Origin of the sequence: Hymenobacter tibetensis (assembly GCF_022827545.1) — a bacterium.
Lineage (GTDB): Bacteria > Bacteroidota > Bacteroidia > Cytophagales > Hymenobacteraceae > Hymenobacter > Hymenobacter tibetensis.
Window position 1 is genome coordinate 3,995,829 of record NZ_CP094669.1, and the last position, 56,096, is coordinate 4,051,924.

54 protein-coding genes (2 of these 54 cut by a window edge) are annotated in these 56,096 nt (G+C 56.9%); 26 read left to right on the top strand and 28 right to left on the bottom strand.

The genetic code is table 11. The features are described from left to right. Nucleotides 1-667: the 3' portion of an AMP-binding protein gene (locus MTX78_RS15965; RefSeq protein WP_243796257.1), read on the top strand. It extends 470 nt beyond the left edge of the window; only the last 667 of its 1,137 coding nucleotides appear in the window; the start codon falls outside the window, past its left edge; the stop codon is at nucleotides 665-667. A 650-nt stretch (nucleotides 668-1,317) separates the two neighbouring features. Here the strand turns inward: MTX78_RS15965 and MTX78_RS15970 are convergent. After that, entirely contained in the window at nucleotides 1,318-2,040 is a 723-nt protein-coding gene (locus MTX78_RS15970; protein ID WP_243796264.1) for a hypothetical protein, read from the bottom strand. Nucleotides 2,041-2,208: 168 nt separating this feature from the next. Here MTX78_RS15970 and MTX78_RS15975 point away from each other — a divergent pair, with 168 nt between their 5' ends. From MTX78_RS15975 to MTX78_RS16000, 6 genes are all read left to right on the top strand, one after another. After that, entirely contained in the window at nucleotides 2,209-2,658 is a 450-nt protein-coding gene (locus MTX78_RS15975; protein ID WP_243796265.1) for an ABA4-like family protein, read from the top strand. Nucleotides 2,659-2,699: 41 nt separating this feature from the next. After that, complete coding sequence (locus tag MTX78_RS15980) at nucleotides 2,700-3,563, top strand: hypothetical protein (protein ID WP_243796267.1); 864 nt, start codon at nucleotides 2,700-2,702, stop codon at nucleotides 3,561-3,563. 215 nt (nucleotides 3,564-3,778) lie between these two features. Further along, nucleotides 3,779-4,813 carry a sensor histidine kinase gene (locus MTX78_RS15985; protein WP_243796268.1) on the top strand — a complete coding sequence of 345 codons (1,035 nt, stop codon included), beginning with the start codon at nucleotides 3,779-3,781 and terminating at the stop codon, nucleotides 4,811-4,813. 31 nt (nucleotides 4,814-4,844) lie between these two features. Further along, nucleotides 4,845-5,330, top strand: a complete 486-nt coding sequence (locus MTX78_RS15990) for a DoxX family protein (protein WP_243796276.1) — start codon at nucleotides 4,845-4,847, stop codon at nucleotides 5,328-5,330. A 35-nt stretch (nucleotides 5,331-5,365) separates the two neighbouring features. After that, nucleotides 5,366-5,863, top strand: a complete 498-nt coding sequence (locus MTX78_RS15995; protein WP_243796278.1) for a flavodoxin family protein — start codon at nucleotides 5,366-5,368, stop codon at nucleotides 5,861-5,863. A gap of 36 nt (nucleotides 5,864-5,899) precedes the next feature. After that, nucleotides 5,900-6,688 carry a LytR/AlgR family response regulator transcription factor gene (locus MTX78_RS16000; RefSeq protein WP_243796280.1) on the top strand — a complete coding sequence of 263 codons (789 nt, stop codon included), beginning with the start codon at nucleotides 5,900-5,902 and terminating at the stop codon, nucleotides 6,686-6,688. Here the strand turns inward: MTX78_RS16000 and MTX78_RS16005 are convergent. From MTX78_RS16005 to MTX78_RS16030, 6 genes are all read right to left on the bottom strand, one after another. Next, nucleotides 6,685-7,209, bottom strand: coding sequence for a hypothetical protein (locus MTX78_RS16005; RefSeq protein ID WP_243796281.1), 525 nt, complete (start codon nucleotides 7,207-7,209; stop codon nucleotides 6,685-6,687). The two genes, MTX78_RS16000 and MTX78_RS16005, sit on opposite strands and share 4 nt — an antisense overlap. Before the next feature lie 98 nt (nucleotides 7,210-7,307). Continuing rightward, on the bottom strand, nucleotides 7,308-8,093 hold the full coding sequence (locus MTX78_RS16010) for a LytR/AlgR family response regulator transcription factor (protein ID WP_243796283.1): 786 nt from the start codon (nucleotides 8,091-8,093) through the stop codon (nucleotides 7,308-7,310). 174 nt (nucleotides 8,094-8,267) lie between these two features. Continuing rightward, nucleotides 8,268-9,407 (bottom strand): alkene reductase, encoded by a 1,140-nt coding sequence (locus MTX78_RS16015; RefSeq protein WP_243796288.1) that lies wholly within the window; start codon nucleotides 9,405-9,407, stop codon nucleotides 8,268-8,270. A 132-nt stretch (nucleotides 9,408-9,539) separates the two neighbouring features. Continuing rightward, nucleotides 9,540-10,631 (bottom strand): sensor histidine kinase, encoded by a 1,092-nt coding sequence (locus MTX78_RS16020; protein ID WP_243796293.1) that lies wholly within the window; start codon nucleotides 10,629-10,631, stop codon nucleotides 9,540-9,542. Nucleotides 10,632-10,750: 119 nt separating this feature from the next. Continuing rightward, on the bottom strand, nucleotides 10,751-11,452 hold the full coding sequence (locus MTX78_RS16025; RefSeq protein ID WP_243796298.1) for a hypothetical protein: 702 nt from the start codon (nucleotides 11,450-11,452) through the stop codon (nucleotides 10,751-10,753). A 288-nt stretch (nucleotides 11,453-11,740) separates the two neighbouring features. Then, a complete protein-coding gene (locus MTX78_RS16030) occupies nucleotides 11,741-13,936 on the bottom strand; it encodes a TonB-dependent receptor (RefSeq protein WP_243796300.1) in 2,196 nt (731 codons plus the stop codon). A 166-nt stretch (nucleotides 13,937-14,102) separates the two neighbouring features. Between MTX78_RS16030 and MTX78_RS16035 the strand changes: the two genes are divergently transcribed. From MTX78_RS16035 to MTX78_RS16045, 3 genes are all read left to right on the top strand, one after another. Beyond that, nucleotides 14,103-15,401 (top strand): hypothetical protein, encoded by a 1,299-nt coding sequence (locus MTX78_RS16035; protein WP_243796302.1) that lies wholly within the window; start codon nucleotides 14,103-14,105, stop codon nucleotides 15,399-15,401. Between the two features lie 77 nt (nucleotides 15,402-15,478). Continuing rightward, on the top strand, nucleotides 15,479-16,123 hold the full coding sequence (locus tag MTX78_RS16040; protein ID WP_243796303.1) for an MOSC domain-containing protein: 645 nt from the start codon (nucleotides 15,479-15,481) through the stop codon (nucleotides 16,121-16,123). A gap of 100 nt (nucleotides 16,124-16,223) precedes the next feature. Next, complete coding sequence (locus MTX78_RS16045; RefSeq protein ID WP_243796305.1) at nucleotides 16,224-17,102, top strand: pirin family protein; 879 nt, start codon at nucleotides 16,224-16,226, stop codon at nucleotides 17,100-17,102. Between the two features lie 188 nt (nucleotides 17,103-17,290). On the opposite strand, the gene MTX78_RS16050 is transcribed toward MTX78_RS16045, so the two are convergent. Further along, nucleotides 17,291-17,692, bottom strand: coding sequence for a hypothetical protein (locus MTX78_RS16050; protein ID WP_243796306.1), 402 nt, complete (start codon nucleotides 17,690-17,692; stop codon nucleotides 17,291-17,293). A gap of 313 nt (nucleotides 17,693-18,005) precedes the next feature. Here MTX78_RS16050 and MTX78_RS16055 point away from each other — a divergent pair, with 313 nt between their 5' ends. Together MTX78_RS16055 and MTX78_RS16060 are read left to right on the top strand one after the other, a co-directional pair. After that, nucleotides 18,006-19,733, top strand: coding sequence for a PQQ-dependent sugar dehydrogenase (locus tag MTX78_RS16055; RefSeq protein WP_243796312.1), 1,728 nt, complete (start codon nucleotides 18,006-18,008; stop codon nucleotides 19,731-19,733). Nucleotides 19,734-19,941: 208 nt separating this feature from the next. Then, nucleotides 19,942-21,138, top strand: a complete 1,197-nt coding sequence (locus tag MTX78_RS16060; protein ID WP_243796313.1) for a Gfo/Idh/MocA family protein — start codon at nucleotides 19,942-19,944, stop codon at nucleotides 21,136-21,138. 119 nt (nucleotides 21,139-21,257) lie between these two features. On the opposite strand, the gene MTX78_RS16065 is transcribed toward MTX78_RS16060, so the two are convergent. The 3 genes from MTX78_RS16065 to MTX78_RS16075 all read right to left on the bottom strand — a co-directional run bounded on the left by MTX78_RS16065 (nucleotide 21,258) and on the right by MTX78_RS16075 (nucleotide 24,480). Beyond that, the gene (locus tag MTX78_RS16065; protein ID WP_243796315.1) at nucleotides 21,258-22,373 is read right to left on the bottom strand and encodes a glycoside hydrolase family 43 protein; all 1,116 of its coding nucleotides are present in this window, start codon (nucleotides 22,371-22,373) and stop codon (nucleotides 21,258-21,260) included. A 498-nt stretch (nucleotides 22,374-22,871) separates the two neighbouring features. Next, nucleotides 22,872-23,414, bottom strand: coding sequence for a DUF4136 domain-containing protein (locus MTX78_RS16070; protein ID WP_243796317.1), 543 nt, complete (start codon nucleotides 23,412-23,414; stop codon nucleotides 22,872-22,874). An 85-nt stretch (nucleotides 23,415-23,499) separates the two neighbouring features. Next, complete coding sequence (locus MTX78_RS16075; protein ID WP_243796318.1) at nucleotides 23,500-24,480, bottom strand: aldo/keto reductase; 981 nt, start codon at nucleotides 24,478-24,480, stop codon at nucleotides 23,500-23,502. A 317-nt stretch (nucleotides 24,481-24,797) separates the two neighbouring features. On the opposite strand from MTX78_RS16075, the gene MTX78_RS16080 reads away from it, so the two are divergent. Beyond that, nucleotides 24,798-25,247: a GNAT family N-acetyltransferase gene (locus MTX78_RS16080; protein WP_243796320.1), complete on the top strand. Its 450-nt coding sequence runs from the start codon at nucleotides 24,798-24,800 to the stop codon at nucleotides 25,245-25,247. 152 nt (nucleotides 25,248-25,399) lie between these two features. Here the strand turns inward: MTX78_RS16080 and MTX78_RS16085 are convergent, their stop codons facing one another. The 5 genes from MTX78_RS16085 to MTX78_RS16105 form a co-directional block, all read right to left on the bottom strand. Further along, on the bottom strand, nucleotides 25,400-27,340 hold the full coding sequence (locus MTX78_RS16085; protein WP_243796322.1) for a tetratricopeptide repeat-containing sensor histidine kinase: 1,941 nt from the start codon (nucleotides 27,338-27,340) through the stop codon (nucleotides 25,400-25,402). Between the two features lie 231 nt (nucleotides 27,341-27,571). Further along, entirely contained in the window at nucleotides 27,572-28,003 is a 432-nt protein-coding gene (locus tag MTX78_RS16090; protein WP_243796328.1) for an EamA family transporter, read from the bottom strand. Nucleotides 28,004-28,200: 197 nt separating this feature from the next. Further along, the gene (locus MTX78_RS16095; protein ID WP_243796330.1) at nucleotides 28,201-29,754 is read right to left on the bottom strand and encodes a glycosyltransferase family 39 protein; all 1,554 of its coding nucleotides are present in this window, start codon (nucleotides 29,752-29,754) and stop codon (nucleotides 28,201-28,203) included. A gap of 41 nt (nucleotides 29,755-29,795) precedes the next feature. Then, a complete protein-coding gene (locus MTX78_RS16100) occupies nucleotides 29,796-30,575 on the bottom strand; it encodes a DUF6348 family protein (RefSeq protein WP_243796331.1) in 780 nt (259 codons plus the stop codon). A 63-nt stretch (nucleotides 30,576-30,638) separates the two neighbouring features. Then, nucleotides 30,639-30,881, bottom strand: a complete 243-nt coding sequence (locus MTX78_RS16105) for a hypothetical protein (RefSeq protein ID WP_243796333.1) — start codon at nucleotides 30,879-30,881, stop codon at nucleotides 30,639-30,641. Nucleotides 30,882-31,027: 146 nt separating this feature from the next. On the opposite strand from MTX78_RS16105, the gene MTX78_RS16110 reads away from it, so the two are divergent. Beyond that, nucleotides 31,028-32,368, top strand: coding sequence for a YfcC family protein (locus MTX78_RS16110; protein ID WP_243796334.1), 1,341 nt, complete (start codon nucleotides 31,028-31,030; stop codon nucleotides 32,366-32,368). An 82-nt stretch (nucleotides 32,369-32,450) separates the two neighbouring features. On the opposite strand, the gene MTX78_RS16115 is transcribed toward MTX78_RS16110, so the two are convergent. Continuing rightward, on the bottom strand, nucleotides 32,451-32,852 hold the full coding sequence (locus MTX78_RS16115) for a DUF6960 family protein (RefSeq protein WP_243796336.1): 402 nt from the start codon (nucleotides 32,850-32,852) through the stop codon (nucleotides 32,451-32,453). A 222-nt stretch (nucleotides 32,853-33,074) separates the two neighbouring features. Here MTX78_RS16115 and MTX78_RS16120 point away from each other — a divergent pair, with 222 nt between their 5' ends. Next, the gene (locus tag MTX78_RS16120; RefSeq protein ID WP_243796337.1) at nucleotides 33,075-33,764 is read left to right on the top strand and encodes a DUF421 domain-containing protein; all 690 of its coding nucleotides are present in this window, start codon (nucleotides 33,075-33,077) and stop codon (nucleotides 33,762-33,764) included. A 199-nt stretch (nucleotides 33,765-33,963) separates the two neighbouring features. Beyond that, nucleotides 33,964-34,713, top strand: coding sequence for a DUF421 domain-containing protein (locus tag MTX78_RS16125; protein WP_243796339.1), 750 nt, complete (start codon nucleotides 33,964-33,966; stop codon nucleotides 34,711-34,713). Nucleotides 34,714-34,886: 173 nt separating this feature from the next. On the opposite strand, the gene MTX78_RS16130 is transcribed toward MTX78_RS16125, so the two are convergent. The 3 genes from MTX78_RS16130 to MTX78_RS16140 form a co-directional block, all read right to left on the bottom strand. Beyond that, on the bottom strand, nucleotides 34,887-36,194 hold the full coding sequence (locus MTX78_RS16130; RefSeq protein ID WP_243796341.1) for a zinc dependent phospholipase C family protein: 1,308 nt from the start codon (nucleotides 36,192-36,194) through the stop codon (nucleotides 34,887-34,889). Nucleotides 36,195-36,433: 239 nt separating this feature from the next. Next, a complete protein-coding gene (locus tag MTX78_RS16135) occupies nucleotides 36,434-36,916 on the bottom strand; it encodes a hypothetical protein (protein WP_243796343.1) in 483 nt (160 codons plus the stop codon). A 21-nt stretch (nucleotides 36,917-36,937) separates the two neighbouring features. Then, nucleotides 36,938-37,105, bottom strand: a complete 168-nt coding sequence (locus tag MTX78_RS16140) for a hypothetical protein (RefSeq protein ID WP_243796345.1) — start codon at nucleotides 37,103-37,105, stop codon at nucleotides 36,938-36,940. A 284-nt stretch (nucleotides 37,106-37,389) separates the two neighbouring features. Between MTX78_RS16140 and MTX78_RS16145 the strand changes: the two genes are divergently transcribed. After that, nucleotides 37,390-39,207, top strand: a complete 1,818-nt coding sequence (locus MTX78_RS16145) for an alpha-amylase family glycosyl hydrolase (protein WP_243796347.1) — start codon at nucleotides 37,390-37,392, stop codon at nucleotides 39,205-39,207. 168 nt (nucleotides 39,208-39,375) lie between these two features. Further along, entirely contained in the window at nucleotides 39,376-41,214 is a 1,839-nt protein-coding gene (locus MTX78_RS16150; protein ID WP_243796353.1) for a glycosyltransferase, read from the top strand. Between the two features lie 129 nt (nucleotides 41,215-41,343). Here the strand turns inward: MTX78_RS16150 and MTX78_RS16155 are convergent, their stop codons facing one another. After that, complete coding sequence (locus tag MTX78_RS16155; protein WP_243796361.1) at nucleotides 41,344-42,378, bottom strand: fasciclin domain-containing protein; 1,035 nt, start codon at nucleotides 42,376-42,378, stop codon at nucleotides 41,344-41,346. 389 nt (nucleotides 42,379-42,767) lie between these two features. Between MTX78_RS16155 and MTX78_RS16160 the strand changes: the two genes are divergently transcribed. The 6 genes from MTX78_RS16160 (at nucleotide 42,768) to trpS (ending at nucleotide 47,640) form a co-directional block, all read left to right on the top strand. Then, nucleotides 42,768-43,520, top strand: coding sequence for a DUF4198 domain-containing protein (locus tag MTX78_RS16160; protein WP_243796367.1), 753 nt, complete (start codon nucleotides 42,768-42,770; stop codon nucleotides 43,518-43,520). A gap of 102 nt (nucleotides 43,521-43,622) precedes the next feature. Continuing rightward, a complete protein-coding gene (locus tag MTX78_RS16165; RefSeq protein ID WP_022825949.1) occupies nucleotides 43,623-43,997 on the top strand; it encodes an STAS domain-containing protein in 375 nt (124 codons plus the stop codon). 176 nt (nucleotides 43,998-44,173) lie between these two features. Then, nucleotides 44,174-45,085, top strand: coding sequence for a ribonuclease Z (locus tag MTX78_RS16170; protein WP_243796369.1), 912 nt, complete (start codon nucleotides 44,174-44,176; stop codon nucleotides 45,083-45,085). 162 nt (nucleotides 45,086-45,247) lie between these two features. Beyond that, nucleotides 45,248-45,985 (top strand): queuosine precursor transporter, encoded by a 738-nt coding sequence (locus MTX78_RS16175; RefSeq protein ID WP_243796375.1) that lies wholly within the window; start codon nucleotides 45,248-45,250, stop codon nucleotides 45,983-45,985. A 73-nt stretch (nucleotides 45,986-46,058) separates the two neighbouring features. Continuing rightward, nucleotides 46,059-46,655 (top strand): hypothetical protein, encoded by a 597-nt coding sequence (locus tag MTX78_RS16180; RefSeq protein WP_243796382.1) that lies wholly within the window; start codon nucleotides 46,059-46,061, stop codon nucleotides 46,653-46,655. A gap of 7 nt (nucleotides 46,656-46,662) precedes the next feature. Then, nucleotides 46,663-47,640 carry a tryptophan--tRNA ligase gene (trpS, locus tag MTX78_RS16185; protein WP_243796383.1) on the top strand — a complete coding sequence of 326 codons (978 nt, stop codon included), beginning with the start codon at nucleotides 46,663-46,665 and terminating at the stop codon, nucleotides 47,638-47,640. 72 nt (nucleotides 47,641-47,712) lie between these two features. Here trpS and MTX78_RS16190 read toward each other — a convergent pair whose 3' ends face one another. The 5 genes from MTX78_RS16190 to MTX78_RS16210 form a co-directional block, all read right to left on the bottom strand. After that, nucleotides 47,713-48,549, bottom strand: a complete 837-nt coding sequence (locus MTX78_RS16190; RefSeq protein ID WP_243796395.1) for a hypothetical protein — start codon at nucleotides 48,547-48,549, stop codon at nucleotides 47,713-47,715. Nucleotides 48,550-48,674: 125 nt separating this feature from the next. After that, entirely contained in the window at nucleotides 48,675-49,814 is a 1,140-nt protein-coding gene (locus MTX78_RS16195) for a CaiB/BaiF CoA transferase family protein (RefSeq protein ID WP_243796396.1), read from the bottom strand. Nucleotides 49,815-49,831: 17 nt separating this feature from the next. Continuing rightward, on the bottom strand, nucleotides 49,832-50,506 hold the full coding sequence (locus MTX78_RS16200; protein WP_243796407.1) for an ATP-binding cassette domain-containing protein: 675 nt from the start codon (nucleotides 50,504-50,506) through the stop codon (nucleotides 49,832-49,834). Further along, a complete protein-coding gene (locus MTX78_RS16205; protein ID WP_243796409.1) occupies nucleotides 50,503-50,802 on the bottom strand; it encodes a hypothetical protein in 300 nt (99 codons plus the stop codon). The genes MTX78_RS16200 and MTX78_RS16205 overlap by 4 nt, the downstream gene beginning before the upstream one ends. Nucleotides 50,803-50,871: 69 nt before the next feature. Beyond that, nucleotides 50,872-51,606: a class I SAM-dependent methyltransferase gene (locus tag MTX78_RS16210; protein WP_243796411.1), complete on the bottom strand. Its 735-nt coding sequence runs from the start codon at nucleotides 51,604-51,606 to the stop codon at nucleotides 50,872-50,874. 158 nt (nucleotides 51,607-51,764) lie between these two features. Here MTX78_RS16210 and MTX78_RS16215 point away from each other — a divergent pair, with 158 nt between their 5' ends. Beyond that, nucleotides 51,765-52,778: a Gfo/Idh/MocA family protein gene (locus MTX78_RS16215; RefSeq protein WP_243796417.1), complete on the top strand. Its 1,014-nt coding sequence runs from the start codon at nucleotides 51,765-51,767 to the stop codon at nucleotides 52,776-52,778. Between the two features lie 247 nt (nucleotides 52,779-53,025). Beyond that, the gene (locus MTX78_RS16220; RefSeq protein ID WP_243802902.1) at nucleotides 53,026-54,657 is read left to right on the top strand and encodes a DEAD/DEAH box helicase; all 1,632 of its coding nucleotides are present in this window, start codon (nucleotides 53,026-53,028) and stop codon (nucleotides 54,655-54,657) included. Nucleotides 54,658-54,762: 105 nt separating this feature from the next. On the opposite strand, the gene MTX78_RS16225 is transcribed toward MTX78_RS16220, so the two are convergent. Next, nucleotides 54,763-55,674 carry an NAD(P)/FAD-dependent oxidoreductase gene (locus MTX78_RS16225; RefSeq protein ID WP_243796419.1) on the bottom strand — a complete coding sequence of 304 codons (912 nt, stop codon included), beginning with the start codon at nucleotides 55,672-55,674 and terminating at the stop codon, nucleotides 54,763-54,765. Between the two features lie 128 nt (nucleotides 55,675-55,802). Next, on the bottom strand, nucleotides 55,803-56,096 hold the final stretch of the coding sequence (locus tag MTX78_RS16230; protein ID WP_243796421.1) for a 1,4-dihydroxy-2-naphthoate polyprenyltransferase. The gene runs 645 nt beyond the window's last position; only the last 294 of its 939 coding nucleotides appear in the window; its start codon lies off the right edge, out of view; it ends in the stop codon at nucleotides 55,803-55,805.

The following is a 56,096-nucleotide window of genomic DNA, read 5'->3' on the forward strand; positions in this document are numbered from 1 at the left end:
GCACGCCCTGCGCCTCAACCAGATGAAAGCCATTCTAGTAGGCGGAGCCGCCGTGGACTCTGGTCTGGCGAAACAAATCCGGCAGCTTACAGTGCCCGTGTACCTCACGTACGGCATGACCGAAACGGCCTCCCACATTGCGCTGCGCCGCCTCAATGGCTCGAAACCCACTACGGCCTACCGCGTGCTGCCCGGCATTCACATAGACCAGGATGCCCGCGGTTGCCTCACCGTGCGAGCCGACGTCACCGACGACCAGCTGATCAGTACCAACGACCGAGTGAAGCTGTTGGACGCGCATACTTTTGAGTGGCTGGGCCGGGCTGACTTTGTGATAAACAGCGGCGGCGTGAAGGTGCAAGCCGAAAAAGTGGAACAGGTGCTAGAAGTGGCCCTGATGGAGCTAGAGTTGCCGTCACGCCGGGTGTTTGTGGCTGGTCGGCCTGATGCGCGGTTGGGCGAGCAGGTAACCGCTTATCTGGAAGGCGAGCCACTGCCAGAAGAGCAGCAGCAACAGCTCCTAAGTTTGCTTCGCAAGCGCTTAGGAAAGTATGAGCGTCCTCGCGAGCTGGTGTACATTGGCGAGTTCCGCACCACCGATTCTGGCAAGCTCAATCGGCGGGCTACTCTGCAAGGCTTACCTGCATCCACCGAAACCGAAGAATAAACAACACCCAACAACGACGCGCGCAACATTACGCAATGCTTGAAAACAGATGACTTGCCGCTTTTCACCAGCGGTAGGGCTCTTGTAGGAACTATCTCTATACCAACTCAGGTAAGACCACCCTCTATCGTATAGCATAGCTCGGCTCTAACTGCCCGTGAGGCTTTCTTCGGAAATCTCACGGGCAGTTTTTTTGTGCTCCTGAATGCGTAATACCTACTTGCCACATTGTTTACTTCGTCCAATTTATAGCTTGATCTATTATCATTGTTTATATTGCATTATATCCTTTATAGCAGCTTCATTTTATAATTATGAGCCACTGTAACTATATTATACTCATTTGACGACGTCAACACCTTTATCAATAATACAGCATAAGTTCACAACTACACGACATGAAAACGGCTAGCTGCTGGCTTATATCAGGTCGTTGCAAAGAAGGAGCTCTTTACGTTTTAGATGAAAGCATATCTACTCACTTGGCTTTTACTACTGGCTTTCGTTGCGGGCTTTACATTGGGCCGCGCCAATAGCACCCGCCCGGACCCCCGCCCTACCCCACCGTTGCGCTTGGCTCACGCGGAGCTACTACACGTTTGGGCCGCCTAGCGTAGCTAACGTCTTATAGTAGCACGCCACACCACAAGCTACCAGTCGGCGCGGCGCAGGCCGTGTTGGGTGAAAAGGCGCTGTCGGCCACGCATTACCTTATACAGGTCGCCGAGGGAAAGCTTGACGCGGCCGTAGAAAACGGGGCCGTTCAGTTCGCGCTGCGTGAGGCTGTTCACCAAGAACGGCTGCCGCCAGCCTAGGCCCGTACCCAGGCCCATCCAACGGAAAATCCGCATTTGAGCGGCCAAGGAAGGCTCAACCAGCCAAATAACTCGTTTCGGAGAACGAATGCCGCTGCCATCAGGCAGCGTGTACCGGGCGTACGTCTTGCCGACGCCTAGCTGAAGTTGAGTGGCTATTTCCCAGCGGGGGTTGCCCAGCACTACGTACTCACCGTAGCCGGCCACGTAGCGCAGGCGCAGTTCTGCTGTGGTAGTTGCGGGCAGTTCGTTCGGGATGGGCTGGCGCGAAGGAATGCCATTACTGAGCAGATAAACCCCGATTCCGGTTCGTAGCCGTCCGCGCCACTCGATTCCTAACTTCAACCCCGGAATGGACACGAAGCGGCGGTTGACAATAGCATTCCGAATATCCAACTGAAAAACCGGCCGACGGTGCGGCATCCGCACGGTTACGCTGTCGGGGGGCAGGCCACTCTCCGCGGGCCACGCCGCTGCCTGGGCCGCACCGAGTCCGCTCAGCCACAGCCCCCAAGCTGCCAGAACCGGCCGCCAAGTATATTGAAACCACAGTATCACGGCGCAAGGTACAACCCAGATACGGGTAAGTGGTAGCTTATCCTTTGCCTGCGGTTCACCCAACCCGATACTGCGGTTCACCGCTCGCCTTCGCCGGTTCACCTCTTTTGCCCGTGTTGGGGCGCCCCAAGGCTAGTAGTTTAGATGCATCATCTCAGCACTACCCTCATGCTTGTCACCCCTGATACCTTGTTTGCCTTCGCCAATCCGGTTGCCATGCTTGGATGGGCGTTGCTGCTACTGGCCCCACGCTGGCTGGTTACACGCCGCTTAGTTTTGAGTGGGGCGCTGCCGCTGCTCCTGGCCGGGGCGTACGTCGTGCTGATAGGCAGCCATTACGTAGGCGACCACGCCAGCGAGGGCGGGTTCAGTTCCCTGCAAGACGTGGCTGCTCTTTTCCGTGACCCGTGGGCCTTGCTGGCGGGCTGGGTGCACTACCTGTGTTTCGACCTAAGCATTGGCATTTGGGAAAGCCTGGATGCCCGCCGCCGTGGGGTACCGCACCTATTGCTGGTGCCGTGCCTGCTGTTCACGTTTCTATTTGGTCCGCTAGGCCTCTTGCTGTATGCCTTGCTTCGGCGCTGGTACCCGGTCCCGGCATCGGCCTTGGAAGCTTGATACTGCCCTTGTTTTTGCCACTCACCCTTATACTATCCGCCATGAAAACAGTAGCCTTTTCCACTGCTGCTATTGCCAGCAGCACACCAGAAAATAGTTCGTCAGTAGTGCAGCAAGTGCGTATGTGGCTTTCGGTATTGCACCGCGTGAATAGTGTTTTGTCGGGGGCGGGGTGGTTGCACATGCTGCTGCTGCCGGGCGTGCTGCTTGCTCTGGCCGTTGATGAGCGCCTGGTTACGAACGTGAACCCCTGGATTAAACCCATCAAGTTCATTTTCTCGGATATCATCTACGTTTGGAGTTTGGGGTGGCTACTGGCTGATCTGCCAGCGGCGGCCCAACGGGCGGTGCGGCTTATTAGCTGGGGCGTAGCAGTGTCCATTGTGGTTGAAATTGGCTGCATTGTGGTACAAGCGGCCCGCGGCACTACGTCGCACTACAATGTACACTCGCTCTTCGATGGGCTGCTGTTCGGGCTGATGGGTGTGTTTATTGCCCTCAACACCGTTCTGATTATGTGGGCGGTGTATTTGGTGTGGCGACACCGCCCCCACGGCCCCGCCAGCTACGTGTGGGGAGTGCGGCTGGGGCTCCTGCTGTTCTTGGTGGGCAGCGCAGTCGGTGGGGCCATGATTGGGCACCTGGCCCATACCGTAGGCGCTCCTGATGGCGGCCCCGGCCTGCCGGGCGTGGGGTGGAGCACCCGCGCCGGCGACTTGCGCATTGCGCACTTCTTGGGACTGCATGCGCTACAGGCACTACCATTGGTTGGCTGGCTACTATCCCGCTATGCGCCCCGGCAGGCAGTGGCCGGCACATGGACTTTTACTTTCGTGTATCTGGCGGGCACGGTGTGGCTGTACGGGCAGGCAATGCAGGGGATTCCGCTGTGGGCAGCTCGTTAGCGTCTGCTGTTTCCACCTCCTTTTTGGCCGCTTAAGTATGGCTAGGGTGTTGGTGGGGTTGTGGCTGGTCTGGCGGCCGGCAAACACGCTAGCGTCCTGACGGGGGCAGTTCACCTGTGGCATTCACTTGGGTGGTACTTTGCGCTTATTCACCTTCTTCACCCGCGCCTAGTGCCGGCGCTGTTGCGCCACAAGTGGCTTTACTTCCCTGTCCTGTGTCGGCTCGCATAAACGATTATCGTCTTCGCCTTATTGGCATCCCCGTTCTTAGCTTGGCTATCACGCTGCTTACGGCGTCATCCCATGGCACCTGGACGCTACCGTTGTTCATCGTTGACTGGGCTATTTCCTTGTACCTCACGTCGGTGCTGTGGTTGCTCAATCGGACGCTTTGGCACTGGCTGCTGCGCCGGTTTCCACACGTCGACGAAACCAAACGCCGGCTCTGGATGCTGGCTGGGCTCTCGGTGCTGGGTACGAGTGGAGCCACGGTATTGCTGCGGATGCCGCTGCACTGGCTACTCCCCCAATACTTCCACCTCGATTTTCAGTCTCAGCTGTCAAGCATTTTCTTCAACCTATTTCCTACGGTAGCGGTCCTGACGCTCTACGAAACCTTGTATTTCTTTCGGCAATGGGAGCAAAACGTACGCCGGTCCGAGCAGTTGCAATCAGCCGGAACCCAAAGCCAGCTGGAAGCCCTGCAAAGCCAGCTCGACCCACACTTCCTCTTCAACACCCTCAACACGTTGTCGGCCCTGATTGAACCCGACAACAAGCAAGCGCAGCAGTTCGTGGAGCAGCTCGCCGACGTGTACCGCTACGTACTGCTCACCCGCGACAAACCTACCGTGCCGCTGGCCGAAGAACTGGCTTTCGTGGACACTTACCTTGCGCTGCACAAAGTCCGCTTCCGCGACAATCTGCGCATAACCGTTGATGTGCCAGCCCCAGCCTTGGGAGCCCGCGTAGCGCCGCTGAGCGTGCAACTGCTGGTGGAAAATGCCTTGAAGCACAACGTAGCCTCGCGCGACTTTCCGCTGGAGTTGCGCCTGTCAGCTCATATAAGCGGCAGCTACTTCACGGTGGAAAACACGCTGCGCCCACGTACCGCCGGCCTAGCTCCCAGCACAGGCATGGGTTTGGCCAACGTGCGCCACCGCTACCAGTTGCTGCAAGCCTCACAGCCCGTGGTTGTATCAGCCGATAAAGGCTTTTTTCGGGTGCAGCTGCCCTTGTTGCCCGAATAAGCGCCGCTCATTCTTTTCTTACTACACGTCTATGAAACCCTTATTCGTCTTGCTTGGCGCTTTCCTGCTGGCCTTGGGCGCCACCCGCTTGTTTGGGGGCAGCCTGAATTTCTTGCTGGCTGGCAACGTAGCCCTGGCCGTCATGCTGCTGTTTACGGGCGCCGCGCATTTCGCCCTCACCAACGGCATGGTGCTAATGCTGCCCGAGTGGCTGCCCGGCCGGAAAGCGTGGGTGTATTTTACAGGAGTAGTGGAGCTAGCAGCGGCCATGGGGTTGCTCGTACCGGCTTTGCGGCCGCTGGTGGGGTGGTTGCTGATTGCGTTTTTTGTGTTAGTGCTGCCCGGCAACATTTACGCCGCCATGCACCACATCAACTACCAAAAGGCCACCACCGACGGCCCCGGCCCGCGCTACTTGTGGTTCCGGATTCCGTTGCAGCTATTATTCATTGCCTGGACCTGGTATTTTAGCGTGCACTTGCCTGCAACTCTCCCCTTCGCGAGCCTTTCTTATTAGCCTCCGCCGTGTTCTTACCTGCATCTGCCGCCACTGTGCCCTTGGTTTTCCTTGGTAGCGCCCGCCAAGCTGGCGACACGCACCGCCTGGTGGCGCGTGTGCTAGCCGACATTCCGCACACCCTCGTGGAGTTGCTGGATTGGCCGGTGGTGCCTTACAACTACCAGAACGATTATCCGGCAGCAGACGCTTTTCAGCAGGTGGCTGAGTTCATGCTTGGGCACCAAGTCATCGTCTTCGCAACGCCGGTCTACTGGTACAGCATGAGTGGGGTGATGAAGCAGTTCTTCGACCGGTTTACGAACCTTACGGATATGCAAAAGCAGCTAGGCCGCCAGTTGGCCGGCAAGCACGCGTTTCTGCTCGCCGTAGGCTCCGACCGAGAATTGCCGGAGGGATTTGAGGTGCCGTTTCGGCGGACAGCGGAGTACTTCAAAATGACGTTTGAAGGCAGCTTGTACCAGTCGCTCAAGCAGCCCTTTCCCGAGGAAGAGGCCCGCCAGTTCGCGCACCAACTCAGTGCTTTGTGCTAAGCAACGCGCTTTTCAACTCTTAACTCGCTGCCGCGCATGAACGTTCTGCTGCTTGAAGACGAATATCCAGCCGCAGAGCGTTTGCAGCGCCTGTTGCTGGAAGCATGCCCCGAGGCGCACCTGCTAGCCGTACTCGACAGCGTAGCGGGTGCCCTGAAGTGGCTGGCTACCAACCCCGCACCCGACCTGATTTTGTCTGATATCCAACTGGCCGATGGGTTGAGTTTGGAGGTGTTCGAGCAGGCCGTGGTGCGCAGCCCCGTCATCTTCACCACCGCTTACGACGCTTACGCCATTCGGGCTTTCAAAGCCAACAGCGTGGACTATTTGCTGAAGCCTGTGAAGCTGGCGGAGTTGCAGGCGGCTCTTACCAAGCTGCGCGAATGGCGCAGCCCCGTGGCTGCACCGCAAACTGCCAGCGTAGCCGACGACAGAGCCCAGCGCCTCGAGCGCCTTCTCGACAGCCTCCCTCGCCCCGACCGGCAATACAAAACACGCTTTCTGGTTCGTAGCGGCGAGCAGTTGCTGCCTGTATCTGTTGGGCAGATAGCGTGGTTTCAGAGCCGCCACGAAAACACCACCCTCGTTGTCACCGACGGCCGCCGCTTCGTGGTCGATTATACGTTGGAACAACTGGAAAGCCTGCTCGACCCAAGCCAGTTTTTTCGCCTCAACCGTCAGTTCATCGCGCAGCTGCCGGCCGTACAGCGTTTGCACCCGCACTTCAACGGCAAGCTGCTGCTCGATTTGCACCCTGCCCCCACTGAGGAAGTCCTAATAAGCCGGGAGAAGGCCAACGCAGTGAAGCAATGGCTGGAAGGCTAGCTACCCGTGCCGTTGGCGGTGGCGTGGGCCAGAAACCAAACCAGTCCGCCCCCGGCCGCTACGCCAGCTAGGGCACCTGCCACCAGCTCCGGCACCGTATGACGCTGCAGCACCAACCGCGAGGCTGCTACTACTGTTGCTAGAAGCAAGGCCAGCACGCCCCACGTAGCGTACATGTACAGCACCACGCAGGCCAAAAAGAATGACAATGCTGCGTGCAGCGAGATTTTCAGCCAAAAGTTGATTACGTAGCACGTCAACAGCAACAGCCAAGCCGTCAGCAGGCCGTACCGGACTAGCCCCGCCTGTTGCCAAAACAGAACGCCAGTAGCCAGCCCCAGCACCACTAGCAGCACCGGATAAAACGACTGCCGCTCCTTCTGTTGCGACACATCCAAGTTGGAATATGCGCCGCGATACGTTTGACGAAAGCTCCAGATGCCGATGAGTGCCGCCATTGTGGCTACGCTACCAAGGCTCCATTTGGCCGTTGGGTCGTCGTCAAGCTTTTGCCAAGCCATGAAACATACAAACGCTGTGCTTGTAAGCAGCGGGTGCCCTACCCAGGAAATTACCGCCGCCAAACGACGGACGGGTGCAGAAATCATCATGGCAGCGCTTACCTATCCAGCCATGCTTTGAAAGCGGCCACTTTTTCGCGGCTTACCAGCACGGTTTCGTTTTCGGGTACGGTGGGTTTGAGAATGGTTTGGAGGCGGGAGTTGGTGTAGTGAATGATGTCGTGAATGGACTCGGCGTGGGCCAGGTAGGCGCGGTTGAGGCGGAAAAACTCGGTGGGGTCGAGTAGCTGCTCGAGCTGCTCGAGTGTGTAATCGACCACAAAGCGGCGGCCTTCGCGGGTGTGCAGCAGCGTTACTTTTTCCAGGCTGGCAAAGTAGGCTATCTGCTCTACCGGAATGGCTTTCAAATGCTCTCCTACCCGCACCACGAACCGGGCCTTGTACTCCTTGGCCGGTTGCGCCTGCTGGAGCACCCGCGCCAGCAGCGCCGCATCGAAGGTGGGCGTGGCCGCTGCCCGCAGCTGGTGCAGCTTGCTGAGAGCCGCCGTCAGTTCCTCGGGGTCAATGGGCTTGAGCAGGTAATCGACGCTGTTCACCTTGAACGCGCGCAGAGCGTACTTGTCATAAGCCGTAGTGAAGATGACGGGGCTGCGGATTTCCATTCGCTCGAACAGCTCGAAGCTCAGCCCATCGGCCAAATGAATATCGAGAAACAGCACGTCGGGCGCTGGCTGCAACTTCTGCAGCAACGCCTCGGCCTCCGCCACCGACTCTGCTTTGCCCACCACTTCAAGAGCCGGCTGTTGCTTGCTCAGCAACCCAGCCAGCCGGTTGGCCGCCAGCGGTTCGTCTTCTATAATGAGGGCACGTAAGGGTTGCGGCATAAAATGCGGAGAGAAGTAGGTACAGAGCTAGAAGCGGCCAAGGGTAGCAAGTTCTGGAAAGTAGCGCAACAAAACGTACTACCCCCGCTTTTGCAGCTAATAAAGCGGCACAAAAAAGCCAGCCGCTTGGTAGCGGCTGGCTTTGTATTCACTCATTAATCGGCAGCGTGCTGCTTACTTCTTGCTTTGGTCGATGTCCTGGGTGGCGGAAGCTGTTGCTTCTTCCAGCGAAGGATAGTCGATATAGCCGTGGTCGTCGCCGCCGTAGAACGTTGCCTGATCGGGGTTGTTGAGGGCCGTACCACGCTGGTAACGCTCCACCAGATCGGGGTTGGCAATGAACGGAACGCCAAAGGCAATCAGGTCGGCTTCGTTGTTGGCGAGGGCAGCTTCGGCGGTTTCCTGCGTGTAGCCACCGTTTAAAATGAATGGCCCCTTGAAAATCTTGCGTAATGCTGGGCCTACTGGCTCCTGGCCGGGCTCCACCGCCATGCTGTGGCCGGGCAGCGCCTCGATAACGTGTAGGTATGCCAACCCAAACTTATTAAGCTGCTCGGTTACGTAGCTGAACGTAGCTAAGCGGTTGGAATCGTTGATACCACCTACCCGGCCGGTTGGCGACAGGCGGATGCCGGTGCGGTCGGCGCCAAACACGCCAGCTACTGCTTCCACCACTTCCAGCGCGAAACGGGCGCGGTTTTCCACGCTGCCGCCGTACTCGTCGGTGCGCTTGTTGGTGCCGTCCTGGATGAACTGGTCCACCAAATAGCCGTTGGCACCATGGACTTCCACCCCATCGAACCCAGCTTTTTTGGCGTTTTCAGCGGCTTTGCGGAAGTCTTCCACCACTGCTTTCACCTCGTGCGTTTCCAAGGCCCGCGGCGTTGGAATTTCTTCCATACCGCTGCCGGTGAAGGCTTTCACGCCCGTGGGCTGCACGGCCGAAGGAGCTACGGGCAGCCCACCATTGTGGAAAAATGGGTGCGAAATAGCGCCCACGTGCCACAGCTGCATAAAAATGCGGCCACCCGCCGCGTGCACCGCGTCCGTTACCTTTTTCCAGCCAGCCACTTGAGCGTCTGAATAAATGCCGGGCGTGTAGATATAGCCCACGCCTTGCTGTGAAATCTGGGAGCCCTCCGTAATGATGAGGCCCGCAGAAGCGCGCTGCACGTAGTACTCCACCGTTGAATCGGTAGGCACGTTGCCATCGTTGTTGGCCCGGCTACGGGTCATGGGCGCCATGGCAAAGCGGTTAGGCAAGCTCAGCGGGCCTAGTTGAAAAGAGGTGAACAAGGTTGATTCCTGACTCATGATTGGGTAGCTGAAAAGCGGGTTATATTTCTTGCAATTCAATTGCCTACAACCAATCCAAGTTTATGAATGTTTTATCTCACTGAATCTTTCTCTTGTTTGCCCATGCTTCTATTGCTTAAGCGCTAAGCCTCAGCTTGAAAAAATTGGAGAGCTTGCCAGCGTCAACACCGGCAGCGTCACCACAAACTCTGCTTCCGTCTTGTGCACGGTCAGTGGCTGGGAAGTCAGGAAGGCATACCGCGCCGACAAGTTCTGCAACCCCAGGCCCGTCGATTCGCCGTCGGGCACCCGGCGGTAGCGCAGGGCATTGCGCACGGTAAGTTGCTGGCTGGCCACGTCCAACCTAATGCTGATGCGCAGCGGCTGCTTCTGGCTGGTGGCGTTGTGCTTGAGGGCGTTTTCGACCAGCAACTGCACAGCCAGCGGCGGCACTAGCAGCTGGTCTAAGTAGGCAGCTGGCGGCAGATTTATTTCCACCTCCAGTCCGTCGCCGAGGCGGGTGCGCTGCAAGAACACGTAGGCTTCCACGAACTGCATTTCCTCAGCCAGCGTCACCACTTCCTGTTCCTGGCTGTCGAGCACGTAGCGGTACACCTTCGCGAGCTGGCGAACGAAGCGCGTGGCGCGGGCGGGGTCTTCTTCTTCGATGAGAGAAGTCAGGGCGTTCAGGGAATTGAAGAGAAAGTGCGGGTCCACCTGGCGGCGCAGAGAATCGAGGCGGGCCACGGCGTTTTCCTTTTCCACCCGTTCGGCCCGGATGGCCGCTTCGCGCCATTGCAGCAAAAACGAGCGGCTATGCAAAAACAGCGAGATGATGAGCGTGACAATCAGCGGCACCACAAAATTGCCCCGGTTGCTCGACCGAAAAAGGGACCCCAGAGGCTCGTGCCAATACAAGACAGTAAACGCCGTCTGCACGCCCACAATCACCACCAACGACCCGGTCAAGGAAACCAGCAGCGTAACCACCAGCCGGCGGAGCGGCCGGTCTGTCCACGACATGCGCTTGTTGAGCCAATCTACCCCGTAGCCGTTGGCCAGCCACAGTGCCATGGTGTACACGGTGGTGTAGGCAAAGGTGATGGGCCAGTTTTTCCAGTCGTTCAACGCCGACAGCACCACACTCACGCTCAAGCAAACCGCCAGCAACGACCGTAGCGTCTTGCGCAGCGTCGCCCAGGAGCGTTGGTCGGGCAAATAGCCGGGGGTGAAGTCAGGCATGGCGGAGGCGGTGAAGTTTCTGGCCAAGTATAAGGAAATTGTGAGTTGCCGGTGAAGGCCGCTACCAGTTGCCAGGTGGAAGAACTTACACCTGGCAACTGGTAGATTCCTCTTGGCTGCTATTTGGTGGTTACGGCGGCGGTGTCGTACTGCTTGAGCAGGCTAGTCAGTTGGCCTTTACCCCAGTCGGGGGCAATGCTGGAAGCGGGCTTGAAGGTATCAAAGCAGGTTTTCGCTTTTTGGTAGTGCGGCTTGGCAGCTTCAGGGCCGCCACCAAACATCTTGGGCCGGAAGTTGAAATCGTTGCCGCGCACCAGATGCACGCGCGGGTTCTGCGGATTTGCCTTTTCCGCCTCACCCAAGCTTTCGCCTACCATAGCCGTGTATTGCATCGCCCGGGTCATCGGCGACACCATGATGCGGCCCTGGTAGAGGTAGGCCTGCATCACGCCTATTTCTGAAGCATCGGCGGCGGGTAGTGCGCGGGCTTGGTCTAGCGCCGTTTGGGCCTGGTCGAAGTACTTGTCCTGCTGGTCTTTGCCTTTAGCAACGAAGCCGAGCCGCACGTAGCCATACGCTTGGTAGTAGCGCGGCAGCCAATCGTTGCTGGCTACGGTAGCCGCACGCTCGAACTTGCTGATAGCTTGCTGGGTGGCAGCCGGGTCGTTGGTGCTTTGCAATTCCTTGATGGTGGCAACCATCATGTTAGTGTACGCGTCGGCAGCAACAGCGGCTGTGGCAGGAGTTGCCGGAGCAGAGGTTTGCGCCGTAGCAGCAAACGAAGCGGCGAAGAATGCGAGGGCGAGCAGGGGCTTTTTCATGAGCTGGAAAGAAAGTGGAGTGGACTACTGTGGTTGACTGCTGTAAAGGTGTGCGGCCACGGGCAGGGCGGAAAGTTGCTGTTACCGAAGCGTCGAATGAGGTGGATGAAGCGTAGTGCCGGGGACCTCACCCCCCCACCCCCTCTCCTCGGGGAGAGGGGGACCAATTCCTATTTGTAGTTGCCTTATTGGCTCTTTTCCGTAGGGAAGGTGCCTCACTACTTTTTAGAGCTAGCTTTTCCTAGTTCCCCCTCTCCCCAAGAAGAGGGGACTAGGGGTGAGGTCCCGCTACTCGGGCCGCTCGTTCACGTCGCCAGGGTTTTTCTTGTTTATCGAGATGAACACGCCCACAAACAGCATGCGGGGCGCGGTGGGTGTCACGGCCACGCGGTTGAACTGGCCGCTGGCAGCGGGGGTGCTGGCGTAGCGGTAGCCGTACACATTCTGGCGGCCGAGCAGGTTGGAGGCCGAGACGTGGACGATGGTGAACTGGCCGAACAGGCGGGTGAGGTAGCTGGCATTCAGGCTAACATCCTGATAGGTGGGCAGTACGCCTTGGTTGTAGCCTTCCTGATTGTAGTCGTGGTAGCGGCGGGGGCTACCATAGGAGGCGGTGGCCCCAAAAAGCGTATTGAGTTTGGGTACCCAATACTTGCCGACTACCGATACGTTGTGCCGGGCGGCGAAGGTGGGCACGGCAGCTACGGGGTCGGCGCGGTATTGGCGGCGGGTGTCGAGGAGGCCGTAGCTTACCCAATACTCCAGGTTCTTCACCGTTTTCCGGTCGCGCCAGAGCACGTCGAGGCCGCGGGCGTAGCCGGTACCGCCGTTGTCGTAGGTGGCGGCGTTGCGCAGATCCTGGCCGTCGTAGCGGGTGAGGTGGTTGTAGGTTTTGCGGTACACTTCTGCTTGCAGCAGCTTGCCGTCGTGGTTGTATTGATAGGTGAGCACCGAATGCGTGGCTTGCTCGAAGCGCAGACTAGGCTGCACCAGCAGCAAGCTGTTGTCAGGCGTTTGGTAGAACCGGCCGTAAGCGCCGGACACCGAGCTATTCTCGCTGGTTTGGTAAGCCAGGGCCAGGCGGGGAGCAGCATTAGCCTTGCCAAGTAGCGCCGAATACTCCACCCGGCCGCCAACCCGGCCCGCCAGCCGGTCGCTCAACTGGAAGTCTGATTCCACGAAGCCAGCCGCCCGCTTTTCGATGAAGCTGGTTTCGTACCGAGTGTCGGCGTCGATGACGTGAGGCTGGTACTGTTGGGTTACTTGTTGCCCTACGCCTTCTACTCCGAGCTTGAGGTTCCAGCGGGAGCCCGCCGAGTCGTTGGTCAGCACCACCCGGCCTACCAGAGCTTGCTCCAGGGTGCGCAGCCGCAGCGTATCGGGTTGCACGTCTTTGTCGTCGCGCGACAGGGCCACGCCGGTTTGCACGCTCCAGCCGCGGCGCAAGGGGCTGCGGAAGGTGGTGTTGAGGTAGCCGTTGCCATTTTGTAGCGCTACCGTTTGCTGGCCGACGGGCTCGGGGCTAGGCTGCCGGATGGTGAGGCGTTGCGCGCTCCAGGTGCCGTACACTTTCAACATCCCGGCCTGGCCGGTGCGGTGGGCCAACTTGACGGACCCACTGCCCGAGCGGGGCGCTTGCACCCACTCTACATTCTGCGGTATCAGCCCGGTGTAAGGCGTCAGGTTGGTATAATCGGCCGATACATCCAGCGAAGTTTGCTCCCACCGCTTGGTGCGCGAAGCTCCCACAAACAAGTTGCTTACCGATAATCCCGTTTGCGTTTCCTGCGACAAGTCCGTGGAGTTCAGCAGCAGCACGCCCGACAGTGCCTGCCCGTATAGCGCCGAATAGCCGCCAGTGCTAAACACCGTGCCCCGAAACAGCGTGGGCGAAAACCGGCCGCGGGCGGGCACGGCGGGCACCGACCCGGCGTAGAAGTTCTGCACAGGCAGGCCGTCCATGTACACTTTGGTTTCATTGGCGGCCCCACCACGCACGAACAGCATGCCGTCCTCTCCTACTTTGGTGGTGCCAGGCAGCGTGTTAAGGGCGCCCGCTACGTCGGCTAACGCGCCCGCTGTGGTCTGCACGTCGCGGGTGTTGAGGGCGGCGGAGCGCTTCTCGTCGCTGGCCTCAAAGGCGCCAGCCGTTACCACCACCGAGCCCAAGGCATGCGGAGTGCCCTTCATCTTCAAGCTCAGCTTCAGTGGCTGCCCGTTCAAAGCCAGTGGCAACTCCTGCGGCTGATACCCCAACAAGCTCAATACCAGCGTAGCGGCCCCGGCCTGCTGCGTCTCGAACCGGAAGGCGCCCAGCGTATCGGTGCTGGTACCATCGAAGGTACCGCGCAGGAACACGTTCACGCCCGGCAGGGCCTGCCCCGCTGCGTCGCGGACGGTACCGCTGAGCATGGTAGTGGATTGGGCCCGCAGCCCCAAGGTGGAGGCCAGCAGCAAGAGCAGCGCGAGTAGCAGACGTTTCATGGCGGTAACAGCGAAGTGATGCTCAAATGTGAGCTACTGCCGAAGCCAATGAAATTTGCAGTTACTGAAGCGTAGGATTAGGGGGATGAAGTGTAGAAAGGCAGTTTTGTGTGGCGCTATACACCTACTTTAGGTCCACAATCAAGCAGATAACCTGCTACGCTGAATGACTGATAAAACAAGAATCAAAAGAATATTTCGTAGTGTGATTAGACGTGGGACAGGCCGAGCGCATTTAATGATGCGTGATTATCCTACTATTAATTTCTCTCAGGAAATTCTAAAAGCCGCAGTTCATAATTACGCCTACGACCCGCAGTGTGAAGGCAGTCGGGAGCAATACATTGTCGAACTAATCAATCTTGCACCTCAAAAAGCGCTGCTTATTCCTAGAGTACTGCAAAAGCTTGTAGAACAGAAGGAAAACACATGGGGCCTATCACAACTATTCGACATAGCTAAACTATTAGCTAAATCAGGCAATGTGGAGGCGAGGCAAGCTCTCTACCAGCGTTTTGAATCGGGCACTCTTCCCGAATATGCCTATGATGGTGAATATGCCCTTGTAGACCTCGATGGAATTGAGGGCCTAAAACACGTAGCCGAAGTCAGGGGGGCACTACTACTCATTGATTATGAAGACCACGAAGATGACTGCCTGATCAACTATGCTCAAAGAGAAAATCCAGGTATTGGTGTGGAAGAAGAGCTGAAGAAAGCAGCCCAAAATAACGTGTACATCACCCGATACCTCGCTGCTGTAGATGAGGATCGACAACGAGAAAAACAGACGCCACCCCGGCCAGTACTGGACTTCGAGTTTATTCGCAATACTATCAACCAAAAAACCAGGAGATGGATACCAGCCTCTGCCGTCCAAAAACTGGCCCGCAAGGAAATCAAGCAATTGGCCGATGATTTCTTACTTGAAACCGATCGAAGTAGGCAGGAGATGTATCTGCGCCTATTTAGCCACGTCAAATTCCCTCATGGGTACGAGAGACTACTAACGCTCGCGCAGACTGTACCTCTGCATGCCAATACCAGTCAATTACTGATTAGTCTGGTTAATGCTCTAGAACTTTTCAAGGCTCCTGCTATCCGAGAATTTGCGCTTACCGCACTCATTACTTCCAACGCCCCCTGGATCTATACTGATTTGTTGATTAATAATTATCGCAGAGGTGATCATACGTTACTCACACGCTTGGTGGAGCAAGCCAAAACTGAACTTGAAATAGAAAACTTAGCGAGCAGCTACTGTCGCATTTATCGAAAAAACGCTACCAAGCATTGTCTTGAGCCGCTGAACAAAATATACCACCACATGAACTGCGGCATTCACCGGGAAGATGTGGTGGAAATACTGCTCAGGAGAGGCGTGCTACCGAATAAGATTCGAGACGAAATTCCGTTTGACAGCAATACCAGCGTGCGGGAGCTATTGAATCTGAAGCAGACGTAACAGCATTTTTCTTTACCTCAACCATCCCGCACCCGCTCCCTATCTTGTGCTAGCTTACCTCTAACCACTGTAACGCCATGCACATCGCCTCTCTCAACATCGGACTGCCCCAGGAATATGTCTGGAACAGCAAATTGGTCCGCACCAGCATCTTTAAGCAGCCCGTTACGGAGCCCGTACAGGTATATCAGGAGCACTTAGCTGGCGACGGGCAGGCCGACTTGCGGGTGCACGGCGGCCCCGACAAAGCGGTGTATGCCTATCCGCAAGAGCATTATGCGTTCTGGCAAGAGTACCTACCCGCCGAAAAGCTGGTGCCGGGAGCTTTTGGCGAGAACTTAACCACTGTTGGGCTGCTGGAAAGTGAAGTACGCATAGGCGACTTGTACCAGATAGGTACGGCCGTGCTCATGGCTTTTCAGCCGCGCCAGCCCTGTTTTAAGTTGGGCATCCGGCTGCAAGACGACAGCATGGTGCAGCGCTTCGAAAGGGCGCGGCGCAGCGGCATCTATTTTCGGGTGCAGCAGGAGGGCGTCGTACAAGCCGGTGACGTTATCACGCTGGTGCAGCGCTCCGCCTACAATGTCACCATTCAGGACATAGTCGACAACGGTGCTGCCGAGGCCCCCGACCCGTATAAGATTCAGGAAATCCTGGACATGCCGTATCTAACGGCGTCTTGGCGCAAGCGCTTCACGCTGATGTTAGAAGGAAGCCGTTGATTTTTGTTAGGTGACGTAAGTAACTCGAAAAGCTTGCTGCTCGATATAGCACGCGCAGTGGCTTTGTTCGGGTTACTTGGCATCTACCTTACTTCATCGTATGAGCACTTCCTTTCGTCGCATTTTTCAGGTTATTGATGGCAATAAGAAGTTCGTCGGCGACGGCTTCGATGTAACCAGCCCGATGCCGGGGCCGCGTATCCGCCAGCTGAGCCCGTACCTGCTCATCGACCACACCGGCCCGATGCAGGTCGCGCCTACCGATGCGCCCTTGGGCACGCCGCCGCACCCACACCGCGGCTTCGAAACCGTGACGGTGGTATATGAGGGCGCCCTCGCCCACCGCGACACGGCCGGCCACAGCGGCACCCTCGGCCCCGGCGACGTGCAGTGGATGACAGCCGGCGCGGGCCTGCTGCACGAAGAACGCCACGAGAAAGAGTTTGCCCAGCAGGGCGGCACGCTGGAGCTGCTACAGCTATGGGTGAACGTACCCAAAAAGGACAAGTTGGCCCCGCCTCGTTACCAGAACATCCGGAGCGCCAGCATTCCTAGTCTGCCCCTACCCGATGGGCAGAGCAGCATCCGCGTTGTTGCGGGCACCTACGAGAACCTGAGTGGCCCCGCCGAAACCTTCTCGCCCATCACGCTCCTGGATGTGCATTTAGCTCCCGGCGCAGAAACCACCCTGCACCTGCCCGCTGATTACAACGTGGGCATTTATGTAGTGAAAGGCGCCATTACGCTCCACGGCAACCGACCCGCCGCTACGAAACAGCTGGTGGTATTCGGGTGGGATTCACCCGATATTCAGCTTACGGCCACCGAGGAAACCGTTTTGCTGGTGTTGGCTGGAGCGCCTATTGAAGAGCCGCTGGCTACCTATGGCCCCTTCGTAATGAACACCAACCAGGAACTGGTGCAAGCTATTGCCGACTTTGAAAGCGGCGGTATGGGCAAGTTCCCCGAAGATGAATAGCGAATAGGAAGGTAGCCTTTCATGCAAGGATGCCTGCTCATTTACAGTTTACAAGTACGTCTCTACACAACAACGCCCATACCAGTACGGTATGGGCGTTGTTGTGTAGAGACGTAGCTAAATTGTTGGGTTCCTAACAAACTGGCGTAGTATTACGTCACTAAGCAGGAGCCTGATCAGCAGCTAACTTAGTCGGCGTTGCCGGTAGCACCGTCGTCGGTGAATTCACCTTCGTTGTTGGGGTTGTGCATCGTCGAGTCGGCTACTTCTTGGTTCAGGGCCACATCAACGGGGGCTGGAGCTTCGGCGTTAGGAGCCGTTGGGCTGCCCTTTTTGCCGCCTGAAGATTTGGCACCGCCTTGCTTGCCGGTCAGAAACGACCAATCTATTTTGCCTTTGGTGAGGTAGTAGGCACCAGCTGCGGCAGCGGCAACTCCCGCACCAACAAGAGCAGTGGTTTGGTTTTTAGTGAGCTTCAACTTGGTTAAGCCCGCCAATTTGTTGTTGCCGGTGCTAGTCGTTTTTTTGGTCTTGTTTTTCTTTTTGGTCATGATATCAGAAGCTGAGTGCATGGTTGAAAATGAAGGCATAGTAGGGTAAATTCCTCTTGCACTAGAGGCGCCAGCGGCCCTTAGGAAGCGTAACGGACTGCACGCTCCCAACCGCACCGTGGTAGCTGTTATACGGTGGTGGTGGAAGATGTTATACTGATTTCACGAATCAATTTCATATTTCACAGCCGGACTAGGCCTCACTGAGCAGCTTCGAACTGGTGGCTCAAACAAGCGGCGCGCCCCACAAAACACAACTTTCGCCGCAAGGTCAACCATAACATAATGCATGGGCAGGGAGTAAGGAAAACCACTTCATACTGAAGCTTTCTATCTATTTCTCTGCGTGTTTATGCGGCTGCGACTTGTTGTTTTATGGACTTTATATGCCCTGCTAACCAGCACGGCCAACGCCCAAACCATCGTGGGGCCGCAAGGCGAACGGTTCACGGAACGGGTGGTAGCCCGCCAGCTCAGCGACCCGTGGGAAGTCACCTACGGCCCCGACAATTTTCTGTGGATGACCGAAGCCAAAGGCTACCGCGTCAGCCGCCTCGACCCCGCCACCGGCACCCGGCAAGTGCTTTTGGACGTGAGCAAAGAGCGCCAATTTCCCCGCTACGACAAGATTCCGGATTCTTTGGACGGGGGTAAACCGTGGCCGCAGGGTGGGCTGATGGGATTGGCGCTGCACCCACAGTTGCTGCAAGGCCAGCCCTACGTGTACCTAACATACATCTACCGGTTTGCGGGCGCCCAACAGCCGGGCAACGGCAGTTTGCCTAACCACGGTGGCAACTTTTTCACGGCCCGCCTGGTGCGCTACACCTACGATGCTGCCGCCCATACCCTAAGCCGCCCCGTGGTACTCTGCGACACCATTCCGGCCAGCAACGACCACAACTCCGGCCGGCTGCTGATAGCGCCCGTGGCGGGCCGCAACTACCTGTTCTACTCCGTAGGCGACTTGGGCGCGGGCCAGTTCGATAACGGCGGACGAACCAACCACGCCCAAAACCCTAATTCATACGAGGGAAAAATACTGCGCTTCAACCTGGAGCCCGACGCCGACCCCAACACCCAGGAAGCCTGGCTACCCAACGATAACCCGTTCAACACCACGCGGCAAAGTGCGGTATGGAGCATCGGCCACCGCAACGTTCAGGGGCTGGCGTACGCCGAAATAGGTGGCAACGGCAAAATGTACGCATCAGAGCACGGTGCATTTTCCGATGATGAAATTAACCTCATCGAGCGAGGCAAAAACTACGGGCATCCGTTGGTATTGGGCTTTGCTGATGGCAACTACAACGGCCTAGCGGCCGCCGCCTCCGAGCACGCCAGCTTGCCTGGTCCCTGGCACACCACTTACCCCACCATCACCAGCGAGCAAGCCAACGCCAAAGCCCTCGGTGCCACCTACCGCGACCCGCTAGCCACGCTCTACCCCCTTAGCCACGACTTTCTGACCACCGTACTCACCCGCACCCGCCGTCACGACCCCGACGAGCCCACCTGGAAGTCGGAAGCGCCGAGCAGTTTGGCCGTGTACACGGCAACCGCCATTCCGGGCTGGCACAACTCCCTGCTGATTCCGACCCTGAAACAAGGCAAGCTGGTCCGCCTGAAGCTACGTGACGACGGCACCGCCGTAGCCAGCGACACCATCATGTACTTCAAGGCGCCCGTCCGGTTCCGCGACCTAGCTGTTTCGCCCGATGGCACCAAACTTTACCTCGCCACCGACAGCGCTACCGTTACCTCGGGCCCTTCCGAAGACGCGCCCAAGGGTACCGCCTGCAAAGGCTGCCTGCTGGAATACACGTATGTTGGCGGCGGCTCTGCTGCTACCCCCACGGTGGCAAACCGCAAGGCACCGAGCCCAGAGAAGGCCATGCAGGAAGCCACAGCCATGGTGCAGAAATTGAAACCCAAAGACCGTCGCGTGAAGCGGGCCGGACTGCCAGCAACACAACGCCCGGTATTCGATTTGCTGCTCAAACCCACCCTGACCGCGGAGGAAAGAGCCCGGGTACAGCAAAACGCCCTTGCCCTGTTGGCGGGCCTCCGGCAGCAGTAACACGGCCGAGCCGCGCTATTGAGCTGGCGCGCGAAACATGACGTCGGTTCGTAGCACGTATTTCACGCTTTAAGAAAGGTTGAACGTAGCGCTTGAGTAGCGTGCCCCACCGTATGAAGGCTCCAGTAGGCTGCAACCTGTTGGGGCCTTCTCGTAACCATCAACCGCTGAATGGGGTACCTCTATTGTACACCAAGCCGCTATAGCTATGAATGCCTTCGACCATCTTTCTTCCACTTCCCGCCGCGAGTTTATGCGCACCCTGTCGTTGGGGCTGGGTGCTACGTTGTTAGGCACTTCGGCGCTGGGCGGGCCCCTATCGTGGCTAGAGGAAATCAGCTACGGGCCTGCTAGTTTGGAGGCTCTACAGACCGGCAAGCAGCTCGGCGTGGCGCTGGTCGGCTTGGGTGGGTACAGCGCCGGGCAGTTGGCCCCGGCTTTGCAGCAAACCAAGCTCTGCAAGCTGGCCGGCATCGTGACGGGCACCCCATCAAAAGCCACCCAATGGAAGCAGCAGTACAAGATTCCTGACCAGAACGTGTACGACTACAAAACCTTCGACCGTATTGCCGATAACCCGGCCATCGACATCATCTACATCGTGCTGCCGGTAGGCTTACACGCCGAGTACGTGGAGCGGGCCGCCCGGGCAGGCAAGCACGTTATCTGTGAGAAGCCGATGGCCAACACCGCCGCCGACTGCCGCCGCATGATTGCCGCCATGCAAAAGTCCGGCAAGAAATTCAGCATCGGCTACCGCCTGCACTTCGAGCCGCACAACCGGGAAATGATGCGCCTGGGTCAGCAGCAAGTGTATGGCCCCATCAAGAAGCTAACCGCCGATAACGGCTTCCGGGCGGGCAGCAAAACGTGGCGCCAAGACAAGAAGCTGGCCGGGGGCGGCCCCCTCATGGACATGGGCATTTATTGCGTGCAGGGCGTTATCTACACCAAAGGCGAGCTGCCGGTATCCGTCACGGCCAAGTTCGGGCCCAAAACCGACCCGGTGCTATTCAAAGATGTGGAGGCAAGCATCAACTGGCAGATGCAGTTTGCCGACGGAGCCGTGGCCGACTGCCGCACCAGCTACGCCGAAAACATGAACAGCCTGCTGCGCGCCGACGCCACCAAGGGTTGGATGGAGCTGCAACCCGCCTACGGCTACGGCGGCCTGCAAGGCCGCACCAGCCAAGGCCCCATGAACATCGAAAACGTGCCGCAGCAGGCCCGCCAGATGGACGACTTTGCCGACTGCATCCTCAACAACAAGCCTACCCGCGTACCCGGCGAAATGGGCCTCCGCGACATGCAGATCATCGAAGCCATCTACCGGGCCGCGGAAACCGGCCAGAAAGTTTCCACCAAAGACGTAGTGGCCGTGCTCGACAAAGTGGGCAGCCGCTAGAATACAACCACCCAAAAAACGGTTATTCCGACCGCAGGGAAGAATCTAGGTAGAGTCGTGCAACGAAACACCCAGATTTTTCTCCGCGGTCGGAACAACCGTTTTAGTGGTAGCAGTACTTACGGATTGATGGTCTCGAAGCCACCGTCGGGCTTACGCTTCAGCTCGGTCACTTTCACGTTGCGGAGCCAGGTTTTGCCCGACAGTTCGGTGTCGTGGTAGAAGATGTACCACTTGCCACCCACTTCCACAATGGAGTGGTGCGTGGTCCAGCCTTCTACGGGGTTCATGAGCACGCCCTGGTAGGTGAAGGGGCCGTAGGGCGAGTCGCCGGTGGCATACGCCAGCAAATGGGTGTCGCCGGTGGAGTACGAGAAGTAGTACTTGTTGTTGTATTTGTGCATCCAGCCACCCTCAAAGAAGCGGTGCTTGGTGTCGCCGGACAAGAAGGGCTTGCCGTCTTGGCCTACAATCTGCACTTCCTTCACGGGCTCATCGAAGCGCAGCATGTCGGAGCTTAAGCGCGCCATTTTGGGCCCAAGGGCCACTTCAGTGGGGCCGGGCTCCTGCTCTTTCGGCTTGCTGGCGTCATACTTTCCGGTGCGCCACCGCTGCAACTGGCCGCCCCAGATGCCGCCCATGTACATATACGTTTTACCGTCGGTGTCGGTGAACACCGCCGGGTCGATGCTGAGGCTGCCTTCTATGGGCTTAGGTTGGGCCTTGAACGGGCCAGTGGGGGAACTACTGGTGGCTACCCCAATGCGGAAAATGTCTTGTTTGTCTTTCAGCGGGAAGTACAGGTAGTACGTGCCGTTTTTGAAAGCCGCATCGGGAGCCCAGAGCTGCCGGCCAGCCCACGGAATGTCTTTGGTGTCCAGCGCCACCCCGTGGTCGGTTACCTTGCCGCCAATGCTGTCCATGGACAGAATGTGGTAGTCGCGCATGGCGAAATGGTCGCCGTTGTCGTTTTCGGGCATCCCCGTCTCGATGTCGTGCGAGGGGTAGATGTATATTTTCCCGTTGAACACGTGGGCCGAAGGGTCGGCGGTATATATTTCTTTGATGAGCGGCTTAGCCAGATACTTTTTCCCGGTGCCAGCGGAATCAGCGGGCACCGTGGTGGCTTGGGTGGAAGCTTCAGAATCGGCCCCCGCTGGGGTGTTGCTCTGGCAGGCGCTGCATAGGGCAAGTGGAACCAGAACAGAAAGGGCGGGCTTCAGGAAATGGGACATGGAGTTCGACAACAGGCTTGAAGTTGGAGCTGAAAAATAACTGTGGAAAGGCATTTCTTCGGTGGATTAGAGCAGTTAGTAACCGGTATATGCTATAAAACCAGGGTACAAGCCAACTCACCGCTGACGCCAAATATAGTATCCTCCGGTAGTAGCTATACCGCCTAAAGAGCCCATTCCCGGAAGATAAACTATCTAATCGATTGCGGTAGGAGCGCCACTTTATGGGGGGCATAACCGCAAGCTTTCCTCGGTTTCTTCCCCTATCTGCTCGTATACAACTCCCTATTGGCGCTGTTGGCGCTCCTCTTTGCAGAAGCATGTTTTTCAAGCAGACAATCCTTCACTAGCACACCGTTTTAGCAGCAGGCTTTCCATCCAGCACTGCAGACGCTACACTATGCGCCGCCACTTCCTAGCGCAGCAAAAAGCCCCAACTCGTGTAGGGTCGGGGCTTTTGCTGTCCGGCAGTTGTCTCGGTGAAACGCTACTGGCTGCCTACTGCCGAGGCGCTACCGGATACTTCTCGAACATCTCGGTGATGCCTTGGTCGATGCGGGCGGCAAGTTTGTCGGGGTCCTTGGAAAGCGTGCTGGCCGCTACTCCTTGCCAGATTTGCTCGTTGCGAGCTGCATCCACCACATCCACCGTGGCGGTACCTTCCGCATAGCTACGTACGGGCACCTGCTCGCTTTGCCAGCGGTAGCGGCGCTGCCCGATGTAGCGCGGCGCTTCGTAGATGGTGGTTTCACGGGTTTGCACTTTTTCCTGGGTTACAACACCAATGTTGACCCACAAGTCGGGCGTGTCGGCGCGCTGGTAGCCGCGGCGCTCCAGTTCCCGGGCCACGGCGCTTTTCAGCTCTTCGATGCCGGCCCCCGACCCTTGAAAGGCCGCTTCGTTGCGGGCCGTCACGTCCATGAAGTTGTAGGTTTTGTAAGCCGAGAAATTCACGCCCGGTGATTGAGTGGTGGACTCCACCCTGACCGGGGTACAGGCAGCCGCCAAGGCCAGCAGAAAAAGCAAAAAGTACGTTTTCATAGTGAGCAGTAGCTGAAGTGAACAGGAAGGCAGGCGCCGCGTAGCACCCGCTTGATGGTATGTTGCCGAAGCAGCAACACGCCCCTTACGAGAAACCCAACACCGGATGCGGCTGATATAGCTCCTCTAAGCGCTTGATTTCTTGGCCTGACAGCTTCACTTTGGTGGCGGCCACGGCGTCTTCTAAGTGGCCAGGCTTGCTGGCCCCCACAATGGGCGCCGTCACCACGGGCTTCGCGAGCATCCAAGCCAGCGCCACTTGCGCATTGGGCAGGCCGCGCTCCTGCGCTATTTCCGTCACGCGGTCAGCCACCGCAAAGTCGTCGTCACGGCCGTACAGGCTTTTGCCGAACGCGTCGGTTTTGGCGCGTTCCGTTTCGTTGCGCTCTTTGCTACGCCCGCCTGTGAGCAGCCCCCGCGCCAGCGGCGACCAAGGAATCACCCCAATTTTTTGGTCTTCACACAGGGGCAACATTTCGCGCTCCTCTTCCCGATACACCAGGTTGTAGTGCGGCTGCATGCTCACAAAGCGCGTCCAGTTGTGCTTGTCGGCCAGGTACAGGGCTTGCGCGAACTGCCAGGCGAACATCGAGGAAGCGCCGATATAGCGCGCCTTGCCAGCCTTCACCACGTCGTGCAGGGCTTCCAGCGTTTCCTCGATGGGCGTATTGTAGTCCCAGCGGTGAATCTGGTAGAGGTCCACGTAATCGGTGCCGAGGCGCTGCAAACTGGCGTCAATGGCGCTCATGATGTGCTTGCGCGAGAGGCCCCCTTGGTTGGGGCCAGGCCCCATCGGGTTGTAGACTTTGGTGGCCAGCACAATTTCGTCGCGCTTGGCAAAGTCGCGTAGCGCCCGACCCACCACTTCCTCGCTGGCGCCGTTGGAGTACACATCGGCGGTGTCGAAGAAGTTGATGCCGAGTTCAAGGGCTTGTTGGATGAAGGGGCGGCTTTGCTCTTCGTTGAGGGCCCAGGGCCACCGGTCGGTGGGCGTGCCGTAGGTCATGCAGCCCAAGCATATTTTCGAGACTTTGAGGCCAGTGGCTCCCAAGCGGATAAAGTCCATGTAGTGCGTAGTTGCGGCCCGCTAAGGCCAGGTTGTTAGCAGAAAGCTATACGCAGCACCGGCGGCAAGCGCTGTGGTTGAGTTTGCAAATGCGTAGGCATGTGGCCTTCTGCTGTTAGAGTTACGGGTCTCGTGTGGTGCCCACTGTGCTGTTTGTGCGCCCATTGGGTGATGATGCCTACTTTCGAAGAATGGGTGTTGCCACTCAAGCACCAACGCACGCGCCCAGTTTCCCTTGCACACTGCCGGCAGTTGCTTGGCATACCCAAGGACTGCCATCTTTGCTGGTCTTACTTGCTTTTAGCCGCGCCCCGCCCATGACCCTAACTTGGACCACCAAGCCCTTCGAGGCTCTTACGCTCTCTGAACTCTACGCCCTGCTCCAGCTGCGCTCCGAAGTATTTGTAGTAGAGCAAACCTGCGCCTTCCAAGACATCGACGGCCAGGACCAAGCAGCTTACCACGTGCTAGGCTACACCGAAGCCGGCGAGTTAGCCGCATACTCCCGCCTCTTCGATGCCGACATCTGCTATCCTGAAGCCAGCATTGGCCGGGTGGTGGTAAGCCCCAAGTTCCGGCGCTACGGCCTAGGTCAGCACCTGCTGCGCGAGTCTATTGCAGCAGTAGCGGAGCTGTTTGGTGAGCAGCCCATCCAGATTGGCGCGCAGCTTTACCTGAAGAAGTTCTACGAGAGCTTCGGGTTTCAAGAACTCGGCGACGGCTACCTGGAAGACGGCATTCCGCACATTCACATGATTCGCCCCTAAAACGCAAAAAGGCCCGGTATCTGCCGGGCGTTTTCATTCAGATCAACGCTTCCTTCTGTCGGCTATAAGGTCTGGTGCCATTTGCCTTGCCGGTTTCGGCGTTAGTGTCTTCCTGTTTCCATCCCTTGTTGCACCCGATACTGTAGTAGGTTTTATCCTGTTATAGCACTGGGCGGCAGCGTAATAATGAACGTCGTCCCCTCTCCTTCTTTCGATGCTACGGTGAGGGTGCCGCCGTGGCCTGTACTCACAATATCGTGGCTGAGCGAAAGGCCGAGGCCCGTGCCTTCGCCAACTGGCTTGGTGGTGAAGAAGGGATGGAAAATCTTTGCCTTCACGTCTTCCGGAATGCCGACCCCGTTGTCGCTGACCGTGAGTTCAACGCTGCCGGATAGCAAGCGGGTGCTTATGCGCACTTCGGGCTGGTAGGCTGCCCCGGTTGTGAGCTGGCGCTGCCGTACGGCATAAAGGGCATTGGTGCACAGGTTCAGCAGCACCCGGCTCAGGTCTTGCGCAATGACGTGTATGAGAGGCAGGTCTGGGTCGAAGTGGGTGGTGAGGGTGGCCGTAAAAGCAGGATGCTCGTGCTGCACGCTTTGGTAGGCCATCTGCCAGCTTTCTTCGGCCAGATGGTTGAGGCTGGTTGGTTCGCGCTGCCCACTACCCGTGCGGGCGTGCTCCAACATGCCTTTGATGATGGCGGTAGCACGCTGGCCGTGCTGGCTGATGCTCAGCATATTCTGCTTGAGGCCGTCCAAGATTTCCCGTTCCAGCTTTCCATCCCGCGCCAGCTGTTGCGCACCGTTTATCTCGTCAATAAGCTCGGTACTGACCGCCGCAAACTGCTTCACGAAGCCGAGCGGGTTTTGTAGTTCGTGGGCCACACCAGCCGTCAGCTCTCCTAGAAACGCCATTTTCTCGCGCTGCACCAACTGAAACTGCGCTGCCTTCAGGTCGGCTAGGGAAGCCTGGAGCGTGGCATTGGCTTGCTGCTGCTGCCGGTAATTGCGTATCAGCAGGCCAATAATAAGCAGTAGCCCCACCAGGCCCGCCAGCATCCCATAAGTCCGATAGCGCGCTTGCATGCGGGATCTTTCGGCGCCTACTTGTGCTTTGTGTTGGCGCTCTTGGTAGTTGATGTTTTGCAGGCGCATCACTTTTTCCTGCCCAAACAGCGTGTCCTTCATGGTCAGCATCAGGCTCTGGTACTTGAGGGCGCTGTCGGCGGAACCACTTGCTTTGAACTCCTGCGTGAGTAGCGTGCTGGCATTAAGCACGCCCCGCAAAAAGCCGTTAGCCTGCGCCGCCTGGCAGCCAAGCCCGGCATAATAGATACTGGAGTCTGATTTTCCGATGTTCTGATACAACGTAGCCAGCCCCACGTAGGCAAAATTGCTACTGCGCAAATGCCGCAAAGCAGCCGACTCCCTGATGCTGCGGCGATAGTACGTGCGAGCCTGCGTGATATCACCTTGCTTGCGCGCCACGTTGCCAAGGCCGTACAGAATATAATTGGTGGGCGCGTGCAGACGCTGCGCCAGTTGGAAAGCCTGTTGCTGAAAGTACTGCGCCGAATCCAGCTGGTTGAACACGTCGTAGGCCAGCCCAATATTACTTAGCTCGAGTACAATGCGCTGCTCGTCGTGCAGGGCTTGCCCGATGCGCAACGCCTGAAAGTAGTACGACAGGCCCTGTTTCCGGTCGCGCAGATACACGTAAATGATGCCAATGCTGCGCAGGTTTTGTGCTTGCAGCGGCCGGTCGTGGATGGATTCGGCCAGCCGCAACGACAACTGGAACAGTTCTAGCGCACGAGCCAGATTGCTTTCGCGCAACGCCGCCCCCAAGCGGTTCAGGGCCTCGCCTTCGCCGTGCCGGTACTTGATGCGCTGCGCTAAGGCCAAAGCTCGTTCGGCATAGGCCGCCGCCGAATCGGTGCTTAGGGCCCAGTACTGGTCGCTGATCTTGCAAAGCAGCAGTACGCGGCTGCTGTCAATTTGCTCTTGCCGCGCCTGCGCACGCAGCTCGTTGAGGGCTAGGCTTTGCGCCCGAACAGTTCCTGCACCCACCAGTAGGAGAAGGCCTGCGAACAAAAACAATAGAAACCAACGAAAGCAAGCGAGCATGTAGGGCGGAGGAGAGCACAGAACAAGAAACTGAAAGCTGGCACCAGTGTTCAGTTCTTGCCTATATCAACCGCGAATATCTAGTTAATTTAATAGATGCCCTATTCTATTCGCGCCTCTTTTCACTTCATTGCTTATACACAGCTTTTCCTTGCTTCGCGGCCACCCAAAACGCCCCTAGTGGCACGTTGAATTGCTTCACTCGCCGGCTGGCTTCGCCATGGCAATAACGACGGCTCCTACCACCATTAGGCCCGCGCCGAGCATCACTTGCCAGCTGATTTTTTCTTTCAGAAAAACAGCGGCCAGCATAATAGCAAACACCAATGACACCTTATCGAGCGGCGATACGCGGGAGGCATTGCCGAGCGAGAGGGCCCGAAACGAGAGCAACGAGGAAACGCAGGTGATAACGCCCGCCGCAATCAGAAACACCCAGCTACGGCGGTCAATAGCGGCCACATCGGGCAGGTTGCCTTGCCAGGCCACCACGCTCCAGGCCACTAGCACAATCAGTATCGATTGAATGGCGAAAGCCAAGCTGGAGTCCACGGTTTTGATGCCCGCCTTAGAAAGCGTGACGACCACAGCGGCTGATAAGGCCGCCAGCAATGAAAAAACTATCCACATATTACTTGCTTGAGCACTGTTCAATTACAACAACGAAAATTCAGCCGAAAGCACAGTACTCCGACAAGATGGTTTGACGTACGGGGCGCCCCCGGCAAAGTTATCGGGCTGGGGAAGGTCACAGAATTCAGCCGGTTGTTGCAGGCTAAACGGACGGAAGCAGAAGAACGGCGGAAGGAGCGTATTAGTGCCAGCGCCTAGCGGCGGGGGAGCTGTCGGCCTTCCCAAGCGGCTACTTCTGCTTGGTGTTCCCGGTAGGCCAGGTTCATAATAGCGGAATCCGGGTCGGTGCCGAGGTAGATGGTCGTGCCGCTTTCGCGGGCATAAGGGTTGGTGATTTCACCCACCTTGCGGAAGCTGTTGAAGTGCGGCACCAGCTTGGCTGGCTCTCCCTCGCCAATGAGCAGCATATAGCGAAACGGGTGGGTTGGCCGGGGCGGAAACCAAAACAAGTAGCTGCCATTGAAACTGTTGGCCGCGGGGAGGGCGCGGTGGCGGTTGTAGTAGTTGATGGCGCCAGCCTGGCCGTAGTTGTCGCACTTGATGAGGGTGTTGGCGCGGGTGGCAGCCGGGAGTGTTTGGTAGGCCTGCCAGGTTTTGTCGGCCAGTTCCTGCCAGCCCACCATGTCGGCGTAGTCTTGGGGTAAGGGGTGATTTTGGCCATCTTCCCAACGCAGGAGCCCCAGGCTTTCGTAGCGCGGACCTATCCGCTGCATGTGCGCCGGCGAGTACAGCGTGAAAACGAACGGCAGAAACCAAATTAGAGGCACCACTGGAACTACCAGCAGCACCGGCCGGGCCACCGCCCCAAATTGGAACGAGGCTACTTGCCGCTCCAGCCACACCGCCCCAAACGACAGCAGCACCGGATAATACCCTAGGGCGTAGTAGCCCTTGCCGTGCATCAGGGTCAGAATCAGCAGGCCAGCCACGTATAGTACCCCCACGGCGCGGTAGGGTTGAAACGGCCGGTACAGCAACAACGCCAGCAGCCCCGGCACCCAAACCCATACCACGGGAAAGCACAGCAGCAACTGCTCTTTCCAAAAGTCGGCGGCCGACATATGCACGAGCTGCGTGTCGTGGAGCAGCTCCATGTGGTGGCGGAACGGGATGCCGTGAACGAGCTGCCACACCAGGTTGGGAAGCCACAGCAGCAAGGCCAGAGCGGCCGCGCCCCACAAATGGCGGTTCCAAAGCAGTTTTCGTTGCGGGGTTAGCAGTAAGCTGATCAGCAGTGCGCCTACATAAAATGCGGTGGTGTACTTGTTGAGCATACTCAGCCCGAGCGTCGCGCCTAGCAAATAGAGGTAGCGGGAGCGGCTGGTTTGCGCGTGGCGTACCAAGGCATACGCAGCGGCCATGAAAGCCAGCACCTCAAACGAATTGGGCTGAAACAGGAAGTTGAGCCGCGCATAAGCGGCCACTAGGTAGCCGATGCCCGCCAATGCTACCGCAAACCAGCCCCCGCCCACGTGCTGCACCAGCCGCGCCACCAGATATACCGTGATACTGCCCCACAGAAACGGCCAGAACTTCACCCACCCCCAGCCACCACCCAAGGCCAACGTAACCCAGCTTTGCAACGCCGTAAGCGGTGGTACTTCCAAATAACCCCAGGCCAGATGACGACCGTAGTTGAGGTAGAGGTATTCGTCGCGGTGCAGCTCGTAGGCACGGCTGGCCAATACGTAGCCCGACCCGAATTTGAGCAGCGCCAGCAGCAGTGGTAGAAGGCGAGACGGTTTCATACCGTCAATATATGTATTCAGGAATATAACAGACCCTGCTTTTACATGCACCGACGAAACGCGACGAACTGACGTTGTGCCATAAACTCATCTACCGCTGGCCACATTTCGGCTTCGCATCGCAGCAGGGCGACTGCCTCTGGCCAATGTTGATTATTTAGCAAGCACTCAACTATTAATTCTCCACTCGGTAGCCGAGCTACATACATCTTCATCCAGCTGAGCAGTTGGTTTGGCAGCTTATCGTGGAGCAGAGGCCGTAGCAAAGCAGTTAAGTGCTCTTCTTTAATTTCTTCTATATGGGTACGCCAGAATCCTTGCACCATCACAGGCCCAAAAATTTGATGCCATTGAATTTGCTGATCAGCTTCAACCGTGTAGAAGTCATATTCAGATTGATGGCGCCTTTCAAGAGAGTCAAGTATTGTGGTAAAGACTCCTGTTGTAAATACTAAAGCTCCTTTATGAGCGGCATCCACACTGTTTTCACCAATACCGGCCAACACGTCTTCCACATAGTCTGGAATTAGTTGGTCTTGGTACAACCGCACTACTTGGCATTCTACCACAGCATCGGCATGAACTGTACGGCTGGTTATTTGCGCTCTTATTTGTAGTTGAACAGGCAGAATATGCAGTACATCTCCTTTTTCTTCTATCTGAAGTTGCGAATGCTGTGCTTGAATCTCTGCTTTTATACACTCTAGAAATTTGGCCTGCTCAGCAGCTGTGACCTCTGTGTCTTGAGAGGAAACTGCTGGGGAAGCAATTGGCTTCACTGAACGTCGCAGGTTTGCAAACCTAGAGAATATAGATGTCATAGAAGAGCCGAGTAATAGTAATTGAGAAGCGCCAGCTACTTAGTCACTCCTATCTTAAGCCATTCACACCTCTGGCAGCCGGATTTTCGCTAAGTACTCGTTCAGGCCACCGGAATTCTGGAAAAGATGAATGAAGAGAATGTGGTCTTCATCGTGCACGCGCCACTCTTCCGCGTAAAAATCGCCGAGCGCATACAGGCGCAAACTGAAGCTGTCTTCGCGCCGCTCGGCCAGAAAATGGCCATGCCGACGCAAGACGTCGGCCTGCTGACCCATCGGGAGCTTTTTGAAGACAAGCAGGTTCATGAGGCGCTAACTGAAACCCGAAGATACGCAGGAGGGAATGTACTGGCTCAACGAATTAGGGAATTAGCCGTTCTGCCGGTCCTACTTGCGCATATTGCGCCCCTAGAATGCACAACGCGCCAATCTCCCAAGTCACTACGTCATTCATGAAGACGATTCGCTTTCCGCACCCGCTGGTTTTATTGGTGGGCTTTATCCTGCTGGCTTGTGTGCTTAGCTACCTATTACCGACTGGCATATTTGAACGCCGCCCCGATGCCGCTACCGGCCGCAACGTAGTAATAGCCGGCTCCTACCACCGCGTGCCGGCTTCGCCAGTCAGCCCGCTGCAGGCCTTGGTGGACATCCCGAAAGGACTCGCTGACGCTGCTTCGGTCATTTTTCTGGTTTTTATTGCCGGTGGGGCTTTCACCGTAGTCGACCATACCGGCGCCCTCCGCCACGGCGTCGACTGGCTGCTGGCGCGGTTTAGGGGGCGCGAGGCAGTGGTGATTCCTATTATTTCCGTGCTCTTCGCCACGATGGGCGCGCTAGAGAATATGCAAGAGGAAATCATTCCGCTCATTCCGGTGCTGCTGGTGCTTATGCGCCGCATTGGGTATCCTGCCATTACTGCGGCGGCGGTAAGCTTGGGCTCAGCCGCCGTGGGGGCGGCATTCAGTCCGCTCAACCCGTTTCAGGTGGGTATTGCGCAGAAACTGGCGCAGTTGCCGCTGCTCTCGGGCAGCGGGTTCCGCGTGGCCTTTCTGGTGCTGGCGGTTGCATTCTGGATTGCCGGCACTGTTCGGTACGCCTTACGCCACCGCATGGCACCAGAAGCCGACGAGGCCGCACCCGCCGCCAGCCGGCCCGGCCAACACGGGCTGGTTTTGACCTTGCTGCTGCTCACGTTTGCCTTCTTCGCGTACGGTGTGCTGAAACTAGGCTGGGACTTCGAGCAGATGTCGGCGCTGTTTTTCTCGTTGGGCGTAGCCGCCGGCCTGCTTGGGGGCCTCGGGCTCCAAGGCACCGCCGACAGTTTCGTGAGTGGCTGCCGCGACATGGCATTGTCGGCGCTGCTTATTGGGTTTGCCCGCGCTATTTTCCTGGTCTTAGAGCAAGGTCAGATTGTCGATACCATCGTCAACAGTTTGTCGGCTCCCTTGGTGGGGCTGCCGGTTACGCTTTCGGCCTTGGGTATGCTGGCACTACACACCGCTTTGCACTTGCCGGTGCCGTCGGTAAGCGGGCAGGCGGTGCTCACCATGCCGCTGCTAGTGCCCCTCTCCGACCTCATTGGTCTTTCGCGCCAGGTTACGGTGCTGGCGTATCAGTATGGCGCAGGCCTCTGTGAGTTGATTACACCCACCAACGGCGCCCTCATGGCCATTGTAGCCGTTTGTGGCGTCCGGTTTGATGAGTGGTGGAAGTTTGTACTGCCGCTGTACCTAGGGCTCGTAGTGCTGGCCGTAGTAGCCCTGGTAACGGGTATTGCAGTGGGGCTGTGAAGTGGTGAGATAGTGAGTTTGATAGTTCAAACAGCGCCACTTGCGCAGAGTGCGCCAGCAGAACATCAAACTCACCACTTCACTATTTCAAACGCAGCTCATCAGCATCGAAGATGCGTTTCACCTTGCGCTTACGCTCCACTATTTGGAAACGAGCGGTGTGGGTAGCATCATCCCAGTACACATCGGATATCAGGCCTTCGTGCGCGGGCTGGCCGGGTGCAGGATTTACTTCTTGCACTAAGTCGCCGAAGCTGAAGGGCGGCTTGCTGTACAGTTCCTTGAACAGTTCACTGCTGACTTTGAACTGCTGCTCGTCGTAGCGCAGCAGAATCCAGTCTTCTGTTTCTTCTATTTTCTCGAACAATTTACCCACCGGTTCCAGCCACTCGAACGTGCGGCGGTTGGCCGGATGGATGTAGCGGAAGCCATAGTCGGGCGTCCAGGAATAAAGGCCGTAGGTGACAGGTTTCGGGCGAGGCACGGGTACAATCTGGTAGGTGGGATATAAGAACCGCAGGCAGCAGCTGCAAGTTGCGAAACCTATCAAAAACTCACGTCACAGGGTTTTACCAACTTCCTTTTGCACGCACAGCTCGAGTACAAATCAGGGTTTATACGGACAACATTAAGTCATTATCCCGGCAACGCCTGTCCAAAGGCCTTCGTTTAGCCATATAGATTTCAATGTGCTACAGCGAGTTATATGAAAAAGGAAGATATTCATCTGGGTGATTGGAACCGGATCTTATTCGGTGACACCCCAGGTGTCTTCACGTGGGAAGTAATAGTGCGCACCATTCTGATTTATCTGGTTTTCTTGGTGATCATGCGTCTTCTCGGCAAACGCATGAGTGCCCAGCTCACTATTACCGAGCTAGGCGTCATGATCATGCTCGGGGGTATTGTGGCTGTTCCTATGCAGATTCCTACCAGGGGCCTGCTGCCCGGAACGCTGCTCTTGATTTGCGTATTGATTTACCAGCGAGGCATCAGTTGGCTGTCGCTCAAAAACCGCAAGGTGGAGCTGGCAGTACAAGGCGACGTCACGCTGCTGGTGAAGGATGGAGTGATGCAAATCAACCACATGCGGGATGACTCTATTTCGCCCAATGAAGTGTTTGCTCAACTGCGCGACCGTGACATCAAACAGCTCGGTGAGGTGAAGCGGCTGTATCTGGAAGGCAACGGGTCGTTTAGCGTGTTCAAGAACGACGCCCCAACGGCTGGGCTGAGCGTGTTGCCGGCCAAGGACGTCAGGATGAACCAGACCCTTAAGCCAGTTGACCACCAGAAAGTGTGCGTCTATTGTGGCCAGCCCGACAAGGCGCAGATTCATTCCGGCAAGCAGTGCCCCAACTGTGGCCACGACCAGTGGACCAGCGCCGTGCAATAGGGCAAGTCCAGCCGTACGGCTAGCCTCTACCACCAACCACGTGTGGAATCCGTGCGCCTTTGTGCGCAGCAACAAAGCCAGCAGTTCCTGCTGTAGCTGAGCAAGCCTGTGTGCACCTAGTTCAACTCGCTGGCTGCATGGTGGCCTCTCCCACCCATCATTTCTTCATTCATCAGCTTACTATTTCATCATCAACCGTATGCCAGAATTCAAGCCTTTTGACTTATTGCGAATGGGACTGGGCGATGTGCCCTGGAGCTTTCTACTAGAGGCCGTCCTCCGAATCACTATTATTTATGCTATCCTGCTGATTTCTATGCGCCTGATGGGTAAGCGGATGGGCAGCCAGCTCAACCGCACCGAAATGACGGGATTGGTATCGTTGGCGGCAGCTGGCGGCGTACCAATTCTGGCCCCCGACCGCGGAATAGTTGCCCCCTTGGTGGCATCAGTCATCATTGTGCTTGGGCAGCGCTTGTTGGCGCGTGCTACATTTAGCAGCAGCAAATTCGAGCACATTGCGCAGGATGATTTAAGTATTCTAGTGGAAGATGGTTGTTTGCAGCTTGACGCTATGAAAGAATGTCTACTGTCGCAGGAACGGGTATTTGCCAAGCTGCGCGGCTCCAAGCTCGACAGCCTAGGGCAGGTGAAGCGGCTGTACATGGAGGCCAACGGGTCGTTCACGGTCATCGAGCAAGACGAGCCCCAACCCGGCCTCACCCTCGCCCCTGACTGGGACCAAGACTACATCCAGCAGCAGCAGCAGCGCGTACCCGACATGTTTGCTTGTACCTGCTGTGGCAACCTCGCTTCTTCCTCTCACATGCCAACCACGCAGTGTCCACGCTGCAACAACACCAAATGGAGCCCGGCCGTCACGAAAGCCTCTAGCAAGCAGCAGACGTCGCAACAAGTGACACCCGAGCTTGCTATGGTGCCAGACTAGCCTAGGTGAGCAAGTAGTAAAGAATAGGTACTCGCTCGAAAAATCGCCAATGCCCCTCCATGGTCCCCCTCCTTCCGGAGCGTATAGACGATGGAGGGGCATCTAGCATATGCATTAAAGGAAAACCCGTGGCCTTCGGAACAGACAACTAGCCGCCGGGGCCTACTTTCCAGCTACGGCACCAGCTTCCGGAGGGCGGCTAGAGCCTCGGTGGTTTGCTCACGCTCTTTTGCATCTTCGCGTAGGTCGTCCGCCTCATTGTCGTCTTCGGCTTTGCGGTCGGTTTGTTGGGCAGGCGTGGGCACACCGTTGGCGAAGTACGTTAGGAGTTCTTCGCGCAGGCTGGGCGTGAGGTGCTCGAAGTTGTGCTTGTATAATTCCCGTAGCAATTCTCCGTACGACTCGTCGGCCAGTTGGTAAGCAGTGGCGCGGGTGGGCTGGCCAGTATCAAGGTTGGTGTTGAGCAGGTGGGGGCTGAACGCGGTCGTGTCGGTGGGCTGCTGCGCGGTGAGGGCGCAGAACTGCCCCAGCACAGCCCGGTAGCTCCGGCGAAACTGCTTCTCCCCTTCCGCGCTGGGCAACTCAAATGCGTAGGTTTTTAGTGGCCCGAACTTAGGCAGCAGGTTGATAACGCGCGCCACCATTCGGGCTCCAAAGCCGGGCTTCTCATAGTCGGTGCCAAACTCCCGCTCAAATCGGCGGCGGTTGGTTTTGTATAGATACTCGCGGCGCCGGGCCCGGGGGCTCACCCGCCGAATTTCCTTGTGCTGGCTGTACCAGGCGGCCCGCGCAGCCGCGGGCAGCAATTGATTCACAGCAAACCGAAATGAGGCCACGCTCACATCCACGTTCAGAAACACCTGCCCTAGTTCCAGCCCATACGTTTCCTGAAACGCCCGTTCCAGCACCGGCTTGCTCACCCGAAACCCAATGAACTTATGGTAGTCTTGGGTGCGGTAGCGGCCAGCAGCCACCTGCACCACATCAAACGAAAACTCCAGTTCGGTGTGCCGGATAGGCGCGTTTTCATAGGTCACGATTGGGCCATACGTGGTGCGTAAGTCGGCGTACACGGTGGGCATAATCTGGTTGGTGCCCTCGGGGTGCCCCACGTTGTCGGCTACGTAGTGCGAGAGGGCGCCCAACGCAAAGGCATATTCGTTGGAGGTGCGGGCTTGCCGCAACAGGCTACGCACAAAGTCGCCGGCCCGGACGTAGTGCGTGAGATTGGTGAAGAACTCGGCGCCCAGCGGATAGTAGCCCATGTCCTGCAAAATGGCCCCACCATAGGCATAGCTTTTCGCTTCAAGAAGCAGCGCGGAATCGGCGGTAGCGGGGTAGCGCTGGCGCAGCAGGGGCACCAAGCACTTGTCCCAGGTGGAATCAATAACGGCTTGGTGGGTAAGCACCGAATAGGCCGAAGCCGGCGCAGCGGGCAGAGCCAGCAGTAACACCAGCAACAAGCGGAACAGAAGAAGCATGAGTAGCAGAAACTTTCCGTCCCAACGCAGAAGCACGCTTGGGCGTTGCCCGCCCCCGGCAGTAGCGCGGAAACCACAGGAAATCCGTTCCGCAACGAGCAACGCGGGTATCTGGGTAGTGTGCTATGCTGTTGGCACCACCGAGTAGTAGCGCCAACAGCAAATGCGCCTGCTCCACCCACATGGGGTTGGTCATTCGAGCGGCTGATGCACAGGTGGGTGGCCGGCCACGTTCTGTTTCAGCTCATCGTGGGTGAATTCATGTTGCTGTGCGCCAGCAACTGGTCGCGCATGGCCGGGCCGTTCTGTACGTTTGCGAAGGAGAGGCGCTGCTGTTGGCCGTTGCGGTGGTGCACTAGCACATCGGCAGGTCCGCTTGGCTCCAGGTGGTCCACCTCCGGCCACTTGTAAGAAAAACGTTGCCCAAACGAGCGTAGACGGCCACTGAACCCGTCGGCATGCAGGTGCAAATGGCAGCGCTCATAGATTCGTCCAATGCCGAAAGCCATGACTGCATACCACACCGCCAGCGCTGCGTACAGCCACGGTAGCACATGAAACTTGTGCGCGCCAGTCAGCAACTCCTTCTCGTGGTGACGGTGCCAGATGTGGTAGCCTTCAATGGCGAAAATGCCCGCTGCCGCTAGTTCAAGCCATCCTATTGGCTCGTGGTGGTCGGGGTGGTGGCGCAAGTGACGCAGCTCCCGTACCAAAAGCAGCACGTAGGAGGCCCCCACCAGGATTTACAGTCCCGCTAGCACCGTGAAAGGCTCCTGTCCGCTGATCACGCCGAACAAGCCGCTCAGCAGCACTACGGCTGGCATTAAGTGGCTTAACCCTTTTGCGCGCTCCACCCGGGCGCGGTGCTTATGATACAAGATGATCGGGCCGGCAGCAGACAGATTATTCATATTGGAAACACAGCATATTTTTTTGCTTCTGCAATACAGGTTTGCTACCTAAAAGCGAAGCAAATGGCGTGTTCATAAACAGCCACTTCTAAAGCTCCAGTTGCAACTAGCATTTTATTGGCAACCTCACTGTGCCACGTGGTGCGTCTGGCAACAGCCTATCCTCACTTGGGCTATAAATAGTCCAGCATCAGCATATTATAGTTCCAAACCCAACAAAAACTTAACCTTAGCAGTAATAGAGGTCAACTGTCGACCTTCAGTGTTGATTTTCTTCTACTTCCATGCTTGAAACTGCTCCTTCCTCTACCCCCGTGCTGCAAACCGGCATGGGTGCTTTGCCACACACCAACGGCACTACTTTCCGGGTCTGGGCACCCGCTGCTACGGCCGTGTCGGTGGTAGGCCCCTTCAACGACTGGGACCCCACTGCACACCCGCTCACCCACGAAACCGACGGCTACTGGGCCGCTGACCTGCTCGATGTGGGCGTGGGCACCGAGTACAAATTCTGGCTCGATACGCCCACCGGCGAGCTAAAACGCAACGACCCCTACGCCCGCCAGGTAACGCACTCGGCCGGCAATTCCGTGGTACCCGACCATAGTTTCGACTGGGAAGACGACCAGTTCCAGATGCCCGCTTGGAACGAGCTAGTGCTCTACGAACTGCACGTCGGCACCTTCAATGCGCCTAATCCCGAGCAGCCCGGCACGTTCCTCGATGTTGTCGAGAAGCTGGGCTACCTGCGTGATTTGGGCATCAATGCTATTGAAATTATGCCGCCCACCGAGTTTCCGGGTGGCCGTTCTTGGGGCTACAATCCGTCGCACCCTTTTGCTCTTGAAACCGACTACGGCGGACCGCAGGCTTTCAAGCAGCTGGTGAAAGAAGCCCACCGCCACGGCATTGCCGTTATTCTGGACGTAGTGTACAACCACTTCGGCCCCGGCGACCTAGACCTCTGGCAGTTTGATGGCTGGCAGGAAAACGACGGGGGCGGCATCTACTTCTACAACGACTGGCGCGCCGAAACTCCCTGGGGCCACAACCGCCCCGACTACGGCCGCGACGCCGTGCGGGCCTACATCCGCGACAACGCCCTCATGTGGTTGGAAGACTACCGGGTGGATGGTCTGCGCTGCGACTCCATTTCTCACATTCGCAACGTGGATGGCTCCTCCGACCCTTCTCGTGACCTACCCGACGGCTGGAGCCTGATGAAGTGGGTGAACGAGGAAATCCAAAGCAAGATGCCTTGGAAAATCATGATTGGCGAAGATCTGCAGGGCAACGAATACATCACGCGCCACACCGAAGAGGGCGGCCAGGGCTTTTCCAGCCAGTGGGATGCAGCCTTTGTCAACATCGTGCGGGATGCGCTGGTAGCTCCCAACGACGACGACCGGGACCTGCACCGGGTGGCTGAAACGCTAACAGGCATCTACAACGGCGACGCTTTCCAGCGCGTCATTTATACGGAAAGCCATGACGAGGTAGCGAATGGCAAGAGCCGCGTGACCGAGGAAATTATGCCGGGCGATGCGCACGGGTGGTTTCCGAAGAAGCGCGCGACGCTGGGTGCCGCGCTGGTATTCACCGCGCCGGGCATCCCTATGATGTTTCAGGGCCAGGAAATGCTAGCCGATGGCTACTTCTCCGACGACTTGCCCCTGCAATGGGAGCACGCCGAGCAGCACGCAGGCCTCGTACACCTGTACCGCGACCTGATTGCACTGCGCCGCAACCTCGCGGGGCACACGCGCGGCCTATTGGGCCAGCACACCGAGGTGCACCACATCAACAACGAAGTAAAGACGCTGGCTTTCATTCGGCGCGACCAATCTGGCCCCGGCGATACCACCGTGGTGCTGGCGAACTTCGCCAACCAGGGCCACGAGGCCTATACCATTGGCCTACCTCGCGGGGGCAACTGGCGCGTGCGCTTCAATTCCGACTGGGAAGGATACGACGAGGAGTTCGGCAACTTCGAGAGCATGGACACGCATGCCGAGGAAGGCGTGTACGACGACCAGCCGTTTCACGGCACGTTTGGGCTGGCCCCGTATTCGGTCTTGATTATCTCGCAGGAACCGAGTTAGGGTTCTCCACCGGATAGCGCAGCCTTTTGTGCAGGGTTTTGCTGGATTTCAGGAGTTTTCTTGGAGTCTCGGCGAAACCCTGCTTTTTATATCCTGTACACAATAGAGCAACACTAGCTAAACTGCGCAAGAAACCTATCTTGCCGCCTTCCACTCAAGTGTCCACGTATGCAAGTCCCTTCCTCCGCTCCCACCCCTATTGCCCCCGACGCCCTACTGGTAGAAGTAGCGTGGGAAGTCTGCAATCAGGTTGGTGGCATTTACACGGTTATTCGCAGCAAGGTTCCAGCTACTATGCAGGGCTGGGACGACCGGTATTGCCTGCTCGGTCCCTACTTCTCGCAACAGGCTCAAGGCGAATTCGAGGCTTATGATGACTACCAGCTCAGTACCCTCTCCGACCCATTTGCCATAGCCGTGCGCCGCATGCGCCAGCTCGGGTACGATGTGTGCCTGGGGGTATGGCTTGTGACCGGCCGGCCGCGCACCGTGCTCATCAACCCGTATCAGGCGTATCCGCAGCTCGGCCAAATCAAGTACGAGCTCTGGGACCACCACCGCATCCCAACGCCCGACAACGATGACCTGCTGCACCAAGTGGAGGCGTTTGGCTACCTGGCCAAGATATTCCTGCAAGTATTGGCCTCGGAAGTGGTACCGCCTCAGCGCGTAATAGCGCACTTCCACGAGTGGATGACGGGCGTAGCCATTCCGGGCCTGCGCCGCGACCAGACGCCGGTGCACATTGTGTTTACCACGCACGCCACCCTGCTTGGCCGCTACCTGGCCATGAACGACCCGAATTTCTACGACCACCTCATGCAAGTGGACTGGCTGCCCGAAGCCCGGCACTTCAACATCGAGACGGCCGTAACGATGGAGCGGGCCGCGGCACACGGTGCCCACGTGTTTACTACCGTGAGCGAGCTAACGGTGCGCGAGTGTATTTACTTGCTGGATAGAATTCCGGATGCCGTGCTGCCAAACGGGCTGAACATCGAGCGGTTTGTGGCCGGGCACGAGTTCCAGAACCTGCACCAGCAGTACAAGGCCAAGATTCACGAATTCGTGATGGCCCACTTCTTCCAGAGCTACTCGTTCGACCTCGACAAAACGGTGTACTTGTTTACGAGCGGCCGCTACGAGTACCACAATAAAGGTTTCGACCTGACTCTGGAAGCCCTGGCTCGGTTGAACTACCGGCTCCAGCAGAGCGGCTTGGAAGGCAACGTAGTGATGTTCTTTATCACCAAGCGTCCTTTCACCAGCATCAACCCCCTGATTCTGCAAAACCGGGCTATTTTGGATGAGGTGCACGAAACCTGCGAAGCCATTGAGCGGCAGGTAGGCGAACGGCTGTTCTACGCCGCCGCCGCTTCCACCGACCATCGCCTCCCCGACCTGGCCTCCATGGTCGACGACTATTGGAAATTGCGCTACCGCCGCACGCTGCAAAGCTGGAAAACTAACAGCCTGCCGTCGGTTATCACCCACAACTTGGTTGACGACCAGAAAGACGACATCCTGAACTTTGTGCGCCAGGCGGGCCTCATCAACCACCAGCACGACCGGGTGAAAATCGTGTATCACCCCGATTTCGTGTCGCCTACTTCCCCGCTGTTTGGCATGGAGTACGGCCAGTTTGTGCGCGGCTGCCATCTTGGCGTGTTCCCGAGCTACTACGAGCCCTGGGGCTACACCCCCCTCGAGTGCGTGGCCCGCGGCGTACCCGCCATCACTTCCGACCTCTCCGGCTTCGGCGACTACGTGATGCAAAACGTAGATGCCCACGAAGACAAGGGTATTTACGTGGTGCAGCGCCAAGAGAAGAACTTCGACGAATCAGCGGAAGAACTGACCGAAATGCTCTGGAACTTCGTGCTTCTCACTCGCCGCGAACGGATCATGCAGCGCAACAACGTGGAAAGCAACGCCGAAATATTCGACTGGAAAAACCTACGTATCTACTACGACCGCGCTTACATGCTGGCTTTGGAGCGGCAATAGCGTAGCAGCCACGCATCGAAAGCACATACTGCTGATTGACTATAAGCTAAAGACCCGGCTACTTCTTGCAGCCGGGTCTTTAGCTTATAGTCAATCAGCAGTATGTGCAACTAGGGTTTAATTGGCGTTCTACGGTAGCAGCACTTGGTCGATTACGTGCACCACACCGTTAGTAGCAAACAAATTGGCCGTGCCAATAGTAGCGGCTGTGCCGTTGCCACCGCGTACTGTGAAGCTGTTGCCGGCGGCGGCCACAGTTATGTTACCGTTCAGGGTAGGCACGTTACCAGGCGTCAGGTCAGACGAAAATACCCGGCCGGTGCTAACAATGTGCTTTTGCAGAATAGCAACCAGGGTAGCATCCGGCACTTGGCTTAAGTTTTGCAGATTCAAAGCCGTTAGGGCAGCCCGAAAAGCCGCATCGGTGGGGGCAAATACCGTGATATCGGACGTATTAGCCGAGGCCGCCGTTAGCAACATCGCAGCAGCTGGCCGAGATAATGCTTCCAGCAGCAGCGTGAACTGTGCCGGGTTGGCGGCCGCACTAGTCGTTACTATAGCTGCTATGGTCTGGCTTGGAGGAAGCAACACGTTGTCGATGGCGTGAATGGTGCCATTACTGGCCGTAATATCGGCCGTTACCACCCGTGTGCTACCGTTGATAGATACGTTGTTACCCGTTTTGCTTAGGTAAATGGTGTTGTCGTTGAGGCCGGTAGCGCCAGCTGGCTTGGCCGTCGTACGGGCACCAGTCATAATATCGGCAGCCCGCACGTTGGCGCCTACCACGTGGTAGAGAAGCACGCTGCGCAAAGCGGCAATCTGGTTGGCGTCGGTTACGGCGTTGATTTTAGCAACGGTACTGAAGGCATCCAGCGGCCCACCAGCTAGTTTGGCAAATGCCGCATTGTTGGGTGCAAACACTGTGAATGGTCCCACACCACCCAACGTTGTAGCCAAGTCGGCCTTCGTTACGGCAGCAACTAATATGCTGAAGTCTGGGTTGCCTTGCGCTACCTGCACGATGTTTTGCTCTGCATTACCCATAGGCGTGTCATCATCGTCGCTGCACGAGGTAGCGCTCAACCCGAGGGTAGCAGTAATCAGCAAAAGCCATAGAGTCCGCAAGAATGCGAAGGAGTGGAAAATGGAAGTTGCTTTCATTTTTGTAGAGAGTTTAGTAGGTAAAACTTAAACAAAACATAGCTCAACAAGACTTATTCCTCTCCAATTGTTTGTGGGATAGTTTATAAAATTTTGTCTTATCTACTATCTTGTCACCACTCCTATTTGATGCCGTTTACCTTGCCCCATTCTGCTACTAGTAGCAGCACTTGGTTGCCTTCTCTCACCCGGCATACCTTATTTACACCGTAACATCTAAGTCAAAAACTGAAGCGTAAGCAGTTGCAATGCTAATGCTGATCATTAGTTTGCTTGCTGAATAGGCCATTTTTCGCTCTTCATCTTTCTTGCTTTTGCAAAAAATACATACCACAACTCTCCTCCTCACTGTTGTCGCATTCACGGGTGCCGCACACGAATTCTGGCTAATGCCGCCGCAATTTTTTGTGGCAGCTGGCACCACCTTGAACCTTGGAATTTTTGTGGGTGAAAACTTCGCTGGCGAGCGGTGGGGCAATAAAAGCAACCGCGTCACGCGTTTGACGCATTATGCGCCTACTGCCTCCGAAGATGTACTGCCAGCCGCCACAAAGGCCGATACCCTACATCCCAACGTGACGTTCGCGCAACCTGGCACGCACATGGTTGTCCTTAGCACCAATAATGCTTTCACCACGTTGGAAGCCGAAACATTTAATGCTTACCTAAAAGAAGAAGGCCTAGATTATATCTTACTACAGCGTCAGCAACGAGGCTCGCTCAACAAGCCAGGGCGAGAAGCGTATAGCCGTAGTACCAAAACGCTGGTTCAGGTTGGCAACCCTGTTTCTGCTGACACTGCCCGCGCCTGGAGCCGACCTACGGGAATGGCACTAGATCTAGTACCCGAACAAAATCCGTATACGCTCAGAGTTGGTAACTCCCTCACCGTTCGGGTGCTTGCTGATGGGCAACCAAAAGCCGGCCAGCTAGTGCAAGTATGGCAACGAACTCCCGGCCAAACAGTGAAAATCATCAAGCTCTACAGTAACCAAAACGGCCGTGTGTTGTTTCGATTAACCAACCCTGGTCAATATATGGTAAGCGCCGTACGAATGATGCCTGCTAGTCTGCCAGAAGCAGATTGGCAAAGTAATTGGAGCACCCTCACATTCGGTTTCAAAGGTATTTCAAGCCGGTAAAACCACCACCTAACGCCTCACTTGTTGGTATCTGAACACGCTGCCAACGAACATTTTTTTGTTACCTTCGCAACTCCCTAAAAACCCCGAACCACCGACGGTATGAAGTACTCGATTGATAAAAAGGAAACGTACACGATAATCACGATTGACGAGAAGAAGCTGGACACCACCGTAGCTCCTGATCTGAAATCGGAATTTGTGAAGCTGAATGCCGAAGGAATCAACAATTTGATTCTGGACCTTACCAACGTTAAATACACTGATTCATCAGGACTCAGCTCCATTCTGATTGCCAACCGGTTGTGCAATTCCACGGGCGGTCTGTTGGTCCTCACCGGCCTGCAAGATCATGTGATGAAGCTTATCACCATCAGCAAGCTCGAATCGGTATTGCATATCTTGCCAACCGTAGAGGAAGGCATCGACCGGATTTTCCTGCACGCCATCGAGCGCGACCTGACCAGCAAGGAGTAGGGGTTTAAGTTGTCGGTTGTTGGTTGTCAGTTGTCAGGTTCTCGTAGCTGACAACAGGCAACCAATTTGCTTTTATATGATTGGATGGCTGTATGGTTGAATAGTCGAATAGCTGACCGTTCCAACGCCTTGTTGAACAGTTCGCTTTCCAATCATTCAACCATCCAACACATTACATGGAGTTCGAGCTGAAAATTTTGGGTAGCGCGTCGGCGACGCCATTTCTCAACCGGCACCAAACGGCGCAGGTTCTGACCGTAGGCAATGCGCAATATCTCATCGACTGCGGAGAAGGCACTCAAAGCCGCTTGATGGAACAGAAGCTCCGCCATCAGCGCATCCAAACCATTTTCATTTCTCACCTGCACGGCGACCATTACTTCGGACTTTTTGGCTTGTTGGGCACCATGCACCTCAACGGCCGCACCGACCCGCTGAATCTTTTCGGCCCCGCTGGCCTAGACGAAATCCTAACCACGCAGTTTCGGCATTCGTCTACGCAACTAAGCTTCGAGTTGCTCTTCACTGCCGTCGATACCACTCAATTCGCGCAGGTCTACGAAGACAAGCACGTGACGGTGCACACGCTGCCCATGCGGCACCGGATTCCGTGCTGCGGCTATCTGTTTCGGGAGCTACCCAAGCGCCGCCCCCTGCTCAAAGAAAAGCTGCCCGCCGGGCTCACCCCCGCACAACTCACGGGCCTTACGCTCGGCGAAGACGTGTTCGATGACGCAGATAACATAGTGGTCCGCAACCTCGACGTAACCACCGAGCCCAAACCGGCCCGCAGCTATGCGTTTTGCTCGGACACCCTCTACACCGAAAGCCTAGCCGACTTGGTACAGGGTGTTGACTTGCTCTACCACGAAGCTACTTTCTTGGAAGAAATGCGCGACCGAGCGGCCACAACTCACCACTCCACGGCCCGTCAGGCGGGTTTGCTGGCTCGTCGGGCACATGTGCAGCGCTTGCTTATCGGTCACTTCTCCAGCCGCTACCGCGACCTGAACCCGCTACTAGCCGAAGCCCAAGCCATGTTCGAGTGGACCGAGCTGGCAACCGAAGGCTTGACGGTGAGCGTGTAGCTCGCCGCTGATTGGCTTTTAGCAAGCGGTTGGATTGTAGCAGAGCACAACCGCTTCTCTCGCTCACTGTGAGCCTCAACGATTACCTTGGCCCAAGTGAATGATACTGTTGTGCTTTAGCCGATAGACAGACATTCCGAGTCCAATTTTTTCCAACCTGTAATGTCTCATAAGAAGCAACAGCTCTACCTAGTACTCAGTGGCATTTTCATTGTGAATGCGTTGCTGGCTGAAATAATTGGGGTGAAAATCTTCTCTGCCGATGCCCTCCTCGGATTGCCTGGCAACCTGACGGCGGGCGTACTCATCTGGCCCGTTGTGTTTGTCACGACGGACATTATCAACGAGTACTTTGGCCGGGCCGGAGTGCTGCGGGTGAGCTACCTCACGGTGGCACTCATCCTGTTTGCTTTTGTTGTGATTTATGCCACTACCAAGCTGCCACCCGCTGCCTTTTGGCTGGACGTGAACAAGACGGATCCGCAGGGTCGGCCGTTCAATATTGACTTCGCTTATCAAAGCATTTTCCGGCAAGGCTTGGGCATTATTACGGGCTCCATTACGGCCTTTGGTATCGGGCAGGTATTGGACGCCACGGTGTTTCAGGCGTTGCGGCGCGCCACCAAAGGCCGGTATGTGTGGCTGCGCGCCACTGGTTCCACCCTCGTCTCGCAGCTCGTTGATTCGTTTGTGGTGCTCTACGTAGCGTTTTACCTGTTCGGCAACTGGACGCTGGACCAGGTGCTAGGTGTAGCTAACACGAATTACTGGTATAAATTTGCTGCTGCCATTCTGCTTACGCCGGTACTCTATCTAGCTCACTTCCTCATCGACCGATATTTAGGCGAAGAGGCTTCCACCGAACTGCAACAGGAAGCAGTAGCTGACGCGTCAGCATAAGATAAATTACAATATACTTTAAAAAATACTATATAACTTTCGCTTTATCTTTTAACACTCACATCCTTTTTGTATGCGTACTCTTTACCTTTTGCTTGCTGCTCTTGCAGCGCCCTCTTTTTGCTTCGCTCAGCGCGATTTCACACCCGGTACTTACGAACTTCTTGACGGCACGAAGGGCGAAGGCAATCTTAAGTACACCTCTGGCTCAGGCGCCGAATTACTTGTGAAGACAACAGGTAAAAAGCATGTTGCTTTTGCTCCTGAGAAAGTGAAGTCGTTTAAGGCAGCTGATAAGTTTTTTGTGCCTATTCATGACTTTGTGTTGGACAGTGGAATGCCCATGAGCATGAAATACCGCATAAAGCACGATTTTGCTGAACTGCTAGATAGTGGCCGGGTAGAGCTTTTGAGCTATACGTTGCTAACTTCCACAAGAAAACCTGGTCAAATGAGCATGCCTGGTGATACTTTCTATGGAGGACTGGCGCTTATTCGGCGGCGAGGTGAGCAGCCAACTTCTATTCCACTGGGCCCAAAGAAGGCTCGTCCTGTAATTGTATCTTTCATCAAAGACCGGCCTGACCTTGTTGCACGCCTGAACAAAGAACCTTACACCCCAGAAACTATACGTTCCATTGTCCAGGCCTACAACCTAGGCCAAAAGTAACCTCCTCATGTCCCGCATCCTTACCGGCATCCAAAGCACAGGCCGCCCCCACTTAGGCAATCTGCTCGGCGCCATTCTCCCCGCCATTGAGCTATCGAAAAGCAGCACCAACCAGTCGTTGCTCTTTATTGCCGATTTGCACTCCTTAACCACTGTGCGCGACGCAGCCACATTGCGTCAGAACACGTACGCGGTGGCCGCCGCGTGGCTGGCTTGCGGGTTCGATACCGAGAAGAACCTGCTCTACCGGCAGTCGGATGTGCCGCAGGTAACGGAGCTGACATGGTACTTATCGTGCTTTGCGCCTTATCCGATGCTGGCTAATGCGCACTCGTTCAAAGACAAGTCGGATAGGCTTTCGGATGTGAATGCCGGCCTGTTCACCTATCCGGTGTTGATGGCGGCCGATATTTTGCTCTACGATGCCGACTTTGTGCCGGTAGGCAAAGACCAGATTCAGCACCTAGAAATCACGCGGGACATTGCTAGTGCCTTCAACAACCGCTACGGCGAAACCTTTGTGCTACCCCAGGCCAAAGTGGACGAGCAAATCCAGACGATTCCGGGCCTTGATGGGCAAAAGATGAGTAAGAGCTACGGCAACATCATCGACATTTTCCTCGACGACAAAGCGTTGCTCAAAAACATCAAGCTCATCGTGTCAGACAGCACCCCGCTAGAGGAGCCCAAAAACCCGGACACCGACACCACTTTCAAACTGTACTCTCTGCTAGCCACCGCCGAAGAAACCGCCGACATGCGCGCCCGTTATCTGGCAGGCGGCTACGGCTACGGCCATGCCAAGCAGGCGCTGTATGAATTGATTGTGCGCCGCTTCGCCACTGAACGGGAGCAATTCAGTTTTTACATGAACAACCTACCTGAACTAGATGCTCGCCTAGCCGAGGGGGCCCGCAAAGCGCAGGCCTACGGCACGGAAGTACTGAATAAAGTACGCGAGAAAGCAGGGTACCTGCGGCGCTAGTCCACACCCAACCCAAACAGAAACGGCCTACTCGCTTGAGTAGGCCGTTTCTGTTTGGGTTGGGTGCGCCACCTAAATTATGTGGTGCAATTGCTGCTCATGCGAGAAGCTGAAGCCCACTTTGCTGGGGCGGCTGACCTGCTGGTTTTCCAGTTTTTGCTTCACCGATATCTTTTGAATATCATCGAGGGGCGGCGCAATGAGGTCGTTATTGACGGCGGCAATCATGGCGCTTTCCACAAACAGCTTCATGCCATCGGCCGTCACTACGTTGTCCGACATGTCGTTGTCGGGCAGCTCCAACTGCTGCACTCCTTCCAAGAAGTAGTGGTTGTCGATGTTGATCAGCAGTCGGCCCACGAGGTATCCAGGGTCGTTCATGCGCTGGTATTTGATGCTGTCGGCCATAAAGTTGTAGGCCATGATGTGCCCGAAAAAACGCCGGCGGAAATCAGCCTCCACGTATTTGGTAGGCATGGGGCCGTACTCGTCTGGGAACGTCACGATGTTGGAGTGCATCACAAACACCAGCAAGTCGCCGGAGAACCGGATGTGAAACTCCATGTCATTGACGGGGCGATACTCGATGATGACTGTGGAATCCACGGGCGTGATTTTGCGGCTCAGCTCCACTACCAGTTCCTGCGTCACCTTGCGCAGCAGGTCGAACGTGGACATGGTGTTGCGGTAGATGGACTGCTTGGCCGAAGACTTCTGTTTCAGGCCATCAAAAATCTGGTCGAGGCGGTCGGCGGGAGCGTCGGCGGGTTCACCGGCAGCATTGGGCGCCGCATTATCGGTATTGGTGGAGCCGCTGGTGCCAGTGGTGGCCGGGGCCAGTGGTGCGCCGGGCGTACCATCATCGGTTTGCGTATCGACAGGGACGGGAACTGATTTCTTTTTGGCCATGCAGTAAATGGTTAGCGTACCAAACAAACTAGGCGAAGGCACGATACATTGAATCCCAATAGTATGTAGAGCAACTACTATTGCTTACGCAAAGTAGCAACTCGACAGTTTCAGTTGCACTCGCTTTACCTCGGTGCCGGCAACGCGGGTGGAGCGAGCAACCGTTCCGCAGTCGGCCATGCGGTGCTCTGAAAAGCTACCGTGCGCACTCCTTGATACGGAAAGTCAGCTGTAGCGGGCAGCAGCATAGGTTGCGCTGCATCGTGGCGGAGGGCCTCTCCTACTGTCCGGACGGCACCAGCTGGTACAGCTAAGTGCTCTAATTTCTGCAATAAAGCCGTGCCACTCACGCTGGCTATTTGCGTGCGCAACAGTTGCTCTAGCTCGTTTCGGTGCGTCACCCGGGCTGCATTCGTGGCGAAACGTGCATCACCCGCCCATTCCGGCTTATCCAGCACGGCGCATAGGTGTTGGAACTGCCGGTCGGCTCCTACGGCCAGCAACAGCCGGATACCGTCAGCGGCTTCATACACGGTGCCATACGGCACAATGCTGGGATGACCGGAGCCTAGGGGCTGCGGATCGTGGCCGGTAACCAGAAACGTAGCAGCCTGATTGGCCAGCGAGGCCAGTGCACTGTGTAGCAACGAGACTTCTACCAGCGCGCCCCGCCCGGTTTTCTCGCGCCGATACAGCGCCGTCAACAGGCCTTCCTTGAGTTGATGCGCGGCCAGCAAGTCAATGAGGGCCACTGGCATTTTCTGCGGTTCTACCTCCGGGCCAGCGGCATTGAGGTGCATGAAGCCCGCTTCGGCTTGGAGCACGGCATCATAGCCGGCGCGGGCGGCGGTGGGGCCGTAGCCGGTGAGGTGGCCATAGAGCAGCCGGGGATTGAGAGCGGCCAAGGTGGCGTACTCCACCCCCAGCTTTTCAGCATCGCCGGGCTTATAGCTGGTTAGTACAATGTCGGCGCGGGCAGCTAGGCGGTGCACTTCGGCCCGGCCCGCGGCGGTGGTCAGGTCTAATACCACAGACTGTTTGCCCCAATTGGCGCAGCTGAAATACGCCGAAACGGTGGTGTCGGGCGCTTCAGAGGGCGTGCGCCAGGAGCGGGTAACGTCGCCGGCTGGGGCTTCTACTTTCAGCACTTCCGCCCCCAGCTCAGAAAAAAACTGGCCTACTTGCGGCCCAGCCAGCACAGAGGCCAGCTCCAGCACGAAAAGACCGTGAAAAGGTAGTTCAGTTGAAGACGTATGATCAGGCATAAGTGGAAGGCAAGAAGTCAGTTTACAAGATAGCCTCGGTCCCGTAATCCTTGAACTGGGTCGGTTAGAGCCTCCAGACGTCCATTGTGCAAGATGTACACTACATCGCAAAGGGGGAGGAGTTCCGTGAAACGATGGTCGGTTATGAGCAGACCCTTGCGGGTTTTTACCTTCTGGATGGCTTCGGACAGCGTTTCGATATGCACCGGCATCACCCCCGAAAAGGGCTCGTCAAACAACGAAAAGCGCGTATCGGCGTGCAGCAATAACAGTACCTGCACCAACCGCGAAGTACCACCCGACAGCTCGCCGATGCGCTGGGGCAACTGAGCTTGCAGATCCGGAAACGAGGCCAAGGCGGCGTAGGCATCTACGCGCAGTAGCTGGGCCGCTTCAACCACCGTCATGGTGTCGGGGAACAAAGGTGCCTGGGGCAGGTAGTTAAGTAAGCCGGGCCGCTGGTAGGCAGGCACAGTGTAGGCGCCATTCACGCGCACCGACGCATCGGGCACGGGCCGAGCCCCGAAAATGGTTTGCAGCAGCATGGATTTGCCGCTGCCGTTGCGTCCCATCAACCCCACTACCTGGCCGGTTTGCACCCGGATATACACATTGGAAAGAATGCGCCGCTGGCCGAGTTGCAACTGGATTCCGTCGGCTTCCAGCACCCACGGCGTAGTGCCCGAACTCATATCCATAGCATCAGTTGCCGTACCACCCTCACAATGGCACTGAACGCCAGCGTATCTAACAGCACAACACCCGCCCATAGCTGCCAGGGCGCAATATGCAGGTTCAGATACAGCCAGTATTGGTGGGGACGCATCCGCTCCGACAGGTACCAAACCAGGGGAAACGTAACCAGCTTCATGAGTAGCACGCTGGCGCTCAGCTGCAAAGGCCAGTTGCCATAAGGGACAGAGGTGCCCAATATGAGCAGAGAGAATAAGCTCAGCGACGGCAACAGCGTGCGATAAAACAAGAACAAGGCTCGTGGATACTTCCCTAAGGTCATAGTCTAACTTGAATACCCGCAGACAACGCCTCTACTCCCTGATTATTCTACCCGCCCCAGCCGCAGAAACACGGGAAACGTCACCTCCCGCTCCTGGGCGCCCCACAGCTGCGTTAGCTCGTCGGCAATCAGCAGCACCGGGTCTTGGCCATGCTGCTTTTCATATTTCACCACGCTCGACCAGGTGCGCAAGTAGTTCAGAAACCACTCCGCCGACCAGTGCCGCCGCACCTCGAACTGCGCGTGCTGCACCGCCTCGAACGGAAATGGGATGCGCGCATAGGCATCGTCGATGTGCCAGCGGTTCTCGTCCCAGTAGGGCCGCATGGTGCCAGCGTAAAACTGTCGGATGAGTGGGTCCAGGGTTTCGTGCATCTGCACCAGGCCATATCCCCATTCAGCTACTGTGGCTCCGGGGCGAGCTATGCGGTGCACCTCTTGATTGAAAGCGTCGGCATCAAACCAATGCACGGCTTGCCCTACGGTTATCAAATCAAGAGTAGCCGCCGGGAAAGGCGTGTGCTCGGCTGGCGATACGTGGTAGGTGATATTGGCCCGTTGCGGCGCCTCAGCCAGTTGGGCTTTGCTGATGTCGGTGGCCTCCACCTGCTCGAAATGCTCGGCCAGCACCACCGCTACTTGCCCGTTGCCGGTGGCGCAGTCCCATGCCCGGTGGCGCTGCGGGGTGTGCGCTAGCAGAAACTCGTATAGCTCCGGCGGATAATCGATGCGGTAACGAGCGTAGAGTTCGGCTTGGGAGGAGAAACGGTCGAGCATAAGGCAGTTACTGCTTAATAATGGCTACTTACTGAGGTAACTGCCGGCAGCAGGTACTACAAACGAGAGACTACCGATATTGGGCCATCTCAAAGACTAGATTGATTGGCAGCCGTTAGTCCTCAGCAGTCAACCATCACCAACCAGCACTTAACACAATGAATCCTATCCAAACTGGTTTGCTCGCCTACGGCATGTCGGGCCGCATTTTCCACGCCCCTTTCTTGGAGGCGCATCCTGGTTTTGCGCTACGGGCGGTGGCTGAGCGCAGCCGAAAGCAGATGCAGACCACCTATCCGCACGTAATCAGCTACGACAGCGTGGCGGACCTGCTCCGGGACCCGGCCATCGAGCTAGTGGTCGTTAACACACCAAATGATTCTCACTTCAGCTTGGCCACCGAAGCGCTGCACGCCGGCAAGCATGTGCTCATCGAGAAGCCGGTGGGTACTTCCGCGGCTGATATTGATGCCCTGTATGCGCTGGGCCGCCAAATGAACCGCCAGGTGTTCGGCTATCAGAACCGTCGCTGGGACAGTGACTTCATGGCCGTACGCCAGGTGGTGGAAAGCGGCCAGCTCGGTCAGCTCCTCGAAGTCCATATCCGCTTCGACCGTTACAAAACGGCCATTCACACCAAAGTATTCAAGGAGGAGCCCTCCACCCCGGGCAGCGGCTTGCACTTCGACCTTGGACCGCATATTCTCGACCAAACAATCAGCTTGTTTGGGCGCCCTAGCGAGTTCCGCCGCACCCTCGGCAGCTTCCGCCCCAACTCCCGCGTCACCGATTACATGCAGCTCCACCTGCTCTACCCCAACGGCCTGAATGTGTACCTTACTACCAGCTTGCTGGTAGCGGACCCAGGCCCCGCTTTTGTGCTGCACGGCACTTACGGCAGCTTGCGCAAAGGCCGCACCGATGTGCAGGAGGCCCAGCTAGACCACGGCCTGACGCCCCTCGATGACTCGTATGGCCTAGAGCCCGCCGATGCCGCTGGCACTCTCACGCTGGTCAACGAAAACGGCGAAAAAGCTGTGCAATCCATAGAACCGTTGCGCGGCAACTACATGGGCTTGTTTGAAGCGGTGCATCAGGCTATCCGCAACGGGCAGCCATATCCTATTCGCGAAGATGAACTTCGAACCCAACTGGAAATCCTGGAATCATAAGCTGAGCGCTGCCGCCGCCGATTCTCCTATCTTTGGGATGATTGGTGCTAGATGATTGTTGCTTGTTCGGTGTTGCTTAATCAACCTTACCGGTTCTTTTCAACCAGCAGCTATCACCAATTACCCATCACCCAGCCGTTCAGCTGACCGGGAAAGCAAGGTCAGCCATTTATTCATCTTAATTCGCTACACCTTGACGTTTCACGAGTTCAACCTTCACGACGACTTACTGGCCGGCGTGGACGCCATGAATTACCAGAATGCCACTCCCATCCAAGAGCAGGCCATTCCCAAAATTATTGAAGGCAAAGACCTAATTGCCTGCGCCCAAACTGGTACCGGCAAAACGGCCGCCTACCTGCTACCCCTACTCGATAAGATTTCGCATGCCAAGCACGGCAACACCTCCACCCTCATTCTGGTGCCCACGCGCGAGCTGGCCACCCAGATTGACGAGCAAGTAACCGGTTTCGGCTACTTCGTGGAAGCCAGCAGCATTGCCATCTACGGCGGTGGCAAAAGCGAGAACTGGGAGCAGCAGAAACGGGCTCTCACCAGCGGCGCCGACATCATTATTGCCACCCCCGGCCGCCTGATTGCGCATCTGCAAATGGGCTATGTCAAGTTCGACCAAATCAAGTATTTGGTGCTTGATGAGGCCGACAAGATGATGGACATGGGCTTCTCGGATGACATTTTGAACATTGTGCGGCAGTTGCCCAAGCAACGGCAGACGCTGCTGTTCTCGGCCACCATGCCTAGCAAGATTCGGGACTTCTCGAAGCAGATTCTCAACGAGCCCGAGGAAATCCGGCTGGCTGTGTCCAAGCCCGCCGCCGGCATCGACCAGCAGTTTTACATGGCCTTCGACCGCCAGAAAATCTACCTACTCGAGCACATCATCAAAACCCAGGACGTGCAGAGTATGGTGCTTTTCACCAGCCAGAAAGCAGCCGTGGCCGGCATTGTGCGGGCCATCAGTAAGCTCGGCTACGAAGCGCAGGGTATTTCATCGGATAGGACGCAGGAGGAGCGCGAGCAAATCATGCGCGACTTCAAAAACAAGAAGTTTCCAATTCTGGTGGCTACCGACGTACTCAGCCGCGGCATCGACATCGACTCGCTGAGCCACGTGGTGAACTACGACATCCCACGCGCCGCCGAAGACTACGTGCACCGGATTGGCCGTACGGCCCGCGCCGCTACCAAAGGCACGGCCATCACCTTCATTGCTGATCAGGACCAGGATCGGGTGGTGAAGATCGAGAAGCTGATTGAGCGCGAAGTGGAAAAGCAAACCATTACGGAAGGGTTGGGCCTGGGCCCCGCCCCGGAATTCGACCCCAAGCGCTTTGCTGGTCTGCACGGTAAAGTTGGGGGCCGTCCCGAGCGTGGCGGCCGGTCCGGCGGTGGTCCGCGCAACGACCGGGGCCCGCGCCCCGAAGGTGACCGGGGTCCCCGCAGCGGTGGCCGCGACGGTAACCGCCCCGCCCGTGCCGGTGCCCCCGACCCCAAAGATCCGAAGCATCAGGAGCGCATTGCCAAAGCCCAAGCCGCGCTGGCTGCGCTGGATGCCGGGCAAGCTCCGGCTGTTCCTTACGAACGGCCTCCTCGCGCTCCGCGCCCCGAAGGCGACGTGAAGGAGGGCGTACGAGAAGCACGTCCGCCACGCGAGCCACGAGCGCCCCGCCCCCAAGGGGAAGCGCAGGATGGCGCAGGCCAACCCCGTGAGCCCCGCGCCGAAGGAGCAGAGGGTCAGCGCCGCCGCAAGCGAGGCGGCCGCAACCGGGGTGGCCGCGGGCCACGCCCAGAAGGCGGACCAGAAGGCGCTGCGCCCGAAGCTACCGCAGCAGCCCCAGCAGCTCCTAGTGCGGAGTAGAAGAACTACAAGAAAAAAGCCCCTGATAGCTCAGGGGCTTTTTTCTTGTGTATAGCTTGGTGCGCTTTGCTAGGCTGCACCTACTTCCTGCTATCTAGTAACACCCTACGCAAGGCTATATGCGCTTTCCTGTATCAAGTCCTTGTTCAGCCAAGCAGCAGCTTTGCCCCCACTGGCAATAGCTACAGCTATCTGTCGCATAAGCGTTGTGTTGTCGCCGGCGGCAAACACGCCGGGCACTGAAGTTTCACCAAACTCTGTTGCTTGGATAAGGTCGTTGTCAGTGAGCGTACACCCAAGTTGCAAGGCCAAGTCGCTATGCTGCCGGAATGGAACCCGGGCAAACATGGCCTTTACGGTGTGAGCTGTCCCATCTTGTGTGTGCACAGCAAGCAACTGCCCGTTGTTGTGCTCTAATTCGCGGATGGGCGTTTCCACTACCTGAACCTTCCGGGCGTGCATAGTAGCTGCTTGTTCGGGGGTTAAGTCGGCGGGGCCATTGGTGAACAGCACTAAGTTCTGACTCCAGTGATAGATCAAACTCACAAATTCTGCCGCCATGTTTCCATTAGCCAGTAGGCCCAGCTTCTGGCTGTGCACCTCATAGCCATGGCAGTACGGGCAGTGCAGCACCGAAATACCCCAGCACTCGGCAAAGCCCGGAATAGGCAGCATCTCGTCTTTCAACCCCGTTGCCAGCAACAGTTTACGGCTCCGTAGCACCTCTCCGCGCGCAGTTTCCACCTCGAAACCGGCTGCTACCGCCTTTGCTATCACAGCTGTATCCGCTTGGATCCTCACCGTTGGGTAGCGCAATACTTGTTCACGAGCAATAGCCGCGAGAGTTGTAGGCGTTTCGCCGTCGCGGGTCAGGAAATTGTGCGAATGAGGGGTTTGACGATTGCAGGGCTGGTTGCTATCCAGCACCAGCACATGCCGCAAAGAGCGTCCTAGCGTCATGGCGGCGCTTAATCCGGCATTGCTGCCTCCTATAATCAGAACATCGTAGGTCTTCATTGGCTTATTCTTCAAATGCAAGTATGTTGCAAAAATAAGCATTATACTTACAAATGCAACTATGTTGCAAAATAAGATATCACACAGAAAAACCGGCCTTAGCCGGTTTTCTTTCCCAACGAATAGTGTTAGATAACCTGCCCTATCCCAAAGAGCACTGTGAACACCAACGTACTGAGGGCCATTTGCTTGAGCAGCGGATCGAGTTGCATTGACTCTTGGCGCTGCCACACGGCACGGGCGTTGAAGAGCAGCAATGGAGCTGCCAGTACAAACAGCCACTGCCACACTGAATGATACGAAAGAGCCACGTACAACACTGCGCACCCGAAACCTAGTAGCAACAACAGCCAGTGATAACGACGGGCATGCGTTGGACCAAGCCGCACCGGAATCGTGATTTTGCCGGCTAGCTTGTCGGA

What these genes read in the sequence shown, in the direction of transcription:
- MTX78_RS16070 (WP_243796317.1), bottom strand. Translation starts at nt 23,414, where the DNA reads ATGAAAACGTACTTTTTGCTTTTTCTGCTGGCCTTGGCGGCTGCCTGT.
- MTX78_RS16125 (WP_243796339.1), top strand. Translation starts at nt 33,964, where the DNA reads ATGCCAGAATTCAAGCCTTTTGACTTATTGCGAATGGGACTGGGCGAT.
- MTX78_RS16000 (WP_243796280.1), top strand. Translation starts at nt 5,900, where the DNA reads ATGAACGTTCTGCTGCTTGAAGACGAATATCCAGCCGCAGAGCGTTTG.
- MTX78_RS16100 (WP_243796331.1), bottom strand. Translation starts at nt 30,575, where the DNA reads ATGACATCTATATTCTCTAGGTTTGCAAACCTGCGACGTTCAGTGAAG.
- MTX78_RS15990 (WP_243796276.1), top strand. Translation starts at nt 4,845, where the DNA reads ATGAAACCCTTATTCGTCTTGCTTGGCGCTTTCCTGCTGGCCTTGGGC.
- MTX78_RS16225 (WP_243796419.1), bottom strand. Translation starts at nt 55,674, where the DNA reads ATGAAGACCTACGATGTTCTGATTATAGGAGGCAGCAATGCCGGATTA.
- MTX78_RS16075 (WP_243796318.1), bottom strand. Translation starts at nt 24,480, where the DNA reads ATGGACTTTATCCGCTTGGGAGCCACTGGCCTCAAAGTCTCGAAAATA.
- MTX78_RS16050 (WP_243796306.1), bottom strand. Translation starts at nt 17,692, where the DNA reads ATGCCTTCATTTTCAACCATGCACTCAGCTTCTGATATCATGACCAAA.
- MTX78_RS16020 (WP_243796293.1), bottom strand. Translation starts at nt 10,631, where the DNA reads ATGCCTGACTTCACCCCCGGCTATTTGCCCGACCAACGCTCCTGGGCG.
- MTX78_RS16065 (WP_243796315.1), bottom strand. Translation starts at nt 22,373, where the DNA reads ATGTCCCATTTCCTGAAGCCCGCCCTTTCTGTTCTGGTTCCACTTGCC.
- MTX78_RS16145 (WP_243796347.1), top strand. Translation starts at nt 37,390, where the DNA reads ATGCTTGAAACTGCTCCTTCCTCTACCCCCGTGCTGCAAACCGGCATG.
- MTX78_RS16140 (WP_243796345.1), bottom strand. Translation starts at nt 37,105, where the DNA reads ATGAATAATCTGTCTGCTGCCGGCCCGATCATCTTGTATCATAAGCAC.
- MTX78_RS16010 (WP_243796283.1), bottom strand. Translation starts at nt 8,093, where the DNA reads ATGCCGCAACCCTTACGTGCCCTCATTATAGAAGACGAACCGCTGGCG.
- MTX78_RS16220 (WP_243802902.1), top strand. Translation starts at nt 53,026, where the DNA reads ATGAATTACCAGAATGCCACTCCCATCCAAGAGCAGGCCATTCCCAAA.
- MTX78_RS16080 (WP_243796320.1), top strand. Translation starts at nt 24,798, where the DNA reads ATGACCCTAACTTGGACCACCAAGCCCTTCGAGGCTCTTACGCTCTCT.
- MTX78_RS15980 (WP_243796267.1), top strand. Translation starts at nt 2,700, where the DNA reads ATGAAAACAGTAGCCTTTTCCACTGCTGCTATTGCCAGCAGCACACCA.
- MTX78_RS16180 (WP_243796382.1), top strand. Translation starts at nt 46,059, where the DNA reads ATGCGTACTCTTTACCTTTTGCTTGCTGCTCTTGCAGCGCCCTCTTTT.
- MTX78_RS16105 (WP_243796333.1), bottom strand. Translation starts at nt 30,881, where the DNA reads ATGAACCTGCTTGTCTTCAAAAAGCTCCCGATGGGTCAGCAGGCCGAC.
- MTX78_RS16195 (WP_243796396.1), bottom strand. Translation starts at nt 49,814, where the DNA reads ATGCCTGATCATACGTCTTCAACTGAACTACCTTTTCACGGTCTTTTC.
- MTX78_RS16160 (WP_243796367.1), top strand. Translation starts at nt 42,768, where the DNA reads ATGCCGCCGCAATTTTTTGTGGCAGCTGGCACCACCTTGAACCTTGGA.
- MTX78_RS16130 (WP_243796341.1), bottom strand. Translation starts at nt 36,194, where the DNA reads ATGCTTCTTCTGTTCCGCTTGTTGCTGGTGTTACTGCTGGCTCTGCCC.
- MTX78_RS15975 (WP_243796265.1), top strand. Translation starts at nt 2,209, where the DNA reads ATGCTTGTCACCCCTGATACCTTGTTTGCCTTCGCCAATCCGGTTGCC.
- MTX78_RS16200 (WP_243796407.1), bottom strand. Translation starts at nt 50,506, where the DNA reads ATGAGTTCGGGCACTACGCCGTGGGTGCTGGAAGCCGACGGAATCCAG.
- MTX78_RS16175 (WP_243796375.1), top strand. Translation starts at nt 45,248, where the DNA reads ATGTCTCATAAGAAGCAACAGCTCTACCTAGTACTCAGTGGCATTTTC.
- trpS (WP_243796383.1), top strand. Translation starts at nt 46,663, where the DNA reads ATGTCCCGCATCCTTACCGGCATCCAAAGCACAGGCCGCCCCCACTTA.
- MTX78_RS16210 (WP_243796411.1), bottom strand. Translation starts at nt 51,606, where the DNA reads ATGCTCGACCGTTTCTCCTCCCAAGCCGAACTCTACGCTCGTTACCGC.
- MTX78_RS16060 (WP_243796313.1), top strand. Translation starts at nt 19,942, where the DNA reads ATGAATGCCTTCGACCATCTTTCTTCCACTTCCCGCCGCGAGTTTATG.
- MTX78_RS16190 (WP_243796395.1), bottom strand. Translation starts at nt 48,549, where the DNA reads ATGGCCAAAAAGAAATCAGTTCCCGTCCCTGTCGATACGCAAACCGAT.
- MTX78_RS16090 (WP_243796328.1), bottom strand. Translation starts at nt 28,003, where the DNA reads ATGTGGATAGTTTTTTCATTGCTGGCGGCCTTATCAGCCGCTGTGGTC.
- MTX78_RS16155 (WP_243796361.1), bottom strand. Translation starts at nt 42,378, where the DNA reads ATGAAAGCAACTTCCATTTTCCACTCCTTCGCATTCTTGCGGACTCTA.
- MTX78_RS16045 (WP_243796305.1), top strand. Translation starts at nt 16,224, where the DNA reads ATGAGCACTTCCTTTCGTCGCATTTTTCAGGTTATTGATGGCAATAAG.
- MTX78_RS16095 (WP_243796330.1), bottom strand. Translation starts at nt 29,754, where the DNA reads ATGAAACCGTCTCGCCTTCTACCACTGCTGCTGGCGCTGCTCAAATTC.
- MTX78_RS16005 (WP_243796281.1), bottom strand. Translation starts at nt 7,209, where the DNA reads ATGGCTTGGCAAAAGCTTGACGACGACCCAACGGCCAAATGGAGCCTT.
- MTX78_RS16055 (WP_243796312.1), top strand. Translation starts at nt 18,006, where the DNA reads ATGCGGCTGCGACTTGTTGTTTTATGGACTTTATATGCCCTGCTAACC.
- MTX78_RS16110 (WP_243796334.1), top strand. Translation starts at nt 31,028, where the DNA reads ATGAAGACGATTCGCTTTCCGCACCCGCTGGTTTTATTGGTGGGCTTT.
- MTX78_RS16035 (WP_243796302.1), top strand. Translation starts at nt 14,103, where the DNA reads ATGACTGATAAAACAAGAATCAAAAGAATATTTCGTAGTGTGATTAGA.
- MTX78_RS16015 (WP_243796288.1), bottom strand. Translation starts at nt 9,407, where the DNA reads ATGAGTCAGGAATCAACCTTGTTCACCTCTTTTCAACTAGGCCCGCTG.
- MTX78_RS16165 (WP_022825949.1), top strand. Translation starts at nt 43,623, where the DNA reads ATGAAGTACTCGATTGATAAAAAGGAAACGTACACGATAATCACGATT.
- MTX78_RS16170 (WP_243796369.1), top strand. Translation starts at nt 44,174, where the DNA reads ATGGAGTTCGAGCTGAAAATTTTGGGTAGCGCGTCGGCGACGCCATTT.
- MTX78_RS16150 (WP_243796353.1), top strand. Translation starts at nt 39,376, where the DNA reads ATGCAAGTCCCTTCCTCCGCTCCCACCCCTATTGCCCCCGACGCCCTA.
- MTX78_RS16025 (WP_243796298.1), bottom strand. Translation starts at nt 11,452, where the DNA reads ATGAAAAAGCCCCTGCTCGCCCTCGCATTCTTCGCCGCTTCGTTTGCT.
- MTX78_RS16040 (WP_243796303.1), top strand. Translation starts at nt 15,479, where the DNA reads ATGCACATCGCCTCTCTCAACATCGGACTGCCCCAGGAATATGTCTGG.
- MTX78_RS16030 (WP_243796300.1), bottom strand. Translation starts at nt 13,936, where the DNA reads ATGAAACGTCTGCTACTCGCGCTGCTCTTGCTGCTGGCCTCCACCTTG.
- MTX78_RS16120 (WP_243796337.1), top strand. Translation starts at nt 33,075, where the DNA reads ATGAAAAAGGAAGATATTCATCTGGGTGATTGGAACCGGATCTTATTC.
- MTX78_RS16215 (WP_243796417.1), top strand. Translation starts at nt 51,765, where the DNA reads ATGAATCCTATCCAAACTGGTTTGCTCGCCTACGGCATGTCGGGCCGC.